This window comes from Paenibacillus sp. FSL W7-1088 (genome assembly GCF_037969855.1).
Classification (GTDB): domain Bacteria; phylum Bacillota; class Bacilli; order Paenibacillales; family Paenibacillaceae; genus Paenibacillus.
Map to the genome: position 1 here is coordinate 6,744,107 of NZ_CP150216.1, position 57,671 is coordinate 6,801,777.

The 57,671-nt window shown below is 48.4% G+C and carries 48 protein-coding genes (2 of these 48 running past the window's edge); 14 read left to right on the forward strand and 34 right to left on the reverse strand.

Translation table 11 applies throughout. The features are described from left to right. Nucleotides 1-61, reverse strand: partial view of a glyoxalase superfamily protein gene (locus tag MKY42_RS30405; protein WP_339853166.1) — the start only. 305 nt of this gene lie to the left of the window's left edge; the window shows 61 of its 366 coding nt (coding positions 1-61); it begins with the start codon at nucleotides 59-61; its stop codon lies off the left edge, out of view. Between the two features lie 225 nt (nucleotides 62-286). On the opposite strand from MKY42_RS30405, the gene MKY42_RS30410 reads away from it, so the two are divergent. The 3 genes from MKY42_RS30410 (at nucleotide 287) to MKY42_RS30420 (ending at nucleotide 2,932) form a co-directional block, all read left to right on the forward strand. Continuing rightward, nucleotides 287-961 (forward strand): alpha/beta hydrolase-fold protein, encoded by a 675-nt coding sequence (locus MKY42_RS30410; protein ID WP_339847049.1) that lies wholly within the window; start codon nucleotides 287-289, stop codon nucleotides 959-961. Next, on the forward strand, nucleotides 961-1,731 hold the full coding sequence (locus tag MKY42_RS30415) for a class III extradiol ring-cleavage dioxygenase (RefSeq protein WP_339847051.1): 771 nt from the start codon (nucleotides 961-963) through the stop codon (nucleotides 1,729-1,731). Before MKY42_RS30410 ends, MKY42_RS30415 begins: the two co-directional genes overlap by 1 nt. A 199-nt stretch (nucleotides 1,732-1,930) precedes the next feature. Beyond that, entirely contained in the window at nucleotides 1,931-2,932 is a 1,002-nt protein-coding gene (locus tag MKY42_RS30420; RefSeq protein ID WP_339847054.1) for a cation diffusion facilitator family transporter, read from the forward strand. 91 nt (nucleotides 2,933-3,023) lie between these two features. Here MKY42_RS30420 and MKY42_RS30425 read toward each other — a convergent pair whose 3' ends face one another. Continuing rightward, on the reverse strand, nucleotides 3,024-3,656 hold the full coding sequence (locus MKY42_RS30425) for an NAD(P)H-dependent oxidoreductase (protein ID WP_090903386.1): 633 nt from the start codon (nucleotides 3,654-3,656) through the stop codon (nucleotides 3,024-3,026). A 134-nt stretch (nucleotides 3,657-3,790) separates the two neighbouring features. Between MKY42_RS30425 and MKY42_RS30430 the strand changes: the two genes are divergently transcribed. Beyond that, the gene (locus MKY42_RS30430; protein WP_339847058.1) at nucleotides 3,791-4,834 is read left to right on the forward strand and encodes an AraC family transcriptional regulator; all 1,044 of its coding nucleotides are present in this window, start codon (nucleotides 3,791-3,793) and stop codon (nucleotides 4,832-4,834) included. 189 nt (nucleotides 4,835-5,023) lie between these two features. Next, nucleotides 5,024-5,524, forward strand: coding sequence for a hypothetical protein (locus MKY42_RS30435; protein WP_076287481.1), 501 nt, complete (start codon nucleotides 5,024-5,026; stop codon nucleotides 5,522-5,524). A 617-nt stretch (nucleotides 5,525-6,141) separates the two neighbouring features. Here MKY42_RS30435 and MKY42_RS30440 read toward each other — a convergent pair. The 4 genes from MKY42_RS30440 to MKY42_RS30455 are packed head-to-tail and all read right to left on the reverse strand — an operon-like array spanning nucleotide 6,142 to nucleotide 9,925. After that, nucleotides 6,142-7,215 (reverse strand): ABC transporter substrate-binding protein, encoded by a 1,074-nt coding sequence (locus MKY42_RS30440; RefSeq protein ID WP_110000634.1) that lies wholly within the window; start codon nucleotides 7,213-7,215, stop codon nucleotides 6,142-6,144. After that, a complete protein-coding gene (locus MKY42_RS30445; RefSeq protein ID WP_064641797.1) occupies nucleotides 7,212-8,018 on the reverse strand; it encodes an ABC transporter permease in 807 nt (268 codons plus the stop codon). The genes MKY42_RS30440 and MKY42_RS30445 overlap by 4 nt, the downstream gene beginning before the upstream one ends. After that, nucleotides 7,993-8,826: an ABC transporter permease gene (locus tag MKY42_RS30450; protein WP_090903382.1), complete on the reverse strand. Its 834-nt coding sequence runs from the start codon at nucleotides 8,824-8,826 to the stop codon at nucleotides 7,993-7,995. Before MKY42_RS30450 ends, MKY42_RS30445 begins: the two co-directional genes overlap by 26 nt. Continuing rightward, complete coding sequence (locus MKY42_RS30455) at nucleotides 8,816-9,925, reverse strand: ABC transporter ATP-binding protein (protein WP_079695543.1); 1,110 nt, start codon at nucleotides 9,923-9,925, stop codon at nucleotides 8,816-8,818. The genes MKY42_RS30450 and MKY42_RS30455 overlap by 11 nt, the downstream gene beginning before the upstream one ends. 256 nt (nucleotides 9,926-10,181) lie before the next feature. On the opposite strand from MKY42_RS30455, the gene MKY42_RS30460 reads away from it, so the two are divergent. Further along, nucleotides 10,182-11,453, forward strand: coding sequence for an MFS transporter (locus MKY42_RS30460; protein WP_339847071.1), 1,272 nt, complete (start codon nucleotides 10,182-10,184; stop codon nucleotides 11,451-11,453). Between the two features lie 37 nt (nucleotides 11,454-11,490). On the opposite strand, the gene MKY42_RS30465 is transcribed toward MKY42_RS30460, so the two are convergent. From MKY42_RS30465 to MKY42_RS30545, 17 genes are all read right to left on the reverse strand, one after another. After that, the gene (locus MKY42_RS30465; protein ID WP_339847073.1) at nucleotides 11,491-11,958 is read right to left on the reverse strand and encodes an NUDIX domain-containing protein; all 468 of its coding nucleotides are present in this window, start codon (nucleotides 11,956-11,958) and stop codon (nucleotides 11,491-11,493) included. 141 nt (nucleotides 11,959-12,099) lie between these two features. After that, nucleotides 12,100-13,305, reverse strand: a complete 1,206-nt coding sequence (locus MKY42_RS30470) for a nitric oxide synthase oxygenase (protein ID WP_339847076.1) — start codon at nucleotides 13,303-13,305, stop codon at nucleotides 12,100-12,102. A 129-nt stretch (nucleotides 13,306-13,434) separates the two neighbouring features. Next, nucleotides 13,435-13,914 (reverse strand): DNA starvation/stationary phase protection protein, encoded by a 480-nt coding sequence (locus MKY42_RS30475; protein WP_339847079.1) that lies wholly within the window; start codon nucleotides 13,912-13,914, stop codon nucleotides 13,435-13,437. 341 nt (nucleotides 13,915-14,255) lie between these two features. Beyond that, nucleotides 14,256-14,993: an HAD family hydrolase gene (locus tag MKY42_RS30480; RefSeq protein ID WP_339847081.1), complete on the reverse strand. Its 738-nt coding sequence runs from the start codon at nucleotides 14,991-14,993 to the stop codon at nucleotides 14,256-14,258. Between the two features lie 241 nt (nucleotides 14,994-15,234). Further along, complete coding sequence (locus tag MKY42_RS30485; protein ID WP_339847084.1) at nucleotides 15,235-16,992, reverse strand: adenine deaminase C-terminal domain-containing protein; 1,758 nt, start codon at nucleotides 16,990-16,992, stop codon at nucleotides 15,235-15,237. Between the two features lie 120 nt (nucleotides 16,993-17,112). Beyond that, on the reverse strand, nucleotides 17,113-18,171 hold the full coding sequence (locus MKY42_RS30490; protein ID WP_339847086.1) for an ABC transporter ATP-binding protein: 1,059 nt from the start codon (nucleotides 18,169-18,171) through the stop codon (nucleotides 17,113-17,115). A gap of 18 nt (nucleotides 18,172-18,189) precedes the next feature. Then, on the reverse strand, nucleotides 18,190-18,981 hold the full coding sequence (locus MKY42_RS30495) for an ABC transporter permease (RefSeq protein WP_024632851.1): 792 nt from the start codon (nucleotides 18,979-18,981) through the stop codon (nucleotides 18,190-18,192). A gap of 4 nt (nucleotides 18,982-18,985) precedes the next feature. Then, nucleotides 18,986-19,804, reverse strand: coding sequence for an ABC transporter permease (locus MKY42_RS30500; RefSeq protein WP_090903370.1), 819 nt, complete (start codon nucleotides 19,802-19,804; stop codon nucleotides 18,986-18,988). Between the two features lie 282 nt (nucleotides 19,805-20,086). Beyond that, nucleotides 20,087-21,025, reverse strand: coding sequence for a nucleoside hydrolase (locus MKY42_RS30505; protein ID WP_090903369.1), 939 nt, complete (start codon nucleotides 21,023-21,025; stop codon nucleotides 20,087-20,089). A 106-nt stretch (nucleotides 21,026-21,131) separates the two neighbouring features. Continuing rightward, the gene (locus MKY42_RS30510; RefSeq protein ID WP_339853169.1) at nucleotides 21,132-22,202 is read right to left on the reverse strand and encodes an ABC transporter substrate-binding protein; all 1,071 of its coding nucleotides are present in this window, start codon (nucleotides 22,200-22,202) and stop codon (nucleotides 21,132-21,134) included. A gap of 506 nt (nucleotides 22,203-22,708) precedes the next feature. After that, on the reverse strand, nucleotides 22,709-23,053 hold the full coding sequence (locus MKY42_RS30515; protein WP_024632855.1) for a Na-translocating system protein MpsC family protein: 345 nt from the start codon (nucleotides 23,051-23,053) through the stop codon (nucleotides 22,709-22,711). Between the two features lie 203 nt (nucleotides 23,054-23,256). Further along, complete coding sequence (locus MKY42_RS30520) at nucleotides 23,257-26,925, reverse strand: GH32 C-terminal domain-containing protein (protein WP_339847101.1); 3,669 nt, start codon at nucleotides 26,923-26,925, stop codon at nucleotides 23,257-23,259. A 278-nt stretch (nucleotides 26,926-27,203) separates the two neighbouring features. After that, entirely contained in the window at nucleotides 27,204-28,094 is an 891-nt protein-coding gene (locus MKY42_RS30525; protein ID WP_090903365.1) for an ROK family protein, read from the reverse strand. 19 nt (nucleotides 28,095-28,113) lie between these two features. Continuing rightward, nucleotides 28,114-29,595, reverse strand: coding sequence for a glycoside hydrolase family 32 protein (locus MKY42_RS30530; protein ID WP_339847105.1), 1,482 nt, complete (start codon nucleotides 29,593-29,595; stop codon nucleotides 28,114-28,116). A gap of 96 nt (nucleotides 29,596-29,691) precedes the next feature. Further along, nucleotides 29,692-31,299 carry an ABC transporter substrate-binding protein gene (locus MKY42_RS30535; protein WP_090903361.1) on the reverse strand — a complete coding sequence of 536 codons (1,608 nt, stop codon included), beginning with the start codon at nucleotides 31,297-31,299 and terminating at the stop codon, nucleotides 29,692-29,694. Nucleotides 31,300-31,355: 56 nt separating this feature from the next. After that, nucleotides 31,356-32,237 (reverse strand): carbohydrate ABC transporter permease, encoded by an 882-nt coding sequence (locus MKY42_RS30540; RefSeq protein ID WP_062321441.1) that lies wholly within the window; start codon nucleotides 32,235-32,237, stop codon nucleotides 31,356-31,358. A gap of 16 nt (nucleotides 32,238-32,253) precedes the next feature. Continuing rightward, the gene (locus MKY42_RS30545) at nucleotides 32,254-33,147 is read right to left on the reverse strand and encodes an ABC transporter permease subunit (protein ID WP_240342996.1); all 894 of its coding nucleotides are present in this window, start codon (nucleotides 33,145-33,147) and stop codon (nucleotides 32,254-32,256) included. Nucleotides 33,148-33,653: 506 nt separating this feature from the next. On the opposite strand from MKY42_RS30545, the gene MKY42_RS30550 reads away from it, so the two are divergent. Next, on the forward strand, nucleotides 33,654-34,715 hold the full coding sequence (locus MKY42_RS30550) for a LacI family DNA-binding transcriptional regulator (RefSeq protein WP_339847110.1): 1,062 nt from the start codon (nucleotides 33,654-33,656) through the stop codon (nucleotides 34,713-34,715). 166 nt (nucleotides 34,716-34,881) lie between these two features. Here the strand turns inward: MKY42_RS30550 and MKY42_RS30555 are convergent, their stop codons facing one another. The 3 genes from MKY42_RS30555 to efeO are packed head-to-tail and all read right to left on the reverse strand — an operon-like array spanning nucleotide 34,882 to nucleotide 38,973. Continuing rightward, nucleotides 34,882-36,780, reverse strand: coding sequence for an FTR1 family protein (locus tag MKY42_RS30555; RefSeq protein ID WP_339847113.1), 1,899 nt, complete (start codon nucleotides 36,778-36,780; stop codon nucleotides 34,882-34,884). Between the two features lie 14 nt (nucleotides 36,781-36,794). Next, nucleotides 36,795-38,075 (reverse strand): iron uptake transporter deferrochelatase/peroxidase subunit, encoded by a 1,281-nt coding sequence (gene efeB / locus MKY42_RS30560; protein WP_339847115.1) that lies wholly within the window; start codon nucleotides 38,073-38,075, stop codon nucleotides 36,795-36,797. A 4-nt stretch (nucleotides 38,076-38,079) separates the two neighbouring features. Beyond that, the gene (gene efeO, locus MKY42_RS30565) at nucleotides 38,080-38,973 is read right to left on the reverse strand and encodes an iron uptake system protein EfeO (RefSeq protein ID WP_339847118.1); all 894 of its coding nucleotides are present in this window, start codon (nucleotides 38,971-38,973) and stop codon (nucleotides 38,080-38,082) included. Between the two features lie 303 nt (nucleotides 38,974-39,276). Between efeO and MKY42_RS30570 the strand changes: the two genes are divergently transcribed. The 4 genes from MKY42_RS30570 (at nucleotide 39,277) to MKY42_RS30585 (ending at nucleotide 43,953) form a co-directional block, all read left to right on the forward strand. Continuing rightward, nucleotides 39,277-40,191, forward strand: coding sequence for a zinc ribbon domain-containing protein (locus tag MKY42_RS30570; RefSeq protein ID WP_090903351.1), 915 nt, complete (start codon nucleotides 39,277-39,279; stop codon nucleotides 40,189-40,191). Nucleotides 40,192-40,457: 266 nt separating this feature from the next. Next, nucleotides 40,458-41,195: a DUF3105 domain-containing protein gene (locus tag MKY42_RS30575; protein WP_177185827.1), complete on the forward strand. Its 738-nt coding sequence runs from the start codon at nucleotides 40,458-40,460 to the stop codon at nucleotides 41,193-41,195. Between the two features lie 106 nt (nucleotides 41,196-41,301). Beyond that, the gene (locus tag MKY42_RS30580; protein ID WP_339847126.1) at nucleotides 41,302-42,039 is read left to right on the forward strand and encodes a hypothetical protein; all 738 of its coding nucleotides are present in this window, start codon (nucleotides 41,302-41,304) and stop codon (nucleotides 42,037-42,039) included. A gap of 195 nt (nucleotides 42,040-42,234) precedes the next feature. Continuing rightward, nucleotides 42,235-43,953: a methyl-accepting chemotaxis protein gene (locus MKY42_RS30585; RefSeq protein ID WP_179262615.1), complete on the forward strand. Its 1,719-nt coding sequence runs from the start codon at nucleotides 42,235-42,237 to the stop codon at nucleotides 43,951-43,953. A gap of 160 nt (nucleotides 43,954-44,113) precedes the next feature. Here MKY42_RS30585 and MKY42_RS30590 read toward each other — a convergent pair whose 3' ends face one another. Then, nucleotides 44,114-45,067, reverse strand: coding sequence for a nucleoside hydrolase (locus tag MKY42_RS30590; RefSeq protein ID WP_179262613.1), 954 nt, complete (start codon nucleotides 45,065-45,067; stop codon nucleotides 44,114-44,116). A gap of 277 nt (nucleotides 45,068-45,344) precedes the next feature. Further along, nucleotides 45,345-47,576 (reverse strand): MMPL family transporter, encoded by a 2,232-nt coding sequence (locus tag MKY42_RS30595; RefSeq protein WP_339847130.1) that lies wholly within the window; start codon nucleotides 47,574-47,576, stop codon nucleotides 45,345-45,347. 264 nt (nucleotides 47,577-47,840) lie between these two features. On the opposite strand from MKY42_RS30595, the gene MKY42_RS30600 reads away from it, so the two are divergent. Continuing rightward, on the forward strand, nucleotides 47,841-48,380 hold the full coding sequence (locus MKY42_RS30600; protein ID WP_339847132.1) for a helix-turn-helix domain-containing protein: 540 nt from the start codon (nucleotides 47,841-47,843) through the stop codon (nucleotides 48,378-48,380). On the opposite strand, the gene MKY42_RS30605 is transcribed toward MKY42_RS30600, so the two are convergent. Further along, nucleotides 48,368-49,849 (reverse strand): PLP-dependent aminotransferase family protein, encoded by a 1,482-nt coding sequence (locus MKY42_RS30605; protein ID WP_339847134.1) that lies wholly within the window; start codon nucleotides 49,847-49,849, stop codon nucleotides 48,368-48,370. The genes MKY42_RS30600 and MKY42_RS30605 overlap by 13 nt on opposite strands. A 111-nt stretch (nucleotides 49,850-49,960) precedes the next feature. On the opposite strand from MKY42_RS30605, the gene MKY42_RS30610 reads away from it, so the two are divergent. After that, a complete protein-coding gene (locus MKY42_RS30610; protein WP_339847136.1) occupies nucleotides 49,961-50,542 on the forward strand; it encodes a GNAT family protein in 582 nt (193 codons plus the stop codon). A 13-nt stretch (nucleotides 50,543-50,555) separates the two neighbouring features. Here the strand turns inward: MKY42_RS30610 and MKY42_RS30615 are convergent, their stop codons facing one another. Next, entirely contained in the window at nucleotides 50,556-51,767 is a 1,212-nt protein-coding gene (locus MKY42_RS30615; protein ID WP_177185826.1) for a serpin family protein, read from the reverse strand. A gap of 289 nt (nucleotides 51,768-52,056) precedes the next feature. Between MKY42_RS30615 and MKY42_RS30620 the strand changes: the two genes are divergently transcribed. After that, nucleotides 52,057-52,647, forward strand: a complete 591-nt coding sequence (locus MKY42_RS30620) for a hypothetical protein (protein ID WP_339847139.1) — start codon at nucleotides 52,057-52,059, stop codon at nucleotides 52,645-52,647. A 99-nt stretch (nucleotides 52,648-52,746) separates the two neighbouring features. Here MKY42_RS30620 and MKY42_RS30625 read toward each other — a convergent pair whose 3' ends face one another. From MKY42_RS30625 to uxaC, 4 genes are all read right to left on the reverse strand, one after another. Beyond that, complete coding sequence (locus tag MKY42_RS30625; protein WP_090903329.1) at nucleotides 52,747-54,627, reverse strand: ABC transporter ATP-binding protein; 1,881 nt, start codon at nucleotides 54,625-54,627, stop codon at nucleotides 52,747-52,749. Beyond that, nucleotides 54,624-56,351, reverse strand: coding sequence for an ABC transporter ATP-binding protein (locus MKY42_RS30630; protein ID WP_090903327.1), 1,728 nt, complete (start codon nucleotides 56,349-56,351; stop codon nucleotides 54,624-54,626). Before MKY42_RS30630 ends, MKY42_RS30625 begins: the two co-directional genes overlap by 4 nt. Next, the gene (locus tag MKY42_RS30635; protein ID WP_090903325.1) at nucleotides 56,348-56,890 is read right to left on the reverse strand and encodes a MarR family transcriptional regulator; all 543 of its coding nucleotides are present in this window, start codon (nucleotides 56,888-56,890) and stop codon (nucleotides 56,348-56,350) included. Before MKY42_RS30635 ends, MKY42_RS30630 begins: the two co-directional genes overlap by 4 nt. Nucleotides 56,891-57,091: 201 nt before the next feature. Beyond that, nucleotides 57,092-57,671 carry the final stretch of a glucuronate isomerase gene (gene uxaC / locus MKY42_RS30640; protein ID WP_339847143.1) on the reverse strand. 863 nt of this gene lie beyond the right edge of the window, so only the last 580 of its 1,443 coding nucleotides appear in the window; its start codon lies beyond the right edge, outside the window — the gene reads right to left on this strand; its stop codon occupies nucleotides 57,092-57,094.

Genomic DNA, 57,671 nt, shown 5'->3' on the forward strand with positions numbered 1-57,671 from the left:
AGAACTCTTTCGCCTTGTCTTCATCAAATATCCTTAGAATAGGTACAATTCCGCTGAGCATAATGATCACGTCCTTGAAAGTAATATGTGGATTACTTTGGCGATCCGCCTGATACATCGTATAGAGCATTATAGATTCCTTATACGGAACATATTTTCATAATACAAAAAAAATATTGACCCTACAATGGAATCATGATAAATTTTGTTCATATATAAGAATATTAATTTCATATTAGTGAACTTTATTTTGATTATACCTATTTCTTATCAGGTGGTGTTTGCATTGAATTATTCAATGACTTACGAGGTTCGGCTTCCTTCCGATTACAATACAGAACAACAATATCCCGTTATCTTTGCCCTGCATGGTATGGGTTCGGATGAACAGGATATGCTTCGTTTAATGGAGCCTCTTCAGTCCGATTTTATTATCGTCGCCGTACGTGGGCCTATTGTTCAGGGGAGCGGCTACGCCTATTTTCAAATTAAAAGCATTGGCAATCCCGTCCGTGAGTTGTTCGACGCCTCTGTTCAGGCACTGCAGCAGCTAATGGTTGATCTGTCCGCCCAATATGCTATTGATCCCGCACGGCGTTACATCGCCGGATTCAGTCAGGGAGCCATTATGGCGATGACACTCTCGCTGATCATGGGAGATGCAATCAAGGGAATTATAGCCATGAGTGGTTACATCCCGCAATTTGTAAAAGACGAATACAAGATACAGCCCAACTCGGAGTTATCTGCATTTATATCGCATGGCGATCAGGATCACCTCTTCCCACTGCAACTTGGCGAAGATAACGCCAGCTTCTTCCGTGAACATACCCATAACGTTACGTATGTTCCATATCACGGTGGACACCAAGTCACCCCCGACTTATATCAACAATTTCAACAATGGCTTCGGACGGATGCCAAGCTGGCTGCCGAAGACCCGAAAGGACTGAATTCATAATGATGCCATCCCTGTTTATCGCTCACGGTGCACCATCACTCGCACTGGAAGAAAATGCCTACACTGAGTTTCTGCAACAACTTGGACAGGAACTGCCGAAACCCAAAGCGATCGTATTGTTCTCTGCTCACTGGGAATCTACAACTCAATTGGTTTCTTCAGTAGCCAATTACGAGACCATCTATGATTTCGGCGGCTTCCAGCCCGAGCTGTATCAGATCAAATATCCTGCTCAGGGACACGAAGAGACAACAGCGGAAATCCAGCGCCTGTTCGCAGATGCTGGTATTCCGGTAGAAAGTGACTCCGTTCGTGGTTTGGACCACGGTGCATGGGTCGTCCTCCGTCTACTCTATCCGAATGCGGACGTTCCGGTCGTTGCTTTATCCGTGAATCGTTATCTTTCCAATGAACAGCAATATCAGGTAGGACAAGCGCTGGCTACTTTGCGTGAGCAGGATGTTCTCGTCATTGGCAGTGGAGGAACGGTACACAACCTGCGTCAGTTAAACTGGGAAAGCGCAGGCGTTGACCCTTGGGCGATGGCGTTTGACAACTGGCTGCAAGACAAGCTGGTAAGCTGGGATACGACGTCCCTCTTCGCATATGATAAACTGGCACCATCAGCCCAAGCAGCCGTGCCTACGCCAGAGCATTTTGTACCATTGCTGCTCGCCATGGGTGCAGGAGATCAGAACAAGCAGGCATCCCTTCTGTTCAAAGCCTATCAGTATGGTAACCTGAGCCTGTCATGCTGGAAATTTGATTGATCGATTGATATAACACCTTATATAAAAATAACCAGACACTCGTGCGAACTCGCACGGGTGTTTGTAGTGATATGACCTTTTTTGCATAATGCTGGGAGTTGTAAAGCAAGCTATAATAACATTTAGTGGAAATGACCAAGCTGTAATTAAGGAATACTCTTTCTACACCTATCACATCTTTCTGGGAGGAACATTCGAAGTGGCTGAACAACCAAAGTCTGAGAGCTTGATGTCTCTCGTCAAAAAGGGAAACACATCCTCGGCCGTAGCGATGGCAGGAAATGCTGTACTTGCACTGTGCAAAGGAGGAGCCTTTCTATTCAGTGGCAGTGGCGCCATGTTCGCCTCGGCGATGCACTCTTTGGCCGATGCCATCAACCAAGGGTTTGTCTTTGTCGGGAGTGTGTTGTCCGAGAAAAAACCTACACGCCGCTTTCCGACCGGATTCGGGCGAGTCATCAACATTTTCTGTATGATTGCCGTTATCGTTGTTACCATTATGGCGTATGAAACGATCCATGAAGGGATTCACTTGTTACTGCATCCGGCTGCTCATTCCGGCGGTATCTGGATTAACATCGGCGTGCTGGTGCTTAACATTGTGATCGATGGAGCCATTTTGATCAAAGCGATGAAAGAAATTCTACACGAAGCACGCGCGCCCAAAGCGTCAGGCCTCGCCCTTTTCCCTGCTGCGATCAAAAATGTAGGACGCGCCGCACCGCCAACACGGCTTGTATTTTACGAAGATATTGTAGCGGTACTCGGTGCTACACTTGCACTGGTCTCTGTCGTCGTCATTGCACTGACCAATTTTGCATTGCTCGATGGAATCGTGACGACGATCATTGGATGCCTGATGATCGCTGTCGCTTTCCGTGTCGGTTATGACAATATGATCGGATTGATTGGGGTAGCGGCTCCACAGGATGTTGAGGATAAAGTATCCCAGACCATTCTGGCAGACTCTCATGTTGCAGATATCCAGATGATGCGCATTATTCAGGAAGGTCGTTATTACCACGTCGAGGGTCTGATTGAACTGACCAAAGGACTGAGTCTTGCCGATGCAGATGATATCAAGTTCCGTATCCAGGAAAAGTTAATGACAGATCCGGACATCGCCGATGCAGTCATCTCGATTATCGAAGATGATGGCGTTAACAGCTGGGGCAAGAAGCATTCGGATGCGGTGAAATAGGGTATTACCCTGTTTTCATAATATAAAAAGGCCCACTCTTTGCGGAGTGGGCTTCTTTACATAGCAAACTACATGGCTGCTAAAGCTTGCGCTAAACTTGTTGGTTGGAATTCACTGACTGACTATCACGGGCTATGTTTCTGCCACCCTGCTTCATGCCCATCTCCATCATTTTATTCAGCCATTTCAGACGGAATGCCTCAGTGGAGCCTTTAATTGGACTAACCTCAGTTACACGTACTGGGGAGATCCCGCAGAATTTGAGAACATTGGATTTCATGACCCGGTGCCCTGCATGTCTGTAAATGAATCGATTGTACAAGCGTGGTGTGTCCATGGTCACAATGATATGGGCAGACCTTCCTTTCAGCAATTTGTCCCACAGAGGCGAGTTCTCCCGATCTTTCATCGCGAAGCCAGGCAAAAATACCCGATCAATAAACCCTTTCAAAATAGCGGGCATCACACCCCACCATGTCGGATATACAAACACCAGATGGTCCGCCCATCGAATCAATTCCTGAGCTCTCACCAAATCAGGTTCCAATTCTGTCCGCTGACGGTAGCCGTACTGAAGATTGAGATTAAACTGAATATGGCTCAGGTCGATCAGTTCCACAGAACTGCCTGATTTCCGTGCTCCTTGTACATAGGCTTCCGATAGTGCTTTGCAGTAACTTTGCGGATCAGGATGGCCATTAATCACCAGAATATTTGATTTCATACATCTGTTCCTCCTGTATAATCATATTCATGAAGGCTGAAGAAGCTGGCATATCACAAGCATAGAATGAACGCATACATAAACAAATGATCAACGGCGCCGAAACATTGCTGATTCGCGCAAAAGGGGGTAGCATGAACAACCATAATCACGGTGTGTCCATTTCCATGTTGTATCCGATTATGAAGACGCTGGTGAACAAAGGGTACGAATCCGAAGCGTTTTTCGAGTACGTCAGCTTAGATCCTGCTATGATGCAGAATCCGGAAGCCCGTATTCCAGTTGAAGAGTTAGAACGTATTATGCAGTATGCTGCGAGATACTCGGATGATCTGTATTTTGGATTGAACCAGGGACAACTGCTGGACTTCGCGGACCTGGGACTTCCCGGTTACGTCATGATGCATTCCAAGACGATTGGAGATGCACTCGCTGCTTATCAACGATATAACATCATTCTATATAGTGGATTTAATCTCGATTGGGAAGTAGCCGGAACGGATTTGATCCTTCAATTGTCTTTGCAACATTCGGAGAAGCAGATGTCCCGTCATTGTGTGGAAGATATGGCTGTCTCAATGGTGTATTTGATCAGCAAACTAGCGAATCGCCGGGTGGAGTTAAAAGAGGTACAGTTTAGTCATCAAGCCCCTGCTGCTTCAGGCGATCTGTCTCCTTATGTTGGCATGTTCGGAATAGAGCCGCGATTCGAGGCTACCCGTACACTCCTGCGAATGCACAAAGACATTCTGGATCAGCCCGTATTATATTCGGATGCAAGAATGCTGAAGGTCTTTGAAACCATGGCTCAGGAAAGCAAAGATGAGCTTCATTCATCTCAATCATTCTCTGACAAAGTAAGTCGGTGGATGATGGAGAGCCTACCAACCTTCTTTCCCACATTACAACACACCGCAGAGTATCTGGGCGTGAGCATTCGCACACTTCAGAGCAGATTGCGTGAAGAAGATACAACGTTTCATGAGATATCTGTTCAGGTACGCAAGGAAATGGCATTGCGATATTTGCAGAAAGGAACCTATTCCGTGGGGGATATTGCGTATGCCTTACATTTTTCGGAGCAAAGCGCGTTTCAGAATGCCTTCAAAAAGTGGACCGGACAGACGCCCGGGCAATACCGTTTGAGCCTCAAGCAGCCCATGCAGCCCCGTAGTTGAATAATCCCGAATCCAATCCTCCTAAGGGGATTAGTGATTACATGTTTTGAACCTAGACTTTAGTCTAGGTGAAGTTTAACTCCAAAGACCGAGGATACCCTCTTGCGGTTCATGGTATGCTGTGAATAACGAGAATACATACTCCATGATTGTTCGGGAATTGATCTTGTATTGAAAAGGAGAGATATCATGGCTAAACGCACCATCCTTGCGCCTGTGCTTATTTTGCTCGGCGTGTACCTGATTTTGAACCAGGGAGGTTCACTTGGTCCGGGTACAATCTTCGCCACGTTCTGGCCCACCCTATTTGTAATTCCACTGGGGCTATTCTTCCACTGGCTGTATTTCTCCATGATTGGACGAGGGATTGGATTGCTGGTGCCCGGTGGCATCTTGCTTACGGCAGGTATTGTCAGCCAGATCGCCATGCTCTTCGGTAACTGGAGCACGATGTGGCCTGGCTTCATTCTTGCGGTAGCAGTAGGTTTGTTTGAACTGTATTGGTTCGGTGGCCGTAACAAATGGTTGCTGATTCCGATCAACATTCTGACGGTTATCTCATTGTTATTCTTCTCCGTGATGTCGATTGGCACGATGCTGAACAGCCTGTCCTTTGTCCAGCCGTTCGTGGCCATTGTGCTGATTATGGGCGGGGCATGGATCATTGTGGGTCGCAAAAAGCGCATGTAAATCTTATGTCGTTTACACTTGACCACTGCGGTGACAGAACAACTTCGGATCGCTGTTATCCCCAGATTTTTTTGAATCCCATCTAGAATGGGAAAATCCGGGGATAAGCGTATGCTTTCGAAGTAGCTTTCTTTCAGAAAGCTTTTAGGCGAACGCTTCGCTTCCTTCGTTTGTTCTGTCCCCTCCGTTAACGTGTACACGAAAAAAAATTTGACATGTGCTTTTGCTCTGAGGCAGGGTAAAAAAATATAGGGGTGCAGCTCGTCATTCAATTGAAATGACGAGCTGCACCCCTATTTATTCTAACGAACTTTACACACGCTATTGGCGGTGATTTATGCTGATTGAAGTTTTAACGAATTAGAGAGACGCTATTCTGTCTAAGCCGCGGCTTATTACCGTTTAAACACCATTTTTATAAAGAATAGCTTCGCTGAAGTTCGTTAGCATTCGTAACCCTCGGAAATCAGCCCAATAAAGTGCGGTAGATTCGTTAGCGCTTTGAGCGAAAGAACAGTCCCTTTCGGGACTCTATGCAGGTACTTGTTGGCAGTCTATCCGTTCTAAACATAGCCATGTATCTGGCATTTTGACAAACACCTTCCTTGCCGTACCGCTTATTTGCTATGCATTTTAAATTCAAGGAACAAATCGTTATAATGCGAGAGCATTTTTTTGCCCAGATTATTGTACACTTCCAGCTTACCCGTCAGTGTCTCATCTGGATAGAATCGCTCATCCTCGGAAATATCCTCTGGCAGCAGCTTCAATGCCTTGGCGTTCGGTGTAGAGTACCCGACATATTCAGCATTACGAGCCGCATGATCCGGGTCCAGCATGAAGTTGATAAACTGATGAGCGCCTTCAATATTACTGGCAGTCTTCGGAATAACCATGTTATCGAACCAAAGGTTTGAGCCTTCCTCCGGAACCACGTAATCCAGCTTGTCGTTCTCATCCATAATTTCTGACGCATCACCGGACCATACGAGTCCGACCGCCGCTTCCTCGTTTGCCAGCAGCATTTTGATCTCGTCTCCGACAATCGCTCTGACGTTAGGCGTCAGGGTGGACAGTTTCTTCAAAGCTTCCTGCAGATGATCTTCGTTCGTATCGTTCAACGAATACCCGAGGCTGTTCAGCCCCATGCCGATGACTTCACGGGCACCGTCGAGCAGCAGGATTTGATTTTTCAAACGTGGGTCCCACAGGTCGTTCCAGCTCTCAAATGTTAACCCATCGACCAGTTCAGGATTGTACACAATACCCACCGTTCCCCAGAAGTAAGGGATGGAGTACTTGTTGCCCTCATCAAAGGACAGGTCCATGAACCGGGAGTCGATGTTGCTCAGATTGGGCAGCTTGCTGTGATCCAGCGGAATGAGCAGGTTTTCCTCTTTCATTTTGCTAATCGCATACTCGGAAGGAATCGCTACATCAAACGTCGTTCCGCCCTGCTCAATCTTGGTTAACATCGCTTCGTTCGAATCAAACGTCTGGTAGATCACCTTGATGCCAGTCTCTTGCTCAAATTCCTTCAGCAAATCGGGGTCGATATAATCGCCCCAGTTGTAGATCGTCAGCGTGTTGCCGCCGGAATATCCCTGACTCTTGTTCAGATACGAAGCGAGAATCATCAAGGCAAAGGCAGCCACAAATACAATTGCAAATGTCCGAACCAGTTGCTTCATGGACGCAGCCCCCTTCCCGCAGGCGTACGCGCGGCACGGCGGTTAATGAAGTAATACCCAACCACCAGCAGCACTGTCAGCAGGAACAGCAGGGTCGACAGCGCATTGATGGACAGTGACACGCCCTGCCTTGCTCTAGAGTAAATCTCCACAGAGAGCGTGGAGTATCCGTTACCCGTAACAAAGAATGTTACCGCGAAGTCATCAAGCGAGTACGTCAATGCCATGAAGAATCCGGCAAAAATGCCTGGTTTAACGTATGGAAGCACGACACGAGTCAGGATCTGCCATGATCCAGCACCCAGATCGCGCGCTGCATCCATCAATGTCGGACTCATCTCCTGAAGCTTTGGCAGTACCATAATTACGACAATCGGCACGCTGAATGCAATATGAGACAACAGTACCGAAGTGAATCCAAGCTTAATGCCAATCATGGTGAACAGAATCAGAAAGGATGCACCGATGATGACATCCGGACTAACGATCAGCACGTTATTGAGTGACAGCAACGTATTCTTGGTCCGTTTACGCCGCACATGATAGATCGCCAGTGCCCCTGCCACACCGAGCATCGTCGAGATCGCCGAGGACAAGAGCGCAATAATAAACGTATTGAGTACAATGATCAGCAGCCGGGTATCGGCAAATACTTCCCTGTACCATTCCAATGTAAACCCTTCGAAGCCGCGCATATGCCCGCCACTGTTGAAGGAATAGAAGATCAGATACGCGATCGGTGCGTACAGGATGGCGAATACAACGGCCAGATAGACGTTAGACAGCTTTCCGTTTCTTCCCATTACGCACCTCCTTCTTGCCTGATCCAGTCAGGAACATAATGATCGCCATCGCAATAATCAAAAAGACGGCAATCGTCGAACCCATCCCCCAGTCCTGGGTGACGAGAAAATGCTGTTCAATCGCTGTTCCCAGCGTAATTACTCGGTTCCCCGCAATAAGGCGGGTAATCATGAACAAGGATAGCGCCGGAATAAATACGGCCTGGCAGCCGGATTTCACACCGCTGAGCGTCAACGGGAAGATAACCCGGCGGAACGTCAGCCATGACGATGCCCCAAGATCTCGTGCTGCATAGATCAGCGACGGATTCATCTCTTCCAGCGCGTTGAAGATCGGCAGGATCATAAACGGAATGAAGATGTACACCGAGACAAAGATAAAACTGAAATCGGTGAACAGAATCTGTTGTGTGCCAATGCCCACCACTTCAAGCAGGGAATTGGTCAAGCCATACGTGCCGAACAGGCCGATAAAGGCGTACGCTTTTAACAACAGATTGATCCAACTTGGCAAAATAATAAGCAACAGCCACAGCTGCTTGTGCTTTGTACGAGTCAGTAAATACGCCGTCGGATACGATACCAACAGCGAGAACACCGTGATCAGAAATGCATACCAGAACGAGCTCAGGGTCATCTGCATGTAAACAGGTGTAAAGAACCGAGCGTAGTTACCCAACGTGAAATGGCCTTCCACATCGAAGAACGAGTAATACACCACCAGCAGAACCGGAGCAACTACAAACAACACCATCCATAATACATATGGAATCAGATACGCATTGCGTGTACTCGCCTTAGTCTGCATGAACGGCCTCTTGGTAGGCTTCCAGACGTTTATCGAACTCTTCTTCCGTCTCGTTAAAGCGCATGACGTGGATGGCTTCCGGGTCAAAATACAGTCCAATCCGAGCGCCTACGACGGCTTTCTTGGTGGAATGCACCAACCACTCATTACCCGCATCATCGTAGGTCGATATCTCGTAGTGCACCCCACGGAACAGCTGAGAGTCCACGTTGACCTGCATCTTGCCCTGCTCCTCGGTTGTAATCTCCATATCCTCTGGACGAATCACAATCTCCACAGGCTCGTCCCGCTGCAAACCCTGATCGACACATTCGTACTCTGCGCCAGCGAATTCCACCACAAAGTCCTGCTTCATTTTGCCGGATACAATGTTCGATTCACCAATAAAGTCCGCCACAAAACGGTTGATCGGCTCATCATAGATATCATTCGGTGTACCGCTTTGTTGAATGACGCCGCCGTTCAGGACAAAGATCTCATCCGACATCGCCAAGGCTTCTTCCTGATCATGCGTGACAAAAATAAACGTAATGCCGAGCCGTTGTTGCAGCTCACGCAGTTCATACTGCATTTCGGTCCGCAGTTTCAGATCGAGCGCCGAGAGCGGCTCGTCCAGCAGCAAAATCTCGGGTTCATTCACAATCGCCCGCGCAATGGCGACACGCTGCCGCTGTCCGCCAGACATTTCGCCAATTTCACGGTTTTCATAACCGGAGAGATTGACGAACTTGAGTGCTTCCAGCACTTTGCCGCGAATTTCAGCGGTTTTCATTTTTTTGATCCGCAAACCAAAAGCTACGTTCTCAAATACGTTCAAATGTGGAAATAACGCGTAATCCTGAAATACGGTATTCACCTGCCGCTGGTGAGCCGGCACTTGGTTAATCAGTGCACCGTTAAAATAAATACTGCCCTGTGTCGGCTCCGCAAAGCCGGCGATCAGGCGCAATATCGTTGTTTTCCCGCAGCCTGACGGGCCGAGTAGCGTATAAAATTTACCCCGCTCAATCTCGAAGCTGACTTCCTTCAATACGGCTTCATCCTGATCGTATTGCTGGGTCACCCGGTCGAACCGGATAATCGGTTGTTGTTCTGACATGCTTCATTTCGCCCCCTTTAAACTTGAGGTATACGTTGAGCCTGTACACTTCTTTTCATGCATGCTTCATTACAAATCCCATCTATTATATATGATTCAGCTATATCCGCAATGGTTTTGATGTAAACGCCATGTGTTATTTCTTCTTATTCTCACAAATACAGCATACATTACGGGTATATGTCGATATCTACGCATCCATGTAGAGCGATTTCATGAGGATTTCGGATCAAGTCATGTGAGAGGAGGCCTGTTGGTGGATATCCGCCGTAACCTGCCTTTGCTGATGATCATTTGTTTTCTGAGTCAGATGGGCGGTTTCATGATCCTGCCTCTGTTCCCTCTGTTTATTGAGGAATTCGGCCTGTCCGGCTGGATGATGGGGGTTATTTTTGCACTGTTTTATGTCGGCAAAGTGATTGGCGGGGTGCCCGCTGCGGCACTCTATCGGAAAATTGGGGGCAAGCGGGCACTTATTGCCATGCTGCTGCTGCTCGCTGTTTGTATGGGCGGTTTCGCTGTATCTTCTGCGGCGCTCGTATTCGGTCTGCTGCGGTTGCTGCAAGGGCTCGCTTCTACCGGACTTACCGTCGTCGTGCGTTCCATCATCGGGGATGAGGGGAATGTCGACAACCGGGGGCTGTACAACGGTTATATCAGCAGCAGTGAAGGCGGGGGCATGGTGCTGGGTCCAGTCATCAGCGGCTGGCTCTCGTTGCATTGGCCGTTATCGGTGCCCTTTTTACTCGTGACCGTGTGCTGCCTGATGGCTGTGGTTGCGGCAATGGGGATGAAGACAGCAGGAAAGTCCAATCCTGTATCTGAAAATGTGGCGGATGGCCACGACTTAAGCAAGTCTCCAACGGATGCTAAACCAACGCAAACGCCTGCCGACTATACAGTTTCTCCAGTAAACACTACTCCTAGCCCAATCACTCCTGAACCGTCCACCGGACTTACCCGGCGGCAGCAACTTATAGGCTACGGCACGGTCCATTTCCTGGAGATGAGCGCTTATGCCGTGTTTCTGACTTACTTTGCGTTGTATGCCGCTCATATCATGCACTGGGACCCGTTTGCGATCAGTCTGGCCTTTACCGTCGTTGGTATCTCTACACTCGCGGCTGCTCCGGTGGCAGGTTACCTGTCTGATCGAATGGGTGATCGTCTGCTGCTCTGTATGTTCGGTATGCTGATGATTGGTATCGAAGTGGTCGTTTTTCTGAGCACATCTTCGTATGTGCTGGTTTACGTGGGCATGCTGATCGGCGGTGTAGGCGGAGCATGTTACATGGATTCCTTCTTTGCTCATATCGGGGATCATATCCCGGACGAGGGTAGGAGCTCCGTCATAGGCAAAATTGTCTCTGTGGCAGAGATCGGTTCCATCGTATCCCCTCTGGTGGCTGCTCTGCTTGTGGAGCGTGGATCGCTGTATACCGTGTTTGTGTTCAATCTGCTTCTGATCGCCGCTGCCATTGCCGTTCAGGCAGTGATGCGCAGCCGTTACAGATCGAAACGTGTGTAGATGCACAAGACTGCCCACATCAGTGGGCAGCCTCCAATCATTTTTTACCCAATAGCGCTGCGATATGTAGTGCATTTTCTTCGATTTTACTTTTTAAATAAGGGTCTGTGTTCTCAGGTAATTCCGTCGGCTTGTAAAACTTCGCTTCAAGAACTTCCACCCCATCGGGCTTCAACTTACCTTCGAACTCTGTGCAAATATAACCAATAACCACATTATAATATTCATGTCCGTTTCTTAATTTCGTATATAACTCTTTTCCCGAAAAGACGCCGTACAAATCAAGTTTCTTGATCTCTATTCCAATTTCTTCTTTGACCTCTCGTCTCGCCGACTCTTCCACCGATTCGCCCAACTCCATAAATCCACCCGGTACTCCCCAGGTATGATCCACATGTCGAACCAACAAAACTTCACCCGATTTATTCAATATCAAAATACTCGGTCTCACCAGAATAACGGGTGCATTGCCAACCATTTCTCGAAGCGATTCAATATAGCCCATAGCTAATCCTCCTATATTAAGTCATGATCCTCATTATAGAAGTTCAATTAATTCCCATATAGAGAAATAATATTCAGCTTTATTTCCTATTTTAGAGCCTGTGCTTTGAAGAAAACACAGCAAAAATAACCCGCTCGCACATTAGTGTGCAAACGGGCATTTCATAGGTGAATTCTCAGGCTGGGACTGACGATCCCCCTCAGGTTGTTGTTTTCCCCCGTCCATCCGTTGAGCTTCCGTTTTCTGTGTATCCAGTGTGTAGGAATGATCTCCATAGAAAAAGTTAGGCTTCACAATCTCATTGCGATAGGAACTGTGGAAAATATGCGTCGTCGCCGGCGACACCGGTGGAATCAGCCAGACCCAATCACCTGTCAGTTCACGCCCGGCCTTCTCTTCTCGCTGCTCAAACAGAGCAAATTGCGCTGCCGCCGTGTGATGATCCACAATGCTGACGCCTGCCTTCTTGAACGAATGAAGCACAGCTACATTCAGCTCTACCAGAGCCCGATCCTTCCAAAGTGTCGTTTCACTCGACGTATTCAGGCCAAGTGCTGCCGCTACCGCTGGTAGTTTATTATACCGAAACGTATCCGCCAGATTGCGTGCGCCAATCTCAGTCCCCATATACCAGCCGTTGAATGGTGCTGCCGGATAGGATATGCCACCAATCTCCAGCCGCATATCGGCAATCATCGGCACACCGTACCAGCGCATGCCCAGTTCGGCAATTTCTGGACGTTCCGGATGTTCAATCCTCACTTCCACGATGTCTTCCTCGGGCACAGGATACCACTCGGGAGCTTGTCCCTGAGCCTGGATAATCAATGGAAGCACATCATAAGGCGTACCTTCCCCCTGCCAGCCAAGCGACATTGCTGTCTTCGTGAGCTCAACGGATGCAGGGTCACCTACAATGCCTTCCGTCGTCTCATATCCGGCATAACGGATCAACTGGTGATTCCAGATTCGCACGGGGGCTCCATTCGGTCCATCAGGTGGAAGGATCGTAATCATGGGAATAATCTTCCCTTTGTTGGAGGCCGCTCTGATGTGCGTCATCACAGCATCCGCTGCCGTTCCAACCGTATCTGCATGACGTGCATCAACGATGCGCAGTTTATCCCAGAATAGCCGCCCGATGCAGCGATTGCTGTTCCGCCATGCCATTTTACAGCCATGCTCCAATTCATCCGCAGTATGCACATATGTGCCTGTGTGCTCAATCTCGTTCAAAACGGCAACAAGCCGGGCCTGCGCGTCTTCACGCGAATGGCCCAGCTCTTCATAACATCTATATATAAACCGTTCAGCTTCTTCCCGCAGTTCATCCAGGTCTGTCCGCATTATTCACTCCACCAATCTATACATCTTGAATGCCATCATTATACGGCAAGCACACCGGATTTGTAAGCGAACGGGCACTTTGTTCACGGACTCTACATATCGTTTGTTCAGGATGCATGCTAACTTAGCTTATTTGCCCAGAAATGCGTTTAACATCCAGACCTCTTTATCCAATACTGCGGTGAATCCAATCAACATATCTTCGGTCGCATGATCTTCAGCTTCGCCAGCTGCTTGAATACCCTGGTTAATAACACCCACCATCGCTTGCAGATCAGCAACTACGGTTTCTACCATTTTTTCAGCCGACAACTGTCCCTGTGCTTCCTCAATAGGTGACAACCGTAGTTGTTCAGCCATCGTTGCGACCGGACGTCCACCAATGGCCAACAGACGTTCTGCAGCTTCATCCATATTCGCCGTAGCCAAGTTATATAACTCTTCGAATTTGGCATGAAGTGTGAAGAAATGAGGACCTTTCACATACCAATGGAAGTGGTGCAATTTGGTGTACAATACAGACCAACCTGCGATCTGGCGGTTCAGGACCTCTTGAAGTTCAGTGGCGTGGTTTGCAAAAGTATTGTTTCTAGTTTGGATTGTGCTCATGGAATTTATCCCCTCTCGAATACGATATAGTTTTGATTTTGATAACGTCATTTAACTTGCTTTCGGTTTTTTTAATTTAGACTTAATCTAAATCTTGTTTTAATTATAACACTGCCCATATCCTTTGTGAAGGCTTTAGCCTACTCTTTCGAATGAAGATTCCATGAAGCTACGCTTCATGTTTGGCTTGGGTAGGAAGACCATTTTAAACACCTTTACACACATTATCTATACCTCGATTTTCACCGATGTACAATAACAATCCTCACGTCGTATATAACAAAAAACAGCCCTAATCCTCATGGAGGGTCAGGACTGCACCAACGCACATAGCGTACGCTTTATTGTTGAATCAACTCGGATGTAAGGATACGGCTTACCTCTTCATAACTGCGCGCTACATGATGTGGCTGATGCTCTGATTCTGGCAAAGCACCACGATGGTTGAACCAGATCACTTTCCATCCGGCATCCACTGCACCGACAACATCATTGCGCCAGGAATCGCCGATGTAATAACTGGAACCGGAATCCGATCCCGTCTGCCTGCTTACATGCTCAAACAATCTGCGATCCGGCTTGGCGTAACCAAGGGTACCCGATATGAAAATGCGTTCCTCGGGAATAAGACTGAGTACATCCAGCGCTTCGAGCTTCCGCTGCTGATGTTTTCCTTCTCCATTGGTAATTAATCCCACCACATGCCCTTCTGCAAGAAGTCTTCGGATAAGTTCATATGCTCCATCAAAGGGCTGAATCTGAAACTGTCTACTCAAATACTGTGCTTGCAGTTCTTCAGCCTGCCCCGGTTGTAGGGGATATCCAAATTCCTCCATGGTCAGCTCAAATCTGCGATAACGCATCCGTTCCACCGCTTCGGGTTCGGGTACAGCAGACAAGTCTTCTTGGGCAGACAGCCAGTCGCTATAATAACGGAAGCGATGGTATGCCTGATCATACGGAAAATCATCTGATAAACCAAGAACCTCCTGTAGTGCTCCTTTCAACGGTTGCAAGTGGTCATACAGGGTATCGTCTACATCGAAAAAGATGGCTTTTGTTTTATTTAATTTTTTCATAAATGCTACTTATCCTCCTGGCGTTGGCTCCGAACATTCTCTTCTTACTATATATGTATTCATTTGCTTCGTCCAAATAATGAATCACTTCCAATTCCTCTCTGTTTGATCCTGCACAAAAAAAACACCCCGTCTCACAACATGATGATAGTGAGATGGGGTGTCACCAATTTTTTAATTTAACATTAATTCACGATCAACAATCTAATTGGAGATACATCACAAAATGTGTGTATTCGAATTAAAGTATCAACGGAACAACCTTGCCTGCATTCACATCAATCAGGCCGTGATCGGTAATTTTCAGAGCCGGACTTACCGCAAGGGAATGGGTACTGATGGACATGATCGGGTTATAGTGCACGTAACCAAGAGACAACATCGCTGCACGGAGCTCTTTTACTTGGTGTGACACCACCGCCAGCGGTTCCTCCGTCAAAATGCCACCCACAGGAAGTTCGAGATGGGACAACACTTTCCCGTCTTCCACCACACAGAACCCACCCTGACTCGAAATCACCGTGTTAGCTGCCAAGATCATATCTTCACGATTGCGCCCTACGACCAATAGGTTGTGGTTATCATGTGAATATGTTGTCGCAATGGCACCTCGCTTGATCGTGTCTCCACCAATCAATCCATGTGCCCGATTACCATTCACTCCATAACGTTCAAAGGTCGCAATCTGTCCATATTCGCTCTCTTCCCAGAGCAGTTCACCATTCGCAGCCTGGACCTGTGCAATATGCTCTTCCACAAAGGTTGAACCATCCTTCACCATCATAACCCGGCAGTTGTTTAAACCATTTTCAGATAACTGTGCGTCTGAGTCTGATGCTATACTTTGCCCATTCACCTTCGGATCAGACAAACGGATTGCAAAATCCTCGGCTCCCAGCAGATCCAATTGTACGCTCTTGTAAAAGTGAGGTGGGAACTGTCCACTAATTCGGTCCTGCTTGTACGGTTCGTAGTCGTCATAAGCTTTACGGCCATTTTTGTATACCTGCTCTACTGCAAGTGTATCTAAGTTGGACAGCAGCACATAGTCCGCCACTTTGCCTGGGGCAATGCTACCGCGATCGGTCATTTTCATCCGGGATGCAGGGGTTGAGGTTGCAGCGTAAATCGCATCTTCCGGGCGCATACCCATCCGAATGGCCTTACGCACGATATGATCCAGATGTCCCCGTTCCACCAGCGAATCCGGCATAACATCGTCCGTTACGAAGCAGAAATGCTGAGCGACATCATGCTGAATCAGATATTCCATAACTTCTGGCGTCATCGATTTTTCCTGAATTTCAATGAACATACCTGCTGCAATTCGCGCCTGCAAGCCTTCAATACTCTGATGTGTATGATCGGAATCGATGCCCGCATAGATCAGTCGGTGCAGATCCAGCCCAAGCAATTTCGGTGTATGACCTTCAATCACAAGATCTGGATAGTTTTTGCGAATATGCTGAAGAATCTGGTTGGTCTTGCATTCCGGATCACGGATGACGTCCACATAGTTCATGATCTCACCCAGACAGATGATCTCGCCAGTAGCGAGCAGCACATCCATGTCTTCGATTTCAATTGAACCACCTGTTGTTTCCATCGGCGTCGCCGGAACGGAGCTTGGGATGGCGTAGAACATGTCTACCGTTGTCTCGCGACTGGCCGACATCATCTCCTGCACACCTTCCAGCCCAAACACGTTCGCCATCTCATGCGGTTCCGCCACAATGGACGTTACCCCGCATCGGATCAAGCCATGGGAAAAGGTTGTCGGTGTCACCATCGTACTCTCAATGTGCAGATGAATATCAATAAGGCCCGGAATCATGTAACGTCCACGTGCATCAATCACTTCATCGGCTTCAATCATCTCCGGTCCGCCTGGCCCAACATACATAAATCTACCGTCCAGTACAGCCACGTTGTTCATTTCGAATCGTTTATAATAACTGTTATACACATGTACATTCTTAATTAGTTGATCTGCACGCATGGGGCATAATCTCCTTCTTCATGAGCATCTTACAGCGATCCAGAGCAGCAGCTACAACTAGCTATATTGCTCTGGATTCAGCTGATAAAATACCTCTTTTGCTGCTTCTGCTTCCTGCTGCTATTCCACAAGAACAAGTTTATCCTGCGGGAAAATCAGATTAACCCGCTGTCCGCTGAGATAAGGTGTCTCCATCTCCTGATTGGCTGTGAAGTCGCCCAGTTCTGTCTCAATGACGTACTGATAACTGCGTCCAAGGTACGTGCTTACTTTGATAATCCCTGGCAAAGCATTTGCCATGTCCCCGGAGGTATCTCCACTAACCATCAGATCATCCGGGCGAATCGCACCTTTGCGTGCACCGGGACGTGCTGTTCCGGGATGCGCTGTTGCCGTGAACAAACGACCACCCGCTTTCAGCGTGATCATCTCTCCTGCATCACTGCGCTCTGCGAATTCAATAAAATTGTGGAAGCCGATAAATTGGGCTACAAATTCCGTGGCCGGGTATTTAAAAATCGTCTCTGGGCGGTCGAGCTGCTCGACTACGCCTTTGTTCATAATCGCTACCTGATCCGAGATGGAGAAGCACTCCTCCTGATCATGAGAGACATAAAGTGTCGTAATGCCCAGTTCCTGCTGAATCCGGCGGATCTCCACCCGCATGTTCAGCCGCAGGTTGGCATCCAGGTTACTGAGTGGTTCATCGAACAACAGCAAATCCGGTTCAATGACGAGTGCGCGGGCAATCGCCACACGCTGACGCTGTCCACCCGACAGTTCCTGCGGGAAGCGTTTCTCGAAGCCGTTCAGGTTCACCACTTCAAGGATGCGCATTACACGTGAAGAAATATCCTTATCTTTTACCTTGCGCATCCGCAGGCCGAAGGCCACGTTGTCATAGACAGACAGATGCGGGAACAACGCATAACTCTGAAATACAAATCCGAAATTCCGCTTGTTTACCGGAACCTTCGTGTAATCCTTGCCGCCGAACATAAACTTGCCCTGTGTTGCTTCCAGGAATCCGGCGATGAGGCGCAGCGTAGTTGTTTTACCGCAACCGCTCGGTCCGAGCAGGGAGAGCAGCTTACCTTTTTCCAGCTCCAATTGAAAATCCTTCAGGATCGTCTGGTTATCGTAAGCCACCGATACGCGATCCAATGTCAGCAATGCCATAGCGTTCTGCGCCTCCAATTAACGTTTAGTAAAGTATGAGAATCCGCCCATGATCCGTTCGATCACGAACATTAAAAGTCCAGTCAATACCATCAAAAGCACGGAAATGGCTGCAATGGTTGGGTCAAAATAATTTTCTACATAGGTCAGCATCTGAATTGGCAATGTGCTTACCCCTGGTCCGGTCATAAACACGGAAATGTCCACGTTGTTGAACGACTCCAGAAAGGCAATCAGCACCGCCGCGAGAATCCCTGAGCGAATGTTAGGCAGCACGATCTGGAAGAACGTTCTAACCCGTCCTGCGCCGAGACTCAGGGCTGCTTCTTCTACCGCAAAGTCAAAGCTCGACAGACTCGATGCGATAACGCGAATGATAAATGGAAGCATAATAATCGTGTGACCGATTAGCAGACCTAGATACATCGGCAAATGATAGATCACGATCAGGTATTTCATCAATGTAAAACCAAGCACGATTCCCGGAATGAGTACCGGAGACAGGAACAATGCATTCAGCACCGACTTGCCTTTGAAATCATAACGACTAAGTGCGTACGCAGCCGGAACCCCGAGCAACAGCGCCAACAAGTTTCCCAGTAGGGAAATGATGATGGACGTCTGGAACGTGCGGAGGAAACCGCCTGTGTTGAAAATATTCTCGTACCAGCGGAGGGAGAAGCCCTCCGGCGGAAATTTGAGTACCGTCCCCGGTTCAAACGAAGTCACCGAGATGATCAGAAGCGGGCCCAGCAGAAAGATAAAGACCAGCAGACTGAACAGGCCCAGCCCGATATGTTTCTCCCGCATATGTCTACCCCTTCGGATTTAAAGTTTTGGCCATTTTGTTCATGACACCGACCACGACAAACGTAATGACAATCATAATCGCAGCAACGACCGAGGCCAGATACCAGTCGTTCAGGGTCATGGCGTTCTGATAGAGGAACGTCGCAATTACGCGCTGTTTGCCTCCCAATAGTGCAGGCGTCGTATAAGCCGTCAGGCTTCCGACAAAAACAAGTACGGCTCCGATCACAAGCCCTGGCACAGCCAGCGGGAACACCACCCGGCGGAATGCCGTAAAGCGGGATGCACCGAGGCTCTGCGCTGCCTTAAGCAGATCACCATCGATGTTCTCAAGCACACCGACCAGGGAAATGATCATGAGCGGCAGGAACAGATGGGTCAAACCAATCATCATGGCTGCCGGCGTATACAGAATATCCAGCGGCTTGTCCACGATACCAAGCCCAACGAGGGCGTTGTTGATCAGCCCTTTGCGTCCGAGAATAATCATCCAGCTAAACGAGCGCACAACCGGGCTCGTCAGCAGCGGGAAGATGGCCAGCGCGAGCAAAATGCCTTTGCGGCGCGGCGCTTTCCGTGAAATATAATAAGCTGTCGGGAATCCGAGCACCACGCAGACGATGGTGGTGACCACGCTGACCTGCAGCGTCGTAAGCAATATTTTCAAAAAGTAAGGGTCTCTGAAAAAATGCATGTATCCTTCAAACGTGAAGGAGTTTTCCTGAAAAAACGTCGATCCGATCGTCAGGACAATCGGAATGATCATAAATGCCGCCAAAAACACAAATCCCGGCAGCAATAGCCAGTATACTGATTTCTTCATCGCGGTACTCCTGACTTATAAAATGGTTTTATTCACACGTTTCATTGGAGCACATTTCAAAATAAATGCTACACGTTAGTCGCACCAGCCGTTACGGTTACGAATCGTTCTTTCGATCGCTGTTATCCTTGGATTTTCTTGATCTCCTTCTGTTTAGAAGGAAAAATCCAAGGATAAAGGCGAACGCTTCGCTTCTACAGAATCGATTTCGTCCCCTCCACTACCAGCGAAATACGTAAGGATTGATTTTTAGACTGTACCCCAATGCCGTGAAGATCATGGCTACGCATTTAATGCGTTAATAAACAGTTCAAGGAATGCTTCGGCATCTACCGTTTCGCATACCAATGTGTTGGGTTGTTCGCCCAAACGGTTTTGGAAGTCACATACCATCTGACCATCACACAGGCGGCTGGCCGTCTCTACATCGACGTAATACGATTTGCGTCCAACCAGTTCCGGGGCAAGAGCGACGCCTACTGCCAGCGGATCATGCAATGCGCAAGCGCGGACGCCGTTCATTTCTTCATACCGCTTGATGTAAATCTCTGTGCTCTGTGCCACGTAATCGCGCAATACTGGATCAGTCAATCGTCCGATGGCTTCTTCATTCAGCAGCGTTTGGCGGGTAACATCCAAGCCCACCTGCGTAAGCTTCTCGAAACCTGCATGTAATACAATGCGTGCGGCTTCGGGATCAGCGTACGTGTTGTACTCCGCAGTAGGTGTAATGTTGCCATGCCCACGAACGACACCACCCATGAAGATGACTTCCTTCAATAATGTAGGTAGTTCAGGACACTTCATTAAAGCCAGAGCCAGATTCGTTAACGGCGCGGTCATGATCAGTGTTAGTTCGCCTGGGTACAACTTCGCTTGTTCAACGATAAATTCCGGGGCAAAACCTTCATCCGCCTGCTTGGACGCGGCCGGATCAGGCAGCGCACCACCCAATCCGTCTTGTCCATGTACCCGGTGCTCATAGTGAGACTTGCGTGTGAGTGGCCCAGCCGCTCCGGCAATGACCGGAATGGAGGGTGCTCCCACCAGCTCGAGAATTTTGCATGTATTATCCGTTGCCTGCTGAAGTGATACGTTCCCGCAGACGGTGGTAATCCCGAGAATGTCCAGCTTCCGACTCTTGACGGCCAGCAAGATCGCCAGCGCGTCATCAATACCGGTATCCACATCCAGAATGATGCGATTTCCTGTTTCACTCATACATTCCCAACTCCTCTGCCGTTAAATGATTGCTTGCTGCAAATTTTTGTTTGTCGAGTACAATCATACCTGTCTCTAAACCTTATCGTTCTAACGATAATTAAGCTTATTGTGCAATCTCGCGGTTCCAACGATCTGTCCATGCTTTAGCCTGTTGATTCACAAATTCCATATCCAGCTTGTTCAGCTTGCCAACGACGTCAGCACCATACGTTACGCCTTCTGCTTCTTCGGCATTCAATTCAACCTTCGTATTTACCGGGGAATCCACTTTAGCTTTGGCAGATTTGCTTTGTACATCCTGGCTGAGCTGCCAGTTGATGAATTCTTCGGCGAGTTCTTTGTTCTTGCTGCCTTTCACGACATTGATCGTATTCATGACGGCATACGCACCTTCGCTAGGCGTAACAAACTTCGCATTTGGCACTGCCACTTTCAAATCTTTGAAGTACATTTCCATAATCGGTCCGCCAGCAATCTCTTCCTGGGAGAACATGTTCACGAATTCGGAGGTTTGCGTGTAAAATTTAACAACGTTGCTGCTTAATTTTTTCAGTTCCGCAAAAGCTGCATCTTCATTAAATGTTTCGTTTCCGGCTACACGTGAAGCTGCATCCAATACCATTGGGCCTGCTGTTGCCGTAATGTTCGGAATGGTCAGGTTACCCGCAAACGCTGGATCCCACAGATCAGCCCATGAAGTGACTTCTTTGTTAACGAGGTCCGGGTTATAAGCGATACCGAGCTGTCCAACCGTGTATGCCGGGCCATAATCTTCACCAAGTGGTGCTTTGGCAATATCATAAATGTCATTTACATTTGGAATTTTGGAACGGTCGATTTTCTCAAACAGACCTTCATCGATACCTTGTTGTGCATAGTAATCGGACAAATAGATCACATCAACATTGGATGTACCTTGGCGGATTTTGTTCAGACGCTCAGCGTTGTTACCCACTTCAAGCACAATGTCTACATTATGTTCTTTTTCAAATGGACCAAATACTTCTTCATTAAAGAAATCTTCCGAGAATCCCCAAGTAGAGACGACCAGTTTGGTTGGCGCTGTGCCTCCGCTGCCTGATCCGCCTGTTGCGCTCTCTGTACTGCTACCGCATCCTGCAAGTAATACCGATGTCATTGCCACTGCCGCCAAACCGCTAATCCACTTTTTCATCATGATCCTGATTCCCCCTGATATGTGTGATATTACAATCCAAACCATTAAGTTGAACTAGCTTGATATTCTCAACTAAAAATTTTACACAATAACGTAGAGGACAGAAGAAACCTGAAGTAGCGGAGCTAAAAGCTTTCTGAAAGAAAGCTGCATCGAAAGCATACGCTTCGCCTTTATTCCCGGATTTCACCTTTTCTAAATACAATCAAAGAAATCTGGGAATAACAGCGATCGGAAGGTTGTTCTGTCATCGGAGTGCCAGTGTGAATATTTGTTAGTTGGGCTCATATAGTTCAACTTAAAAAAACAAAAAGAAAAGCATTCTTGTATAAACAAGAACACTTTTCTTCGTAAACAAAGGAAAGCGACACCCGCTGCCGGTACATCATCGGTTTCCGCTTCAGAATCAATCCGAAGTCAGACGCCATCATATGAAATTGTTCGGAATCAGAATGATGAATTAGAATCGTTCGCAACACATGCATCGAACCTGTCGATCCATCCTATGCTTGTTCCAATATCACATTCGTAATGGCCCACTGCGTGGACGCATCGTAATCCCGTAATACAGCTTCGATTGGCAAACCCATGTGCTGCTCCAACTTCTCCCTGAATTTCTTCTTATACAAGACAGACATGCGGAAGTCCACTTCCAGCTTCAAGCCGGGGGCCTCCCCTTCCAGGGCGTCAGAGCGCGGTGAACGTCGGTGCTTCGCGTAGAAGGTCACAATGTTCTGATCAATGGTCACTCTCAGGAGAGTGGTGCCAAAGCCGAACAGTTCCTTCGAAATTTCGTTATAATACTGGCACATCTTCTTCTTGCTCTCATTGCTGTCCAGCAGTTCCATGAACTCACCCACATCATTTACTACCGTACGTTCGACGTGTTAACACGATTGATTATACATATATCTACGATTTTAGGCAACCCAAAAGATATAGTTAACATGCAAATAACACATAAAAGCGAACGATAGGTATAAACTAGCGAAAACAATTCGTAAATGTTCACCGTAAGCGTGCTTGGAGATAACTGCACCCCTTTTCTCTATTATTGTTGCTTAATAACCCACTTTTGATACTCATTCTCTTGACGATACTCATCCATTACCAGCTCAGCCCCATCCTCGGATATGCCAAGTGCTTTCCCGTTATGAGAACTTGTAATGCGCATCGTCCCGTCCTCATTCTTTGAAATGTTCCAGCGTTGATTCGCATAACCAAGATACGAATAGAGCTGAATACGATTCTGTCCTACATCCCAATCAAGAGACATTCCGCTCAAGGTTCGAATGGAGTAAGAGCCGGAATCATCGCCTGTCGGTACAAGTACCCATCTGAAGCCTTCACTTGCATTCTCTGTCTCCTCAGCAACCTTTATCACTTCTCCTGCTTCAGATGGAACAGCCTGCACCGTAACGGGACGTCCTGCGTTATAAATCATCACCTGCTCCAATTCTGCTTTCTTCCTATGGATTGCATTCACATTCTGGAAGGACGCATTCCCACCGAACACATGAAGTCCAAAATGTCCTTCGGCAAACGTTCCATCCTGAAGATCCAGGACTCGCTCACCGTCTACATCAACCTGGATTCGAGGACCGTTCGCCTGAATCTGGATGTGATGCGTATGATCTTTACGAACGAATCTCGGGATTTGAGCAAGTACCTGTCGATTTTCGATTTTTCCATCCACTTTATAAAATAGCCGGATGGACTTCAGGTTCGGGTCCATATTCAAATAGTAGCCGCTTCGTCCATCCTCACTTGCACGGAATACAATAGAACCTGCTCCCCCCTGTGCTCCCAGCGTCAGATCAGCATCATATTGAAAATCCCCTGCCGTTTCCTGTGCGATATATTGTGTATCTCCACTATAGTTGCCCTGTATGCCTTGTTTGGAAATAAGCCATTGGGCCGATGACTTATCCGACTTCCAGCCGGACAAGTTGGTATGGAATATGCCACTGGATACCGTTATCGGTATTTGGGCAGAAGCTTTGCCGTCTGCCGTTGATACCGTTACTACTGCTTCGCCTCCACCCACAGCTCGAACCGTCGCTTTCGTTTTATCAGAATGAACGATTTGCACCACTTTAGGATTGCTTACCTTCCATTTCAACGTTTGAGTGGCACCTTTTCCGGGTCTGCCTTCCACCGTGGCGTACAGCGTTTGTGTCTGCCCAACATTCGCCGTTCTTCTTTGTATATCTGCAATAACCTGAGCCTTGGAGGAAGTGCTCTTTCTCCAGATGTTATCTAAGGCGTACACCTTCATGGAGCTCACCTTCACTTCCCCACCCAGGCTATAGAAAGCCATTGCCCTTCCCGCCGGATCTGGAAAAATGACATCTGAGAAGGCAACCTTGCCATCATTACCAAAGACCTCTATAGAGGATTCATCGACGAATATACGTAACTTCACCTTTCGATTTTCAGGTTGTAACGGGGCCTCGTGTACCTTGGTGAATAAGTCGGAGAAGCTTACGTCCCCCGAAGCGGTGCGATCCACGAACATGTTCTGCGTATTTACTCTGTATCCTACGGTGGTCTTCTGCCCTTCTCTTTGACGCAGTTGAAAGCCAAACTCGGTTACAGAGCTGTTAGCCGGAATTTCCACTTCAGCTTCAATCTCATATGCCCCTGCCGTTAGCCCATCAAGCGGATTTTTTGTTTTTGGGCCAACGATCATTTGTTGTGCACTATACAGGTTATGCCGCAGTGTCTGGAGTTCAGTGATTGGTGTTTGTACCAAACGTACTCCTTCATCCGTGGTTCGAAGAGAGATTTCTCTTGGTATGGTCAGTTGCCCTTTCCATGAGGAAGTTGGGAATTCAAACGGATAATCCCAGTTCGTCATCCATGCCAGCATGATTTTCCGCTGGTCCTGCATATTCGCAAAGGACATCGCTGCGTAGAACTCCTTACCGAAGTCCGTTCTCAACACTTGCCCCGACGGATGATCGTTCAGGAATTTCCCATCAGCTGTTAGCTGGCCTACAAAATATTCCGCATCTGATCCCTGAGTTTTCGGATTGGCCCCTGTACTGATCATTAGCACCCACTTACGTTGCCCCGTTCCATCTACAGGCAGCTGAATCAGATCGGGACACTCCCACACACCACCTCGAACATAATCGCCATATCCGAAGTTATCGGTTAAGGTCCAATCGAGCAGATTGGTTGAAGTAAAGAACCGGATGTGATCCCCGCCGGACACCACCATCACCCAACGGTTGTGATCTTCATCCCGGACGACCTTCGGATCACGGAAATCCCAGCTTCCCGGATCATCACCATTCTTGCCCGGATTCTCAATGACAATCGGACGATCTTTGGCGTATTGCCAATTCCGGCCTTGATCAGTACTATAGGCGAGGCCGATACGCTGATTGCCACCAGGTTTATCTGGATGATAGGAAGTGTAGTACGCAATCAGACCTTTTCCGCCCGAATCCGTGAACAGACCGGAGGCATTATTCAGATCAGCAATTGCTGATCCCGACCATACATGGCCCTGATCATTCCAAGGTAACGCAATAGGTAAACGCTTCCAATTTACCAGATCAGAACTGACGGCATGAGCCCAGGTGCCTCCATCCTGATGAAACAGATGATATTCTCCTTCGTAATAGACCAGCCCGTTTGGATCACTTGCCGATCCTCGAATCGGAGAATAATGGTACTGGGGACGATAGTTTTCTTTATAGTACACCGACTCTTCCGTTACATAGATATCCTGAAAATAAGCGATGCCTTGTTGCACGACAAGTCCAGCATTTCCATTAGCGTAGCTTTTATCTGTTACCTCAACAGCCGCAGGCGTGTACCCATCTACATAGATTTGAATCAAGCTGCCCGAGGCTATAACTTCGATGTGATGCCTCGCTCCCGGTTGGCTTGGAACCTTGCTATTCGAGCTGGCGAGCACGGTACCGTCCGCTTTTCGAAGTTGCACCCGAACTTCTTCTCCTTCCCGAATCAGGGCTGCTTCATATCCCTTCGTTCCATCTGCATTTGCCCTGAATAGCAGCGCTGCTGAGGTACTCGCATTGGCAAGAGATATATTTCCTTCATATACAAAATCAGATGTCGCTTTCTCGTAAATGACCCTTCCTTTCCCCTGCGCGTTTGCTTTCCCTTTATATCCTTTCAAATCCGGCTGCCATTCACCTACGCTGCTAATCGTTTTGCCGATATTGCCATTCATTGTACTAACCTGCACATTCTGGAACAAAGCCGACCCATCCCATACATGGAGCCCCAGATTCCCTGACGAGTAGGCACTGTCTTTCACATCAATCACCGGGTCATACCGATTATCCCAATATACCTGAAGGCTTTCTCCGTCCGCCTTCACTTTCAGATGATAGATACTCCCAGATTCCAGGTTTTCTTTATGTTCTACATTTAACGTTCCCGGCTGTCCACTGGCATCTCTTAGACGTATTACACCAGCCTGAGGAACCACTTGCAGCATATATGAAGACCAACCTGTATCATTGGATCGAAAAACAAGACTTGTATCCGCTTTCATATTCTGAATCATCAAATCAGCTTCAAAGATAAAATTATCGGCTCGTGTAGCCGATATGGCCATCACATTCTCCCCGGCGTCCGAAGTCAGACGAAGTCCATCATCCGTATCTTCCAGATTGCCTCTACCTTGCAATGTCCAATCTGACAAATTCGTTATTGCCTTAGACACTTTGGTTAACATTTGAACCACCTCCCCCTGTTTTGCTGATTCCTTGGAGGTCTGTTCTATCCTTTGCGAGGCAGTTGTCTCCATAACAGATGTTGTGAAATAGGCTCCAGCAGCAGAAGATCCAAGGACACATGATAATAGAACACAACCAATGGAACGGAAGATGATTTTCATGAGCATTCCCTCTTTTCATATAGTAGATGAGACAAAAATCCCACAAAGGGCGGCGCAGTCTCTTAGATAAGTGAACCTGCATCCGCCCCTTCTGGGACGTCCATACATATCAAACGCTATGAAACATATGTTTCATGCTGCAATGCTTCTAAACCCAATGCGAGGGCACCGCATAGTCCTGCGTGCTGGCCCAATCCAGGCTGGACAATATATTGGTCAATATGTTGCGTTATTGGGGCTGCATTCACATAACCATTCAGATTCCGTACAACCTGATGCCGGATCATGGGAAACAGATGACTTTGCTGCATCACCCCTCCGCCCAAGATGACCTTTTGAGGGGAGTGAAGCAGAATGCCCGTTGTGATGGACTCCGCAATGTAAAAGGATTCGATCTCCCAGGCCGGGTGGTCTGCCGGCAGTTCGCTGCCAGGGCTCTGCCAGCGGGCTTGAATGGCTGGCCCCGCAGCCATTCCCTCCAGGCAATCGCCATGATACGGACATAATCCGGCAAAATGATCCTCCGGGTGCCGTCTCGTCCGGATGTGTCCACCTTCCGGGTGCAGCATTCCATGCACACGTTTACCTCCCGCCACAAGCCCAATCCCAACACCTGTGCCAATCGTATAATACACACAATTGTCCAGTCCCTTTGCTGCTCCCCAAGTGACTTCTCCAAGGGCCGCTGCATTCACATCCGTATCCCATCCGAAGGGAATCGGGAATTCACGCTTCAATGACCCAATAACATTACAGTTTTCCCACCCTGGCTTGGGCGTTGTCGTAATGTAACCATAGGTGGGGCTATCCGGTTGCAGATCAATCGGACCAAAGGAGCCGATCCCGATCGCCACCACTCCTTTGTCCCTGAAATAGTCGATCACCTTCGCCAGTGTGGTCTCGGGATGTTCCGTTGGAAAGCTGCACCAATCTTCAATTTCCCCTCGTTCGTTACCTACACCACATACAAACTTCGTTCCACCGGCTTCTATTGCTCCTATACGCATCTTACTGTCCCCCTCACGATCATTCTGACTGACCTTCAACTCGGATGGGGGATAGCTCGTAGATATGAAGCGAAGCAAATACTAAATCCTTATTTTGGGACTGAACAGAGATTCCCTTGGAACCCGCATCCGGATAGATCAGATCGGTAATAACCGCTTGACCGTCATTGGCAAATACCTCTACAGATGAGTAATCCACATAAATACGCATATGTTGGTTGCTGTCCACTGCTTTTAATCCAGCTGCATGGCGGCCCAGGAAATGTTCATGGAAATCGCTAATACCCGATCGACTGCGATCAACATATACCTCATTCTGGCTAGCGTCCACGCCGATGAGCGTTTCGTTGCCTGCACCACTTCGTAATGCAAATTGAACAGATTGATCAGAAGCCCATTCCGCATATATCTCATAGTTTACAAGGCGCAAGGTATTCAACTGTTCACTCACTTGTCTAATAGAAGCATTCTGTAAGGACAGTACTGGGGTGCGGGCTTGCTCCAACTCGCGTGCAGGACGCTGAACCAGCAGGACTTCCCCGTCCCTTTTCTCCAATGTCAGCTCTCTCGCAATGGTCATCGCGCCGCGGTATGCTTCGGTTGGTGTCTGATTGGCATACATCCAGTTGCTCATCCAACCCATAAACAGGCGTCTGCCGTCTTCTGCCGGAATGTCAGACCAACTGACCCCTGCGTAGTTATCCCGACCATGATCAAGCCAGCGAACGGTATGGGAAGCTTCATCAGGAATAAATGTAATCCCATTAAAATCTCCGGTGAAGTATTGCGTTCTGGAGCCATCCTTGAAGGCCGGATCTGCACCAATGCTGACGAGCATCACCCATTTCTCCTGGCTCGCATCTCCATCCACGGCTAGCGGGAACAGATCAGGGCACTCCCAGACGCCATCATGCGAACCGATCCCGGCGCCGAATTCACTGCCCAATGTCCAATCCTTCAGATCGGGAGAATGGTACAGACATACCGTCTGACCACAAGCGATAATCATAATCCATTCCTTAGTCTGCTCATGCCAGAACACTTTGGGATCACGGAAATCCACGAATGACTCATGCTCCAGTACCGGATTGCCCTCGTATTTCATCCATGTTCTTCCGCTATCCTTGCTATATGCGAGGCTCTGCCGCTGAATCGGATGATCGTTTGGCACCTCCTGATGATGGGTGAAAATAGCCACCAGTCCTGGCTCATCGTCAAAGAATCCGGACGTATTGTTCCAGTCCACCACGGCACTGCCGGAGAATATCATGCCATGTTCATCCGGCGCCAAAGCCACAGGAAGCTCTTCCCAGGTAACCAAATCCTTGGTCACCGCGTGTCCCCAATGCATCGGTCCCCATGTGGTGCCAAACGGATGATGCTGATAGAACAAGTGATACTCACCTTTGAAAAATACCATGCCGTTGGGGTCATTCATCCACTTCTCCTTGGGTGAGAAGTGATAGACGCCCCGGTAATCGGTTGTTGAAATGGTAGACATATTGGTTTCTCCTTTGGATCAAACCTTTGAAGAGGACACTTTGCTTCACTCACGCACCTTAATGCTAGTAAGGCAAAGCTCCTCATCCAGTTTGTTTTATTGGGTGTTGCGGTCATATCCCGCTTGTTTAATCTGCAGCCACTCTTGCAAGCCAAGACGATCCAACTCTTTCAGATAAGCGTCCCACTCCTGATCGATCTTTCCATTCTGATACCATTCCGTGCGCATACGCAGCACATAGGCGAACAAATCCGTCTCAATGGTGGAAAGGCGGTCGAGTTCATCGATCGAGAAGAACACGCTTGGATAGACATTTTCTGCTTTCATGTGTGGAACCATATATTTATCGAGCAGTTCCATACGCCATGCAGCATCTTCCGGTTTGGTTGTGTATTTGTCATAGTAACTGTCTAGAATAGCCAGCGGTCCTGCAATGCTCGTTTTCTGTCTGAGCTCAACAGGTGCAGCGCCTTCCAGCGGAAGATGCTTCAGCATGCCTTTGGCTTCATCCAATTCAAAAATATTCTGTTGTGTCTCATCACCGTAAGTTCCCCAGTTGTTCTGCACGGATTGGAGCGGATCGTACAATTGGTCGACCCACTTCGCTGTGGATTCCAAATTTTTATTGCTGCTCGTAACAACCATGCGTCCTCGGTCTAGACCGATACCGTTTGTACGCGCGACATTAATTTCTCCATTCGGTCCGGCGACAGGAGGCAGAACATCATAGGTATCATTCATGCCTGTAATGTTGGCCTTATCCCAAGTGAAGTACATACCATATTTGTTGTCTTTGCCCTTGGCCAGATACGTATTCCAATCCTGCTGATATGCTTCCACATCCACAAGACCTTCCTGAACCAGTTCGTGAATGTATTTGACCGCTTCCTTGTAGCCTTCATCAGCTGCCGTAAAGACTACTTTTCCATCGTTGGTCACCACGGTGTGGTCCCAGTTCTCCCCGAGTCCAAATGCTGCAAATAGAAATGTCAGATCTTCTCCGCCCGGCTTGTTAATGAAGGACAACGGAATTTCGTCAGCTTTGCCATTGCCGTTCGGGTCCTGGGTTTTGAACGCAATCAGCACTTGTTTCAGTTCTTCGGTTGTCGTTGGCATCTTCAGTCCGAGCTTGTTCAGCCACTCCACGTTGATCCAAGGTAAGTCATCAACCGCCTGTATGCGCTGCTTGCCACTTCCGAGCTCCTCAATCCAGGGAAAGGAATAAATATGTCCGTCTGGAGCCGTAATCATGCTCTTGTATTCGGGAGCTTCCTCCAGCACCTTTTTCAGGTTCGGCATGTATTGCTCAATCATGTCCTCCAGTGGAATGATGGCACCGTCCTTCGCCAGTTTCAGGAGATCATAATCCCCATAACCTGCGTCAAAAATGGCATCCGGCAAATCACCGCTGGCTATCGCCAGGTTTCTTTTCTCCGCAAACACATCACTCGTATAGTTCTTCCAGTTGATATGCACATTGGTTTTCTCTTCGAGTCTCTTGTTAATCAGCTTCTCGTTCGGATCAGCAGGAGCCAGCGGAGAACTCTGTGTTATAAAATTCAATGTCACTTTGCCATCAGGTGACTGGGCTTCACTTGCCGCACCGCCTCCTCCCCCGCCACACGCCGAGAGCAGGAGCATCGCTGACAACATGGAGATGGATGCCGTTGTAGCGGCTTTTCTGGACTTGTTCACTTTTTTCATGATAATGACCTCCGTGGATTATGTTGGGTCGAGCGCGCTATATTTCAGACTGTTCACTATTTGAGCGAACCTACCATGACACCTTTTTCGAAGTATTTCTGAAAGAACGGATACATGATAATGAGTGGCAGACTCGAAATGACAATGGCTGAATATTTGATCATTTCCGAGAGACGTTTCAGTTCCGCCATCGCAAGCTGATCACTGATCATGCCCGGTGCAGCCTGATTCTGAATCAGAATGGAGCGCAGAACAAGCTGGAGCGGATGGAGGTTCGGATTGTCCAGATAGATCATGGCGTCAAAATAGGAATTCCACTGGCCTACAAACGCGTACAACGCGAGAACAAAAATGATAGGTTTCGATAACGGAATGACGATCTGGAAGAAAATCTTCATCTCGGAGGCACCATCCACATTGGCGGCTTCTTTCAGTTCTCGCGGCACCCCTTTGAAGAAGGTTCTGGAGAGAATGATGTTCCAGACATTGACTGCGCCTGGGATGATAATGGCCCATACCGTATCCAGCATGCCTAGATTACGAACAAGCAGATAGGTCGGGATCAAACCGCCACCGAAGAACATCGTGATGATAAAAATAATCATGAAAAATCCTCGCCCAGCCAGCCTTTCATCAGACAAGGCATACCCTGCAAATATCGAGACGGTCACCGTCACTAGTGCAAAAGAAACCGAGTACAGCACCGCATTGGCAAACCCTCGAATCATGGCCGGATTGGATAGAATCATCTGATACCCATCCAGACTCCAGTCGGATACATTGAAGGACAGCCCGCGGTTCAGCAGTACCGTCGGGTCCATGAATGAGGCAACGACGATATAAATCAGGGGGACAACCACAACCAGTACGGCACAGGTGAGAAAAATCGCGTTCAGCGTGAGGATCAGTCGATCCAGTCCCGTATGTTTGACTACCATGGATAACACTCCTTTCCTAATAGAGGCCTTCGCCTTCATTCAATTTCTTCACGATCAGATTCACAGTCACCAGCAAAATGACATTGATGACGGAGTTAAATAATCCTACTGCCGCAGAATAAGCGTAATCTCCGGACTGCAAGCCCACCTTGTACACATACGTGGCAATGATTTCGGAGGAAGGCAAGTTCATGGATGTCTGCATCAGGTAGGCCTTCTCAAATCCAATCGACATGATCCCGCCAGCGGCAAGAATAAATACGATGGCCATAATCGGTCGAATCGTCGGAAGGTCGATATGGCGAATACGCTGAATGAGATTCGCTCCATCCAGGTTGGCTGCATTGTGAAGTTCCGGATCGACATTGGCCAAAGCAGCGACATAAATGATGGAAGCCCAGCCCGCCCCGGTCCAAATATCCGACAAAATGTATATCCAGCGGAAGTATTCCGGTTCGGACATAAACATAATAGGATGCCCTGTAATTGCTGTGGCTATCTGATTGATCGGCCCTGTTGGGGATAGAAAGATAAACAGCATACCCACAACGACAACTACCGAGATAAAGTTGGGTGCATACAGAAACAATTGGATGTTTTTCTTCACTCCGGCTTTACGTACCTGATTGAGCATGAGAGCAAGCAAAATCGGGACCGGAAAGCTGAATATCAATCCAAAAAAACTGAGTTTAAGCGTATTCATAAAGATGACGTCAAAATTGGGCGAAGCCAAAAACTTCTCAAAATGCTTCAAGCCTACCCACTCACTGCCCATAATACCTTTGATCGGACTAAAATCCTTAAATGCGATAATGGCTCCGTACATCGGGATGTATTTGAAGACAAGGGTCAGGATCAGAGCTGGTGCGAGTAACAAGTACAAAAAATAATTCTTTTTGAACTGCTGCATCCTGTGACCGGTAGATGCCCTCTCTTTCAACGCCCTTCCTGTACCCTTTTTGGTATCCACTGTGTTATCCAACACATTACCTCCGTTCATTCCTGAAGTTGACAATTGTTTGCAGTAAGGGCTTTCAATATTTACAATTGCTCATTTAATAATTTACAATTTATCAGGTAATCTAGGCATTAGTCAATACATTATGTAAAAAATAATTGTGCATTTGATAACATTTAGTGTGTTTTCCAAGTTCTAAATGTGCATTTCATTGTATATATAACGTTTGTTTATTTCCCTTCAACCTGTCATTCCCCTTATCAGCAGTAGGATATTTCAAACTAATGATCATTTGTAACAAAACTTCTGAATACATATAAAAGCGCTTAATTTAAATTAAAAATGTAAACTTAATTGTGCATATGTAAAATCGAGATTGCTATTTGTTCCGATCTATTATACATTTGACTAAGATAATACTATGGACGACGATATGATCATTAGAGGTGAAGCACTAGATGGCAAAAGAAAAAGTTACGATACAGGACATCGCAGATGCTTTGGGCATCTCCCGGAATACAGCTTCCAAAGCCTTGAATGATAGCGGAAATATCCCGGATGAGACACGTAATCGTGTAATTAAAAAAGCAATTGAACTTAAATATAAACAGTTTGCCTATATGGAAAATGAGCATGTTCTAACCAAAGCTCCAAACAATATCGCCCTGTTAACGGAGAATCTGCCCAATACATCTCACTTTGGTTCGATGTTAATCAGTGGTCTGGAGAAAAGAATCAGCGCAGAGGGATACAATCTCTCCATTCATATCGTACGTGAGGTTGATCAGGACTCACTTACACTTCCCAACAATTTTGATATTTCCAACGTGGACGGTATCATTTGCATTGAGTTGTTCAATCTGAAATATACTCAGCTTATTACCGATCTCGGAATTCCCACGATCTTCATCGATTGCGCTTCCGACATCTGTTATCCGGAATTTCATGCAGATTTGCTGCTCATGGAGAATGAGCACAGCACGTATCAGTTAACCAGAAAATTAATTGAGAGCGGCTACAACCATGTTGGATTTGCCGGGGATTACAATCATTGCAAAAGCTTCAATGAACGTTGGGTAGGATATCAGCGGGCGATGCTGGAAGCGAGGCTGCAGGTCGATCCATCCCAATGCATTGTGGATGATGACCGCCTGTTTTTCTCAAAGCCTGGCTGGTTGAACGAACGCGTGGCAGAGCTGAAGTCGCTGCCTGATGCGTATGTGTGTGCCAACGACTTTATCGCAGTCGACTTGATCAGAGCTTTGAGAGCGAGGAATGTTAAAGTGCCCCAGGATATCGTCATATGCGGATTCGATAACGCACCTGAATCACGAATTATTGAGCCTGCATTAACGACGGTTCATATCTACAGCAACGAAATGGGCATTAAGGCTGCGGAGATGCTGTTATCCCGGATTGATCATCCGTCACAGCCTTATCAGGTCTCGCATATCGTAACCAAACCGATCATACGGGAGTCCACACCCACACTTATGAAAGCCAATCCACAGACCGTTTAACTTATCTCATAGATCTCTAAAAAAATAAATAGCCGTATCTTTCACGCAGAATAGAACGTGAAGGATACGGCTTTTTCTATAGGGACTTATAGATGCCCTTTTTATGATGCGGTCAAAATATGACGCGAGCAGGACGCAGCCTCTAATCGGGATTCGTAGCTCTGTGCTAAACGGAGGCCTTGGATGCTCCTTTGGCTGAACGTACCTCTGTACGAATCAAATTGAAGATCATAAAGACGAGCACAACGAGTTGTGGAATAAAGGTCTCCCATGTCGGATACATACCAAGCCAGCCAATCGTCGGCAGACTCGGTGCGATATGAGCCCCCAGCGCTGCTGAGACTTGAAGGGAGTGAATACTCTCTCCAAGGAAACGAAATACCAGATAATAGATCAGCAGCGTAGCGGTCAGGAAAAACCATCGTACAGGCAGACGTACACTGAACTGAATAATGGCTACAGCTAATACAATCAGGATGAGCAACGCTGCCCCCATACCGATCAACATCTGCGAGGTCTCAATTGCAGGCGCCATGCCGATATAAAAGATCGCCGTCTCCGCACCTTCCCGCAATATGGCAAGACCCGCCACAGCGAAGAGTGACCATAGACTTCCCCGGGCCAGTGCACCACCTACCTGTCGCTGTACATAGCTATTCCAGGAGCGGGTATTTGATTTGCTATGCATCCAATGCCCAACCGTCAACATTAGTACAACGGCTGCAAGCCCCGTATACCCCTCAATCATCTCCCGTGTGCTGCCCGATGATGCCACAGCAAGAGTCAGCGACAGTACAACGGCTAACGCCGCACTAAGCAGCAGACCACTACCGGCACCAGCCCAGATCCAGCGCCGGGCCGCAGTCTCGCCACTCTTCTTGGCATAAGCGAGCAATGCAGAGAGTACCAGAATGGCTTCCAATCCTTCGCGAAGCAAAATCAATGCCGCATCCCATGCCGTGTATGAGGTGGTAGCCGTTAACGGCGCCAGCCGATTGATCATTCGGGTTATAACCTCGGTTGCCTTCGCCGTATTTGGCGGATTGGAGACGACATATCCCGATGCTTCGGCCATTTCATTCTCAATGGCCGTATATGAAGCTGGAGATGATATCTGCACCTGACCTTCAACCAAAGGCCAGGCCACGATAAACTGCTCCAATCCGGTTGCAGCAGTAGTGGTATCCCCGGCTTGAATCTGCTGCTCTATTTGCTCCAATAATTTCAGCAGGTCGGACAATGAAGAAACATCGGAGGATGCTGACGTATCCTCAACTTCCCCTTCCTTGAGGGTCCCTGCAATGTAATCTGTGAGCAACGTGACCAGTTCCTGCATACGCGCTGTTGCCTGTTCTTCCTTGCGGGGCTCGGCCTGCATTGCAATGCGAACCAGACTGATGTCTTTCTCCAACTGGCTGTATACGCCAAAATGATCCTGACGAATCGGAGCTTCGGTGCCTTTCCAGGCCGTAACAATCCGTTTATAGGCAAGCTCTGCCTGGGTCCAATCGCCCTGTTCCATTGCACTCAAGCTTTTACGTGCGTCTGGCAGCAGCCTTTCAGCCGCTTTACGGCCTGCATCGTCGCTCTCTTCTGCCACCTGAAACGCCTCAATGTACTGATTGGTCGCACGGGCAAGATCCGCCAATGCTTTCTTGGCAGCATCAGAATCATTGCTCGACAGTGCCTGTTCCGCTTTGGACAAGGCTTCACCTACAACGCTGGCGGCCGTCGCAACCTGATCTGCGTTCTGTTCCGGCACCAACGTGCTGGCAGCATCCCACAGTTGCCGGAACTCAGCGACATCCTCCGTCGCTTCTGTCAGCTTGCCCTGTCCCGCTTCAACCAAGGCGCTGCCCACAGGCGGCAATAGACTATCCAGTTGTTTTTGCACAGACTGCTCATTGTTTTGGAGCCCTTCTCCAGAAGCATGTGCCATGCCAGGTAAGCGAATTACCCCGGACCCCACCATCAGGAACACCAGCAGCATCAGCAAGGAGCGCATCAACCTTCCTTTGTACATCCGCCGCTTCTGCGCCTTCCGATCTGCGATCCTGCCCATCATTGTCATCCTCCCCATTAAATTAAGGTGTCCCCAATATATCCGCCATTCATAATTCCCGGGAAACAGGCAAATACAGCACTGCCTGTGTGCACGGTATATTCGTTCAGCTTGTCGTTCTTTGCCAGTCGTTTCTGAATCGGAATAAACTGTTTCTCCAGGTCCCGTTGATAGCTAATGAACAGCAAACCTGCATCCAGCTGCCCGGTCTTGGCATCGAGCCCACTCGAATACGAGTAGGAGCGGCGTAAAATTTGCTGACTGCCGTCCCCCTTCGCGAGACGCAGATGTGACGTTGCCGGAATTACAGGCTGCCCATCGGCAGACTTGGCCTTCAAATCTACCGGATCGAACTCGCCGCGGCTGCCGAGCGGCGCTCCGCTGTCCCGGTGGCGTCCAAATGTCGCCTCCTGGTCCTTCAGTGTGGAGCGGTCCCACACCTCCACACGCATGCGAACCCGGCGGACGGCCATATAGCTGCCGCCAGCCATCCACCCCGGACCGTCAGCCGGCTGCGCCCAGACGGTCTGGTCCATCAGCACCGCATCCGTTGTATCCGGATTGCCGGTGCCATCCTTGAAGCCGAGCAAGTTGCGCGGTGTTCCACCCGCAGGGTCAGCTCGGCCTGTGCGCTGGAAACCTTCCTGCGTCCAGCGCAATACCGCATGCCCGCGTGCGATGCGCGCGAGATTGCGGATGGCATGGAAGGCGACCTGCATATCGTCTGCGCAGACTTGCACGCACAGGTCGCCACCACACCACTGCGGGTCCAGCGCATCTCCGGCGAATGCCGGCAGATCGCGCAGGCCCTTGGGCTTCCGGCCCTGCAGCCCGAAGCGCCCGTCAAACAAAGAGGGCCCCACACCAAACGTCAACGTGGTTCGTGACGGTGTCAGGCCTGCCGCTTCGCCCGTATCGGTAGGGGGCGTATTCAGCGTTGTATTATGTTCGCCAATCATCTCTCCGGCGGCCATGGGAGCGGCAGCGGCCGTCCAGTTCTTGAACAGACGGCGGAGATCATCCGCACTTCCCGCCGTCACATCAAAGGCGGCAAAGCAGATGAAATCCTGAGCCGGGGTAATAATGCCCGCCTGATGCTTGCCATAGAAGGGCACGCCTTTGTCATTCGGCGAGGCATGCTCCACAGCGGACGCCGGACTGCTTTTGCGGCCCAGCGCCATCAGACCGCTGGCACCGCCTCCGCCCAAGAGCAGACCCAGTCCGGCCACGCCGGTCAGCTTCAGCATTTCACGCCGTGACAACGGCTTTTTCAGCGAATCCTTTTTCTGCTCGGTCATCGTTCTACACTCCCAGTACTTGTCCCATATTCGACAGCGGCTCGGCCAATGCATCCAGGTTCTGACTCAACTTCTTCACGTCTTCATCCTTCAGCTTCTCATAGGAAACGTATCCGTCTCCATCCTTGAATGGAGCAAGCTCTTTCTCCAGTGCATCGAATCGGTCCGCAATTTGCTGATTCAGATCCTTGTCTTTGGCAGCCAGATCATCCTTGAGCAGGTTATAAATCTCGCGTGCTCCCTCTACATTCGCTGCAAAATCATACAGATCCGTATGGGAATAACGTTCTTCTTCACCGGTTACCTTGCTGGAGGAAACCTCATTCAACAGTTCTACCGCACCCGTTACCATCAGACTCGCATCGATGTCCATCGTCTCGACTTTGGCACGCAGGAGCTTCGCATCACTTAACAAGGTATCCGCAAAGTCAGTCATGCCTTCGGTCGTCTTGTCTTCCCAAAGTGCCTTCTCAATCCGGTGGAATCCGCGCCAGTCGGCAGCCTCCACATCTCCGTCACGTGCATCGATATTCGGGTCCAGATCCCCAAGTGCCTCGGCTACCGGTTCAATACGTTCATAATACATACGAGCTGGTGCATATAATGATTTGGCAGTCTCCAGATCACCAGCTTTCACGGCATCCGTAAATTTCTCCGTTTGCTTCACGAATTCATCAATCTGCTCAATTGCAAACGTGCGATAGCCATCCACTGCGGTTGTATAATCGCTCCCGGCCGCTTCCTGATCTGCTGCATCCGTAGTTTCTGTGGAAGTTTGATTTTCGCTTTGAGCAGCAGGTGTTTCTGCCTTGCCCGTAGCCGCTTCATTATTGCCGCAAGCGGCGAGTAAAACCGAAGTTGCCAGCACAACAGCCGGCAGTGCCAATATTTTTTTCAACACGATACACTCCCCATTGGTTAAACTGATATGGTTGTACACCTGCGATAAATATGTCGATGAGTACAAACCCTTAGATTAACGTTCATTTAATGATAATGATTATCAATTTCGGTAAAGACATCATAAATCCGGCGCATACTTATGTCAATATGAAAATAAGAGGACCTGTTTAATCAATACTCAGGTGGAAAATACCGGGTATTAATTCCCCTGAAAACATAGACAAACTTCGTCATCACCCGTTAAAATGAGACAAAATGTCTATATTATCTTAATTTTATGAAATTGGAGGCTCATGCCATGAAATGCCCAGTATGTAATCATGAAAATGGAAATGCCAGCTTTTGCGAGAGGTGCGGCGCTAATCTAACTCCTTCTTCCCCTACTGCAAATTCCGCTCAGGAGCAACAATCCGCTGCTGCCGAACCTGAATATACCCGTTGGTCGAGCACACAGGCGACACCTCCTCACGCTCCCATTTCTCCCAACACACCTTCTGCTTCCAGACCTGTACAACATGCATCCGACTCTTCCAGCACAGAGGGCGCTTCAGCTTCAGGAAACAACAACACCAATCAGTGGAACAACATTGTACAAAATGAGAAAGTTCAGCAAGCCAAAGAAGTAAGCAAACAGTATCTATCCTATTTCCTTAGTGTGCTCACCCGCCCTTATCAAACCATGAAAACCGTTGGTGAACAGCATTCTCTTAACGGTTGGATCACGATGGCTCTGATTGCGGTTCTATCCTCTACATACTTTTTGATTACATTCGCCCGGATGGATATGGACGGATTGTTCATTGGTGGGTTTATCAGACCACTGTTGTTCACCGCCATTTCATTGGTCGTAGCGATCGCGTTGATGTATGCCATACTTAAGATTGAAAAAATAACGTTCCGTCCCAAAACACTGGTTGCCCAGTTCGGTACATTGCTTGTGCCCGCTGTAGCGTCGCTCGTTCTGGCAAATCTGTTTATTGTTATCTCGTATTCCATCGCTATCTTCTTCCTCATTGTCTCGTATTTGATTATCTTTGTATCTCTTAACACGGTGCTGTTCCAGTATCCGCTGAATCGTACGAAGGCAGCCATCGATAGCATGTACAGCGTGTTGATTGCCAATGTGGTATTGTTTTTTATTCTCTCTCGCTTTCTGGGCACTACAATCATTGGATTGATTAGCCTGATGTATTCTCCATACGGTCGTCTGTAGCATCTAATTTAAAAGCTCTTACGAAGGCTCTCCCTCCTTATCCGGGGAGGGTCTTCTTTTGTTTCAGCGTCAGCAGATTGCACTCGTTACATTCCATACACTATAATGTGTAGTGTAAAGGTATGTTCTTTTTTACGTAAGGATATGAGGTGAGAACCCCCCCATGCTTATATGGGATCTGTACCATTTTCATTAACACTACATTATGTAGTGTATTGTTATGATCATTCATTTTATTACGAAGGGTAGAGGAAATCGATATGGACATGAATATGAATCATATGCAAATGGACCACGAGGCAGGCACATCCTACCTGTGGCTTATCGTCGGGGCAATCGTTCTATTGTTCTCCATCGCAGCTTATATCTGGTCTTCACGCACCCAGAAGTCTGTACTGGCACATATGAAGAAGAATGAACGAGCTGTGATTAAAAAGAAAACCCGATCCATCCGCATGGCTGCTCATGCACTACTGGGGGTGTCGATCATTGCGTTTGTTCTTTTCTTCATGCAGGGCGCACTTACTACATATGATGTTGCGGATCTGAAGGCTGGTGCTGCGATCGACGTGACCGACGATAAATACTACGGTGCCGATCATACGGAAGAACCGATTCAATATGAGATGACCATCCCGACGTCGGGGCCTCATAACCCGCATGATATCAAGTTTGGATTTTACACCGATTTCCCCGGCTATCCATATCTGGTACATAATCTGGAGCATGGGGATATCATCATTTATTATCGTGAGAACGCAAGTGATGAGCTGAAGGAGCATCTGAAATACCTTGCCAAGTTCCGCAAAGCTGGATCAGGTATTCTCGCTGTACCGAACAAGGACATCCCTGAGGGCAGTGAGGTCGTTGTGACGGCATGGACCAAAACGATGAAGCTGGACCAATTCGATGATGCCAAAGTAGGCACTTTTATTAATAAATATATTAACCAGGGACCAGAGAAGATCCCTGCCTCCATCCGCCAAGGTGGCGGGACGATGTAATATTTTAACAACAAATATGTGATTGTTATCGTCTAGAAAGACGAGACAATAATGCTTGAAATCTGTGTCCAAGATCCAAGCAAAAATGAAAGTGGGTTGGTTTTCAATGAAAAAAACAGTAACAGCATTAATCTTATTGGGAGTTGTTACGGGATGCAGCACCACGTCTTCAGATGCTCCTTCACCAACGAATAATACTACCAGTGCAACGGAGCAGCCTGCTGCGAATGTAGTAACACCAGAAGCAAAGCAGTTTCAGTTGAAGTATACAACGTCCTTAACTGCCGAGCCACTAACCAAAATCAATGCAGTAGAGCAATCTAAACAATTGAAGAGGCAAGCAGTTGATGAGTCCAAGGTTTTAACGTATAAAAAGAATGATGATGTAGAGAAAGTTTATGCTGCACTTCAATTTAAAGACGGAACTTATGATATGGGACAGATCGGGTATGAAGGAGCCAACGACTATTCGACAAGTACAGTTAATGTTTTGGGGCAATCTTACGTAAAAGTGAGCAGCTCTGTTGGAGCTAATGCACCAATTTCTAATTATGTGTCTCTCAGCACTTCCCCCCCAACGGTGCTACATATAGAAGCACATACTGTGGAGGCTGATGTAGATCAGGACGGGATTAAGGAGATTGTTGCTACCATTGGTACAGCAGCGGAAACATCCATCTATAAAATGGATAAGGAATACCTGGTAAGCGCAAATCTGAATAAAGTCATGAATGCCGCTATAGTGATGTATGACCAGGAATCCAACACTTTTAAAGCAGAAGTGACTAAAGATGAGATGTCACAATGGAAGATTGAAGATGACCAACTAGTGCCAATTCCTTAAAAAGCCTTCGCGATTTTTTCATGGACCGTAAAAGATCCATGCCTCATCCACTAGAGCTCCCGGATCATCTTGATTCAGGAGCTAATTCTTTACCCTCCCGATGCCGATATTTCAGATAGAAATGAATACATATACGTTCGTATGCAATTGAGAAAGGCTAACAGTCCTACATATCAAGGGGGAACATTTCTACTAATGAACAGTTTGTTTATGCGTATCTTTTTATTTTTTTCCTGTCTGATGCTAGCGGCAGGAGCCGTTCTTGGCATTACCATGTATCGCTCATCTGCACAGCTGGTTGAACAATCAATGGGCATGCAGGCGCAGGCTGTTGCCGAACGAGCAGCGCAATCCATCGACACCTCCCTGTATGCACCGCTCAGTACAGGACAGGATCAAACCGAGTATTACGACATATTGCGCGAACAACTCAGCCAGCTTCGCCAGGCCAATGGGTTGAAGTATCTATACACGCTTGGTAAGCGTGAAGAGAACGGAGCCGCATCGTATTATTACGTGGTGGATGGCGCTGCTCCAGATGTGGAAGAGGATGATTTCTCGCCTTACGGGTCTCCTGAAGAGAACCAATATGCGGGAATGCTGCAAGCCTTTGCACAAAACGAACCTTTCCGGGGCGATCTGACCCAGGATGAATACGGCGCAACGATTACAGCTTATGTACCCATTCATGGGGCTAATGGGGAACTGCTTGGTCTGGTTGGTGCCGACCTCGACTCTACTGCCGTCTACGAGCTAATGACACGCAATCGGATGACCATGATCTGGACTGCCTTTGCCATCGTATTACTCAGCGTGCTGCTGGTCTATGGATTTGCTCATTATTTGACCCGTCCTCTGGTGAAACTGAAGAAGATCATTGCTGAGGTAGGCAAAGGTGATCTGACCGTCGATGTCGAGCTTGGACGGAAGGACGAGGTTGGACAACTGGCTTCGGAGTTCAAACATCTGGTCACGGATACACGAGATGTCATGACAGGCATCCGCAAAAGCTCCGATTCCCTGCTGCAAGCAGCCGAAGGGGTATCCAGACACTCGCAGGCGACAGCGGAAGCCAGCCAGCGCATTGCTGAGCACACAGACCACACAGCCAAAGGCGCTGCGGAGCAGGTTGCACGGGCAGGCGAAGTAACTGTAGCGATGGAGGAAATTACACGCAGCATGCAGCATATTGCGAATTCATCTTCCATGGTGGCTGATGTATCCGAGGAGACGACCCATAACGCGATGCAGGGTCAGACCAACATCAACACAGCGATCGACCGCATGGACAAAATTCATCAGGCCAACGCCCAGATGGAAGCAACTACCTCCCAGCTTGCACAATACTCCAGCAAAATTGAATCGGTAGCCCACATGATGAAGGGCATCGCTTCCCAGACCAGTCTGCTGGCATTGAATGCAAGCATTGAAGCTGCTCGGGCCGGGGAACATGGCAGCGGATTTGCCGTTGTTGCTTCCGAGGTTCGGAAGCTTGCAGGGGAATCCGAGCAATCGTCCCAGCATGTGACTGAACTGATCGCCGAAATGACGCGTCAGACTGCCGTTTTATCTTCGCATATGTCGGCCAGTACCTCAGAAGTTCAGGCCGGTCTGGCTGTTGTTCAGGAAGCAGGACGCTCGTTCACGTCCATTCATTCCGGCATTGAGACGATGAATGAACGTCTGCACGAAGTGTCTGCCGCTTCCGAGCAGCTCTCCGCCAGTGCCGAAGAAGTATCCGCCTCCGTTGAGGATATGGAACATATCTCGCGCAAGTCTTCTTCCAGCATTCAGGAGGTTTCCGCTGCAACTGACGGGCAGCTGCAATCGATGGATGAGATGAGTACATCTGCGGAATCCCTTCGTGTGTTGTCCAGTGAATTGAACGGGTTGATAAGCCGATTCAAAATATAAATCTGACTGCAAATGGGCAATCAATAGCCCACCAGATGAATACAAAAAAAGCCGCAAGGCAGGGAACGGAAACATGGGGATTACCCCATTCCTGTTCACTCTGCCTGCGGCTTTTTTTTGGTTGTACCTTTAATGGAGGCTGGCCTTGCGGCCGCCTGAATTAATAACGCTGCGGAGCAGCTTTTTTGCCCAAATCCGTCATGTATGTGAAGAACGCTTCTGGATCGGTATCATACACGAGTTGTACTGGACGTCCGTCTGCTTGTTCCACCGTACGCCCCTGGCTTGGACCATCCGGGATAACAATACAGTTCACCGTTTTCTTCTTCACGATGTCTTCACGTCCAACGGAAGCCGTAGTCAACACATCCCACAGATAGTACGTGGAATTCGTTTCGCTGTATACCAGTGGCGGACATCCTGCATAACAGTTACCCAGGAAGTCAACGCCTTCAAAGCGACGCTCTGCAGCCCAACGGTTACGTACAGCAGGTGTCAGAGGTACTTTGTTCGTGCTTTCCAGGGCTACCAGATCAATCTGGATACCGCTCTGCCATACACGGTAAGCCGCTTCCGGGTCCCAGAATACGTTCCATTCTGCTGTACCATCATGCTCAGGCTCTTCAACGTTCCCTCTTTCGAACGTTCCACCCATCCATACAAGCTTGTCAATTTTCTCTTCAATGTCTGGTGCTTCATCCAGTGCACGCGCGAGGTCAGTCAGCGGTCCTGTGAACAGGAGCAGCGTTTTGCCTTCGGTGCTGCGCACTTTCTCAATCAGATGCTGGTGGGCCGGAACGGCAGACAAAGGAGCTTCCATTTTGCCGGATTCGTTCAGTACTGGAAGTGCATCTACATAGAAGGAATGCAATCTCCACGCCGCAGGAAACGGATTCTTCCCTCTGGAGTTGGATTTCGCTACCTCTACGGAATATGTGCCGAAGCGATCGATAATTTTACGGCTGGCATCTGTAGCTGGCTCCAGATATCCGTCTGCCGGAATAACCGATACACCGGTTACATTTACATTGTCCATTTGTAGAAGCATGAACAGCGATACGAGGTCATCCACGCCGCCGTCATGGTTAAAGTACACACTAAGTTGGTTCGTCATGCTTGTTTTCATCCTTCCCCCTGGTTGTCCCATTGATGTTCATCCCGTCCGTCTGCCTGTGGCTGACGTTACCTCTATTATGTCCCAAAACCCTTGGCCACGTAAACCTTCCATAACTAAAGAAAGTAGGAAACATGCCTCATTCTGCGGATATTTTACAGTTCCCCCATTCCATCTCAGCATTTGCCCGAAGCAGCCTGCACTCCAATAGGAAAATGGTAAAAACAAGGACAGCAGGCTTGAGCTCCCACTGTCCTTGTCTGAATCCATCCATCGTTTACATGGATTGTTTTTGTCTCTTTTTGGCTTTCTCTGGAACAGGCACGTACTTGCCTGGCCAGAAAGCCCATTTGCCCAGCAACGTGGTAATGGCTGGCACCATGAACGGTCGAACAAGGAACGTATCGAGCAAGACACCCGCAGCCGTGATAATACCGAACTGCACCAGTACCTGTATAGGCAGTGTTGCCAGTACGGCAAACGTACCTGCGAGAATCAGACCTGCGGAAGTAATAACAGATCCGGTTTCCCCCACACCTTCCTTGATCGCTTGGCGAAGTGGCATCGTTTTGCGTTTTTGCCAAATGCTCGAGATCATGAAGATGTTGTAGTCCTCACCCAGCGCCACGAGGAATACGAAGGAATACAGCGGAATCGCTCCCTGAATGGCGTCTGCTCCTAGTCCATAGTGAATAATGAGCCATCCCAAGCCCAATGCAGAGAAGTAGGATAGTACTACTGTCGCGATCAGATACGCCGTTGCTACAACGGAACGCAGGTATAACAGCAGCAGCAACGTGATCATCCCGATCACCACCGGGATAATGATGCTGGCATCCCGCTCTCCGGTGACTTCGATGTCATACTGCTCAGCCGTCTGACCGTCGATCCAGACATGGCTGTCCACGCTTGTTATGCCAGCATCTTTCAATGCCTGTTCAGCCGTTGCCCGCAGATCCGGGATATGCTGCATCGCCTCCATCGAGTATGGATTCAGATTGAATTCCACATCGTAAGCGGTGATGTTCGCATTCTCAGCACCCTGCTGCGCTTCACCTACTTTGCTTACGTAATCCAGCGATTCCAGACGCTGCTTCAGATCAGTCTCGTTACCTTCTGTATCGATAATCACTTTCGCCGGAGCGAGTTCACCTTCCGAGAACTGTTCTCCAATAACTTTGAAACCTTCACGAGATGCAACATTCTCCGGGAAGGACGATAGCAAGTCATACGTGAATTTAATTTGGCTAGAGAAAGCAGCCAGTCCACCCAACAACACCAGCGTAATTACCAGAACCGTCCACGGTTTGGTGACTACTGTACGGCCAATCCAGCTTTCCTTGATTTTACGCGGAGCAGGCGCTGGTTTGCCTTTTTTCTTCGCACGTTCTACTTCCATATCATGCGTCCGAGGTACAAACGGGTAGAATGAACCCCGACCGAAGATCGCCAGCAATGCCGGAACCAGCGTCAGGCTCGCAATAAACATGATGAAGATGGATAAACTGAATGGTACGGCAAATCGATGATAGGCACCATACTCTGCGAACAGCAGTACAAGCAGTGCTGCAACAACTGTAAATCCACTCATCGCAATCGCACCGGACGATCCGGTAATCGCCTGGAAGAGTGCTTTCTTTTTATCCGGCTCATGATAGAGAATTTGACGGAATCTGGAGATCATGAATAGGCAATAGTCCGTTCCTGCACCGAACAACAGCACCGTCATAATCGAGATGGACTGCGCGTCCACTGTAATCCAGCCCTGATCCGCCATAAATCCGAGAATCGGACTGGTGACCATATAAGCGAACCCAACTGCAATAATCGGGATAATCGCCAGTACGGGCGAACGGTAGATCAACAGCAACAGCACGAGTACCAGCACAACGGTTGCAATCAGCAGGGATACATCCGCAGATGAGAACAATCCGCTCGCATCAATCGATATCCCAACCGGACCAGTAACCCGTGCACTTAGTGCGCTGACATCATCAATGGCAACATCAAATGGGTCGGAGCCAAAAATGTCTTTCGTTTTCTGCTCCAGTGCTTCAATGCCTTCCTTCAGCTGTGACGAATCAGCTTCCTGATTGAAAAAGAGCGGCATAACCAAGGTGCTTCCGTCTTCCGAAAGCTGACCTTTCAGGGCCTGTGGCGGCAACTGATACAGTGGTACAACAGATTGCTGCTGCTCCACCGGATCTTGATCCAGTCGCTCGGTTAACGCCTGAATGTTCTCAATCTGTTCATCCGTCAGCCCCCCGGCTTGACGCCATACGATGAGCGCAGGAACACCTTCGCCTCCGGGGAACTCTTTCTGGGCAACTGCTGCCGCCTGCACCGATGGCTTGGAATCACTCAGATCCTGTGCGTTATTCGTTTCACGGTCACCTACCGCAGGCCACACTACACCAAGAACAACCGCGATGATGATCCATACCAACAATGTAATCCATTTGCTTCGTTTGCCGGCAACCCAGCGGCCGTAGCCCGAACGTTCTTGCATTGTCTCTTCATCTCCCTATTTTGGTTCTATGAAGCCGTTTTTATGTGATAAATATAGAAATGAACCACGGGTCATAGTATAATTGACTTAATTATATATACCAGAAGGTTAATATTGCAAATACTAATTTTGTGAACAATTTTGTACAGCCAACATGAATAAGTAAAGAGGTATGCAATCATGAGCAAAAAAAAGAACCCGCCCCGCTCGCCCGGCAGGCCCAAAGCAGGCGCTGATCAGGCATCAGCCCAGTCGAAAATACTGATGACCGCCTCGCGGCTATTTATGGAATACGGGTATGAGCCCGTCTCTCTTCAGCAAATTGCCTCGCTATGCGGCGTGACCAAAGCATCGATCTATTATCATTTTTCCAGCAAGCCACAGCTGTTCACCGTCGCCATCACCAGTATGATGGCCATGAGCATGCAGCAAACAGCTCTTCGTATGGATGCACCCGGTACATTGCAAGAGCGGCTGGAGAAAGTTGCGGAAGGACGGATGCAACACTCCCACGTCGATACCGAGACCATGATGCGTGAAGCCAATACCTATCTGGATGCAGATCAGCTGGCCCAGATCCGTGAAGCCGAAGTCCGCATTTATGAAGTCCTTGCCACCCACTTCAAGCGGGAGATGGACAACGGTTATTTGCGATCTGCCAATCCGATACTGCTTGCCCACGCGTTCACTTCCTTGCTGATGCTGGCAAACCGCGAAGGCGTACGCGACATGTATGCAACGATTTCCGATCTGGCACGTGAGCTGGCAGCTTTATTTTTGGACGGAGCCGCTCACAAGGCGTAAAGATCTCTCCATGCTTTTGCCAATGCGGCGATACCCGGTCCAATGCGTTCCGCTTCAATACCAGCAAACCCTATAATGAATTCCCTTTTGCCATCTGCTGGTTCACTCCCATCCGTCCACAGGTATTCTGTTGAACTAATCTGTATACCAGCGCTTAACGCCGCAGCTACCAGCTCCGCGGCTGTTTGTGTTGAAGCAATTCTAAGCACCAGATGAAATCCGGCATTCTGGCCAATTATCTCAACCTTTTCTCCGATATACTGCCGAATTGCCTGAACAATCAAGTCATGTTTGCGCTTATAAACATTACGCATTTTACGAATGTGTTTACCCAACTCTCCCTCATGCATAAACATTTCCAACGTGCGCTGATGAAGACGGGAGGCGGACTGTTCAAACAGGATCGTCTTGTACATCTCCCGAAAGGAACCCATTAGCTCCTTGGGAAGTACCATATAATGAACACACAGAGCAGGAGCGAGAACTTGGGAAAATCCGCCCATATAAATCACCCTGCTGCCCTCTCGCAAACCCTGCATGGACGGAATAGGCCGTCCATGATACCGAAATTCGCCGTCATAATCATCCTCAATGATGTATGCACCCGTTCGCTCCGCCCATTCCAGCAAAGCCAATCTTCTGGCAATGGGCATAGTCATGCCCAGAGGAAATTGGTGCGAAGGTGAGACACTTATTATTTTCACTCCCACACGATCCAGTTCTGATATATCTAATCCTTCATCATCTAGGGAGATTGGAACCACTTGATAACCATAATTCCGGAATGTGCCCGGCAGCAGCCGATAGCCAGGATTTTCTACCCCAATGGTTTGTAGTCCATTCTTGTGAGTTAACGTCTGCACAAGCAAACACATTAACAAGTGCTGCTCTGCACCCAATACAACCTGCTCTGGAGAACAGTTTACGCCCCTGAACTGTCCAAGATAACTGGCAATCTCACATCGCAGGCCCCACTCGCCCTGTGGATCTCCGTAGAACAATAATTCCTCTGCCTCTTCACGCCAGATCCGGTTCGCATACTGGTGCCACTTGCCAAACGGAAACAGGCTGAAGTCATTACGTGACATGTGAAAATCAAATTCGACCACTCTTATTGGACGAATTGCATTTCCCTCTATTTTACGTTCATGATGGTGGTGTTCATGAACTTGCATATCCTTAGGCTCGGTTCTCGCCGGAATTTGAATTTCACTATAACGATCCGTGATGGGACGTACCCGATATCCTCTTCGCGGCTGACTGTATACATAACCTTCGGCAATTAATTGTTGATATGCCCATTCTACGGGAGTTGTACTTATGCCCAGCATCTCGGCCAACTTGCGTACAGAAGGCATTTTGCTATGTTCCACCAGCTCCCTCTGAATGATTTCCTTTTTGATGTGATCCGAGAGCTGTACGTAGATAGGGATGCTGTCATTTCCCATCATTTTCGGTAATTGATTCATGAGTTGCACCTCATCTGTCCTGTTGAATTTGTCCAAACTGCATATTTGGAAGTATACAGTATTCAGCTATACTGATGGCATAATGATTTGAACTCACAGGAGGAATAACCCATGTCTCAACCAACGCCATCCCCACGCATCCCACGTCTGTTGGAAACGAACCGCATCTATCTGCGTCCATTTGAATCGACTGACGTTGATACCTATTTCCCCGGATTGTTTGACGCCGAGCTGCGCAGACTTACTGGAACACAAAACAGCTTCACCCGTACCCAAGTAGAACGTTACATCGAAAACGCGGCCCAGGATGACTCACGCTTGATGCTGCTGATTGCCTTGCAGGAGAATAACCAGGTCATCGGGGAGATTGCACTGATGGACATGCATACCAAAAATCGAAGTGCGCACATCCGGATCGCCATTGATCAAATAGAGCATCAAGGAAAAGGCTATGGCAGCGAGGCACTGCTGCTTATGCTGGATTATGGTTTCGGTATCTGCAATCTGCACCGAATCGAGCTTGAAGTGTATGCCTTCAACCAACGTGCGATTCGTACATATGAGAAGCTCGGATTTCAACGCGAAGGCGTACGGCGAGATGCCTTGTATTACAATCATCAATACCACGACGCCATTCAGATGAGCATGCTGGAGAATGAATTCCGAGAGCAACATGTCAGCAGACTTGGATAACGTAAACTACGCGCTACCGGGAGGGAATCTCTTCCGGTTGGTTTACGTTCCCGGCAAATAACCATGCTCCAGTGGATTTATCCACTACAGCAACCATAAATGGACGATTAACCTCCATCTTGGTCCAATCTGTGGGCGGAGCACTTCCAGCCGCCATTCCCACTAATGTTGAAGCAGCAGCTACAGTGCCTTGTTCGCTCACTTCCATCACGGCACGATGCAGTACCTGACCAATGTATACTTGCAAGTTCGGCCCGGGAGAAATCATTTCCGTGAAATTAGCGGCATAAGGATCAAAGGCCATTTCCATCCCCATCTGCTGCAACGTCTCTTTCAGGTTCATGCCATACTCCGCACGAAAACGCGGCAAGGACAGCTCAACTAAGCTGTATTCGGAGCCAGTATCTAGCCGTTCAGGGTCATCCAGCAACTGCTGCTGAATCTCATCCAGCGTACGTCCCTCTCGCGGCAAAACGACAAGCAGATGCATCTGGCCATCTCCGTAAGGAAGCCTAACCGCCTGCCAGTCCTCATTCTCCGAGTATTGGAACTGCTTCTTCTGATGCATCATCCGCACAGACAGCTCCTTTCCATTTGCCAGCTTGAATTCTTCGTCCGTCGTGTACTCCGGGTCAAACTCATCCATCCAGTTACCATCAAATGCAATGGCATTCACCAGAATCATTAGGGCTTCCTTTTCGGGGGGCTCCTGCATCAAGTTTGGAATCATACCTTCGGTTTGCTGCTTCACCCATTGATTGATCTCTTCCTTTGCTTGTGCTGGTTGTCCATTGAGTGTCCTAATTTCGGCTTCATACGTTTGCTGTAGGGATGTTTGGTACGTTTCCTCTACCGGGATTCCGTCCTTCATCCACATGGAGTTCGCAATACCGATCTGTATTCCTTTTCCCGGATGGGTCAACAACTGCTGCAAAGCCGCTTGAGAAGCATTCACTTGCTCCATTTCTAGCTCCGACCACCCCATGACCTCTGCCATTTCCCGCCTAGTCTCACCTACGCTGCCGTTATATGCCATGCCAATCGCCGCCGCAATGCTGTAAGGAGAGATCAGCAGATTATTCCCGTCAGCTTTTTCTTTTGTACCCATCTGTTGAAGAATATGCAGCCCCATGGTGTTCATGGCTTGGATTCTTTTGGGTTCGATCTCTTTCAGAGCAGCTTTTCGTTCTGACTCGGATAACTCCTGATTCGAATTAAATTGCATCTTGTTTGGGTCCTCCTTTGCTGAACAGCTCGTAATGATCAGCCCACTTATACAGCATAATAACAGTAACACTCTTAACCGTGCATGCATCGTAATCCCCCCTCATCCGTAATACTCAGATACCGTCATAGCGATTCAGTAATTTCCTTTTTTTTACTAGACGTACGGTTGAGAAAAAAGGTTACGTTACACTCATATGCCAAGGTCACCAATTTCTACTGTAACAAACACCATTCAAAACGAGACAAAACGGTTATATCTATACCATATACGAATGGAGGGATTCCCTATGATTCCGGCAACGTTGGAACAATTGGAGCAAGTTCGCAAGGAATGCCGCACCATGGTCAAAAAGAGAGCCACCGCTTCTGCTGGTACAACACTCGTTCCTCTTCCCGGTACAGATGTCCTGGCCGATGTGGGGATGCTCATGCAGCTACTGCCTGCCATTAACAATAAATTCGGATTATCGCAAAAGCAGCTCGATGGTATGGACCCTGAGACCAAATCCATGATCTACGGATTCATCATGTCCATCGGAAGTAAAGTCATCGGACGTATGGTAACCAAAGAACTGGTCGTACAGGTTCTGAGAAGGGTTGGGGTACGTGTAGCTACCAAATCGGTGGCCAAATTTGTTCCTTTTGCAGGTCAGGGACTGGCAGCCGCGCTCAGCTTCACGGCCATGCGGTATGTCGGCAACAAACATGTCGAGGACTGTTATGAGGTCGTGAAACGCATGATTGAGCAGGGTGAGGTGATACCAGGTGAGTCGGCACCTTCTGCGCTTGATGAGACAAACGAAGAGCCAAAGCTGGAGGTAAAGACGTCATCCGACGTCAACGAAGGTAAAGCTCCAGAAGATTCGAAAGAGCATTAAGGAAAGAAGAAACGATATCGTGGACTTGCCGCGGTAGCAAACAAATAGCCGGGTGCACCCAAAGGGTGCACCCGGCTATTATGTTAACGCCATCTAGGATCAGATTGCCTGTGGCTGTTGCTCCGTAAATTGGCTGTTGTACAGATCAGCATAGAAGCCTTGTTTCTCCATCAGTTCCTCATGATTACCCTGCTCAATCACGTTACCATGATCCATGACGAGAATCAGGTCGGCTCCGCGAATGGTGGACAATCTGTGGGCAATGACAAAGCTGGTGCGATCCTTCATCAGATCATTCATCGCTTTCTGGATGAACACTTCGGTCCGTGTATCGACACTGCTCGTTGCCTCATCCAGAATCAGAATGGCCGGATTCGCCAGAATTGCTCTCGCAATCGTCAGCAATTGCTTCTGCCCCTGTGAAATGTTCGAGGCTTCTTCATTCAGCACCGTATCATATCCATCAGGCAAGGTACGAATGAAGTGATCGGCATGGGCCGCATCGGCTGCCTTGATGACTTCCGCTTCCGTTGCGCCTTCTCGGCCATAGGCAATGTTGTCACGGATCGTTCCGTTGAACAACCATGTGTCCTGAAGCACCATCCCAAACAGGCTGCGCAGCTTGCCGCGTTCCATGTCCACGATATTAACACCGTCAATGGTAATTTGGCCGTCCTGAATTTCGTAGAAACGCATCAGGAGGTTGATCAGCGTTGTTTTCCCCGCTCCAGTCGGCCCGACAATGGCTACCGTCTGTCCTGGTTTTACATCAATATTCATATTTTGAATGAGTAACTCATCCGCTTTATATCCAAAATTCACACCATGGAATGCAACGGCACCCTGTGGTTGCTGCAATTGTACTGGTTTCGAAGACTCTGGAACCTCTTCCTCTTCATCCAGCAATTCAAATACCCGCTCCGCCGAAGCGATGGTGGACTGAATGATATTCGAGATGTTGGCAATCTGGTTAATCGGCTGAGTGAACTGACGGGAGTACTGTGTGAATGCAAGGATATCCCCGATGGAGATAGCACCACGTGTAACAAAGATCCCGCCGACCACACAGATCAGCACATAACCAAGGTTACCTACAAACGTCATCAGTGGCATGATAATCCCCGAGATAAACTGGGCTTTCCAACCGGATTCATACAGTTCTTCGTTCACTTTTTCGAACTGTTCAACCGAATGTTCTTCCCGTCCAAAGGCTTTGACTACCTTGTGTCCGGTGTACATTTCCTCGACATGGCCGTTCAATTCACCAAGTGATTTCTGCTGGCCTGCAAAGTGTTTTTGCGAGCGGGATGCCACCAGCATAACCACTACCACGCTTAATGGCAGAGTCAAAATGGTAATCAGGGTCATCCATGGACTAATGGTCAACATCATGATGATAACCCCGACAATGGTGACTACAGACGTAATAAATTGCGCCAAACTTTGCTGGAGTGTATTACTGATGTTGTCCACATCGTTTGTCGCCCGGCTTAATGTTTCCCCGTGAGTACGGGAGTCAAAATATTTCAGCGGCAGACGTCCAACCTTGGCACTGATCTGCTCACGCATGTCGTACACAACCCGCTGAGCTACACCAGCCATCAGGTATTGCTGAATGTACATGAAAGCTGCACTAAACAGGTAGAGTCCCCCAAGCAGATACAATACTTTTATCAAGGCAGGAAAATCAATCCCGGCCCCCTGTACACCCTGAAGGATGGCAATAGCGCCTTTACTGAGAATATCCGTGCCTTCCGCCATAATCTTAGGACTGATAATGCTGAACACGGTACTTAGAATTGCAGCGACCAGCACACCCAGCAATCGATAGCTGTGGGGCTGAAGATACCGCATCAAACGCCGCAGTGTACCTTTGAAATCCTTCGCTTTCTCCACAGGAGGCCGCATGCCCATTCCGCCTCCGGGATGCCCCGGTCCGCCAGGGGGACGAGGTGACTTGCGTTCTGTACGTTCACTCATGCGATCTCCTCCTCTGTCAGCTGGGAGGATACAATCTCGCGATACACTTCATTGTGCTCCATCAGCTCTTTATGTGTTCCTGAACCGACAATCCGTCCTTCATCCATAACCAGAATGCGATCCGCATCCATAACCGTACTTACACGCTGAGCTACAATTAGCACTGCTGCTTCAGTCGTTTCGGACTTCAGGGCAGCACGAAGATTGGCATCGGTTTTGAAATCGAGAGCCGAGAAGCTGTCGTCAAAAATATATACTTCCGGACGGCGAACCAGTGCGCGTGCAATGGACAAACGCTGCTTCTGTCCACCGGATACGTTGTTACCTCCCTGTGCAATGACGCTGTCGTAACCGTCTTTCATCTCCGTAATGAAGTTCTCTGCCTGAGCCGTTTGAGCGGCTCGAACAATCTCCTCCATCGTGGCGTCATCCTTCCCGTGGCGGATATTCTCCGCAATCGTTCCGGTGAAAAGAACCGCTTTTTGCGGTACAAATCCGATTTTGGCCCGCAGATCTTCCTGCCGCAGCTCACGGACATCTGTACCATTGACCCGTACACTGCCCTCCGTTACATCATAGAAACGTGGAATGAGACTGAGCAATGTGGATTTCCCTGAGCCCGTACCCCCGATAATAGCTGTGGTTTCACCCGGGCGTGCCGTAAATGAAATGCCTGACAACGCAGCATTTTCTGCACCCGGATAACGGAATGTCACATTATCGAATTCAATGGTGCCTTGCAGCGACTTCATATCACGAGGCTGCTCTGGATTGCTAAGATCGGGATGCATATCCAATACTTCGTTGATCCGTTCTGCCGAAGCCGAAGCTCTTGGAATCATCACAAAGATAATGGAAACCATAATGAGGGAGAACATGATTTGCATCGCATACTGAATAAAGGCAATCAATGAACCAATATTCATATTCCCGCTGTCGATACGCTGTCCACCGAAATAAAGGATGGCAATCATTGAAAAGTTCATAACCAGCATCATCACAGGCATTAATGTTGCCATGAGCACATTCACTTTAATGGAAACGTCTCTCAGATCCGTATTGGCTCCATTAAAACGAACACGCTCATGTTCCCCACGATTAAAGGAACGAACCACGCGAATCCCTGTTAGTTGCTCACGCAGGACCAGATTGAGTCGGTCGAGCTTTTTCTGAATTTGTTTGAACAAAGGCAGACCCTTCGCACCAATCAGTGCGATGGCCCCGGCCAGTACAGGCAGGACAACCAGGAAAATGGTTGATAATTTGGCATCCTGGGATACCGCCATGAAGATACCACCGATACACATCATCGGTGCCATAACCATCATGCGCAGCATCATTGTTAATACGTTTTGAACCTGCGTAATATCATTGGTGGTACGGGTAATCAGCGAGGCTGTACCCAATTTATCAAATTCCTGCAGCGAAAAGTTCTCCACATGGCGGAACACTCTGCTGCGCAGCTGTTTGGCAAATCCACCCGCTGTACGGGAGGAGAGATAACTGGCTGTTACAGAACAGGCCGTGCCTGCTACGGCAATTAACAGCATCCAGCCACCAATCTGCCAAATGTATGGAACATCTCCTTTTACTATGCCGCCATTAACGATGTCCGCCATCAGGGTTGGCAAATACAGTTCAGCCAGCGACTGTAACAGCACCAGACCCAGTATGAAGAAAATGGGGACTCGGTAAGGCTTAAGCATGCGAAACAATTTCATCATGGCTTATCATCTCCTTGTGTGGACGCATCCATCTGTTGGGAAACCTTTGTATCAAAAAAGGTGTACACCTTGGTCAACAATTCCGCTAATTGAAGACTGTCTTCCTCACCCAGATGCTCAACGAGCTTATTAAATATCTCCATGCGCTCCTGATGAGCCGCCCGGATAATTTCACGACCTGCTTCGGTAATCGTAATGCGGACTGCGCGACGATCCTCTGGGTCCATAGTTCGTTCAACCAGGCCCTCGTCTTCAAGGCCTCGAATGACGGGAGTAATCGTCGGTGATTTCACACGCAACAATGCACTAATTTCCGATACTTTCAGTCCTGGATGATTTGAATGCAGTGTGTCTTCGAAATTAGGAGGATTATCCTGCCAATTCAATTGTTCTCCCGGATGCATGCCGTGGAGCAAACAACCCAGAACCATAATCTCATTGTGATTACGCCCATGTGGTTTATGCTGCCTCCATTTGCCTTTATTAAACTGCATGATGGAATACAAAAGCTTCTGGGCAACCGGATCTATGCCAGTCATTATTGTCCCCCCCTTATTTTCATTATCATTCCATAGACGTCCAACATCATAGGACATCTATTAAATAGCATTCCAATTAAATAGCCAATCAATTAATTAGGTGTACTAAGTATATTCCTGCAAAAGTTGAATGTCAAACAGCAAATGCACAACAAAAAACCGTGACTTTAAAGCCACGGTTTTGAACCAAATATAGAAGAATTAAGACTGCGAAGCAGATACAGTTTTGAGCGCGGAAGCAAAAGGGAAATACTCCTTCGCATTGTTGTAGGCAATGCCCTGCACGATCTGTCCAAGTAGATCCATATCATGCGGTACCTCGCCTTGTTCGGCCCATTCACCGATAAGGTTGCAGACCAGGCGGCGGAAATACTCATGTCGTGTATAGGAGAGAAAACTGCGTGAATCGGTTAACATGCCGACGAAACGGCTAATTAAACCTACATTCGCCAGCGCTTTCATTTGAGCGAGCATGCCATCCTTCGTATCATTGAACCACCATGCTGCACCAAGCTGAATTTTGCCTGGAATGCCGCCGCCCTGGAAACTGCCGATAATCGCTGCGAGCACTTCATTGTCCCGAGGATTTAAGGAATACAGGATCGTTTTCGGCAGCGCTTGCTGCTGCTCCAGTGCATCGAGCAAACCGATTATAGCTGAGGAAAGCGGCGTATCATTAACGGAATCATAGCCGGTATCCGGACCAAGCTGGGCAAACATCCGGCTGTTATTGTTGCGGGCCGCATTAATATGAAACTGCATGACCCAGCCCCGATCTGCG

Excerpts from the sequence above, each read along its gene's own strand:
- MKY42_RS30610 (WP_339847136.1), top strand. The coding sequence starts at position 49,961 with ATGTCTCAACCAACGCCATCCCCACGCATCCCACGTCTGTTGGAAACG.
- MKY42_RS30455 (WP_079695543.1), bottom strand. The coding sequence starts at position 9,925 with ATGTCAGAACAACAACCGATTATCCGGTTCGACCGGGTGACCCAGCAA.
- MKY42_RS30515 (WP_024632855.1), bottom strand. The coding sequence starts at position 23,053 with ATGGAACTGCTGGACAGCAATGAGAGCAAGAAGAAGATGTGCCAGTAT.
- MKY42_RS30425 (WP_090903386.1), bottom strand. The coding sequence starts at position 3,656 with ATGAAATCAAATATTCTGGTGATTAATGGCCATCCTGATCCGCAAAGT.
- MKY42_RS30590 (WP_179262613.1), bottom strand. The coding sequence starts at position 45,067 with ATGACGAACCAACTTAGTGTGTACTTTAACCATGACGGCGGCGTGGAT.
- MKY42_RS30530 (WP_339847105.1), bottom strand. The coding sequence starts at position 29,595 with ATGTCTACCATTTCAACAACCGATTACCGGGGCGTCTATCACTTCTCA.
- MKY42_RS30630 (WP_090903327.1), bottom strand. The coding sequence starts at position 56,351 with ATGATGAAATTGTTTCGCATGCTTAAGCCTTACCGAGTCCCCATTTTC.
- MKY42_RS30505 (WP_090903369.1), bottom strand. The coding sequence starts at position 21,025 with ATGAGTGAAACAGGAAATCGCATCATTCTGGATGTGGATACCGGTATT.
- MKY42_RS30510 (WP_339853169.1), bottom strand. The coding sequence starts at position 22,202 with ATGAAAAAGTGGATTAGCGGTTTGGCGGCAGTGGCAATGACATCGGTA.
- MKY42_RS30585 (WP_179262615.1), top strand. The coding sequence starts at position 42,235 with ATGAACAGTTTGTTTATGCGTATCTTTTTATTTTTTTCCTGTCTGATG.
- MKY42_RS30430 (WP_339847058.1), top strand. The coding sequence starts at position 3,791 with ATGAACAACCATAATCACGGTGTGTCCATTTCCATGTTGTATCCGATT.
- MKY42_RS30575 (WP_177185827.1), top strand. The coding sequence starts at position 40,458 with ATGAATATGAATCATATGCAAATGGACCACGAGGCAGGCACATCCTAC.
- MKY42_RS30440 (WP_110000634.1), bottom strand. The coding sequence starts at position 7,215 with ATGAAGCAACTGGTTCGGACATTTGCAATTGTATTTGTGGCTGCCTTT.
- MKY42_RS30635 (WP_090903325.1), bottom strand. The coding sequence starts at position 56,890 with ATGACTGGCATAGATCCGGTTGCCCAGAAGCTTTTGTATTCCATCATG.
- MKY42_RS30435 (WP_076287481.1), top strand. The coding sequence starts at position 5,024 with ATGGCTAAACGCACCATCCTTGCGCCTGTGCTTATTTTGCTCGGCGTG.
- MKY42_RS30485 (WP_339847084.1), bottom strand. The coding sequence starts at position 16,992 with ATGCGTGCAGATCAACTAATTAAGAATGTACATGTGTATAACAGTTAT.
- MKY42_RS30620 (WP_339847139.1), top strand. The coding sequence starts at position 52,057 with ATGATTCCGGCAACGTTGGAACAATTGGAGCAAGTTCGCAAGGAATGC.
- MKY42_RS30495 (WP_024632851.1), bottom strand. The coding sequence starts at position 18,981 with ATGCGGGAGAAACATATCGGGCTGGGCCTGTTCAGTCTGCTGGTCTTT.
- MKY42_RS30605 (WP_339847134.1), bottom strand. The coding sequence starts at position 49,849 with ATGAATCAATTACCGAAAATGATGGGAAATGACAGCATCCCTATCTAC.
- MKY42_RS30520 (WP_339847101.1), bottom strand. The coding sequence starts at position 26,925 with ATGTTAACCAAAGTGTCTAAGGCAATAACGAATTTGTCAGATTGGACA.
- MKY42_RS30625 (WP_090903329.1), bottom strand. The coding sequence starts at position 54,627 with ATGAGTGAACGTACAGAACGCAAGTCACCTCGTCCCCCTGGCGGACCG.
- MKY42_RS30615 (WP_177185826.1), bottom strand. The coding sequence starts at position 51,767 with ATGCAATTTAATTCGAATCAGGAGTTATCCGAGTCAGAACGAAAAGCT.
- MKY42_RS30550 (WP_339847110.1), top strand. The coding sequence starts at position 33,654 with ATGGCAAAAGAAAAAGTTACGATACAGGACATCGCAGATGCTTTGGGC.
- efeB (WP_339847115.1), bottom strand. The coding sequence starts at position 38,075 with ATGACCGAGCAGAAAAAGGATTCGCTGAAAAAGCCGTTGTCACGGCGT.
- MKY42_RS30545 (WP_240342996.1), bottom strand. The coding sequence starts at position 33,147 with ATGCAGCAGTTCAAAAAGAATTATTTTTTGTACTTGTTACTCGCACCA.
- MKY42_RS30540 (WP_062321441.1), bottom strand. The coding sequence starts at position 32,237 with ATGGTAGTCAAACATACGGGACTGGATCGACTGATCCTCACGCTGAAC.
- MKY42_RS30490 (WP_339847086.1), bottom strand. The coding sequence starts at position 18,171 with ATGGCATTGCTGACATTGGATCGCGTATCGGTGGCTTACGATAACCAG.
- MKY42_RS30595 (WP_339847130.1), bottom strand. The coding sequence starts at position 47,576 with ATGCAAGAACGTTCGGGCTACGGCCGCTGGGTTGCCGGCAAACGAAGC.
- MKY42_RS30525 (WP_090903365.1), bottom strand. The coding sequence starts at position 28,094 with ATGCGTATAGGAGCAATAGAAGCCGGTGGAACGAAGTTTGTATGTGGT.
- MKY42_RS30470 (WP_339847076.1), bottom strand. The coding sequence starts at position 13,305 with ATGCGGACAGACCTGGATGAACTGCGGGAAGAAGCTGAACGGTTTATA.
- MKY42_RS30450 (WP_090903382.1), bottom strand. The coding sequence starts at position 8,826 with ATGCAGACTAAGGCGAGTACACGCAATGCGTATCTGATTCCATATGTA.
- MKY42_RS30415 (WP_339847051.1), top strand. The coding sequence starts at position 961 with ATGATGCCATCCCTGTTTATCGCTCACGGTGCACCATCACTCGCACTG.
- MKY42_RS30480 (WP_339847081.1), bottom strand. The coding sequence starts at position 14,993 with ATGAAAAAATTAAATAAAACAAAAGCCATCTTTTTCGATGTAGACGAT.
- MKY42_RS30580 (WP_339847126.1), top strand. The coding sequence starts at position 41,302 with ATGAAAAAAACAGTAACAGCATTAATCTTATTGGGAGTTGTTACGGGA.
- MKY42_RS30535 (WP_090903361.1), bottom strand. The coding sequence starts at position 31,299 with ATGAAAAAAGTGAACAAGTCCAGAAAAGCCGCTACAACGGCATCCATC.
- MKY42_RS30445 (WP_064641797.1), bottom strand. The coding sequence starts at position 8,018 with ATGGGAAGAAACGGAAAGCTGTCTAACGTCTATCTGGCCGTTGTATTC.
- MKY42_RS30600 (WP_339847132.1), top strand. The coding sequence starts at position 47,841 with ATGACCGCCTCGCGGCTATTTATGGAATACGGGTATGAGCCCGTCTCT.
- MKY42_RS30555 (WP_339847113.1), bottom strand. The coding sequence starts at position 36,780 with ATGATGGGCAGGATCGCAGATCGGAAGGCGCAGAAGCGGCGGATGTAC.
- MKY42_RS30500 (WP_090903370.1), bottom strand. The coding sequence starts at position 19,804 with ATGAAGAAATCAGTATACTGGCTATTGCTGCCGGGATTTGTGTTTTTG.
- MKY42_RS30570 (WP_090903351.1), top strand. The coding sequence starts at position 39,277 with ATGAAATGCCCAGTATGTAATCATGAAAATGGAAATGCCAGCTTTTGC.
- MKY42_RS30465 (WP_339847073.1), bottom strand. The coding sequence starts at position 11,958 with ATGGGCTATATTGAATCGCTTCGAGAAATGGTTGGCAATGCACCCGTT.
- MKY42_RS30475 (WP_339847079.1), bottom strand. The coding sequence starts at position 13,914 with ATGAGCACAATCCAAACTAGAAACAATACTTTTGCAAACCACGCCACT.